Raw genomic sequence first — 57,421 nt, 5'->3', positions numbered from 1 at the left:
CCCCGAGGAGGAAGCCGGCGGGGAATAGGTGCCCGGCGGGGAATAGGTGCCCGCCGCGGCGCGAAATCCAGTCCTTCCGCAACCCCCACGAGAAACGCGCGGGTACATGCAGCGCGGCTATGGGCATACGGGCGGTAAAGCGCCTTCCTCGCGCGTCGGAGCGTCCCTTGCAGGATGAGGCATGGCCGAGCACGCGGCTTGCAGGCAGGCAGGGGCTCGGGGCAGCCGGGAAAGCGGCCGATGCCGCGCGGGGCACGGCGCGGGTTCCGCGGCGACCGGGCGGGAAGGAAGCGCATTCCTGGCATGCAACAGCGGGAGGGTCGATGTTTCTCGTTCTCGGACTGGGGAACCCGGGGGACAGGTACCGGCACACGAGGCACAACGCCGGTTTCTGGACGGTGGAGACGCTGGCCCGCCGCAACGGGGTCTCCTTCCGGCACGGCCGCCTCTATGACCTGGCCGGGGCCACCATCTACGGCGAGGAGATCTATCTCGCCCGCCCCCTCACCTACATGAACCTCAGCGGCAAGGCCGCCCGCAAGCTGCGCCGCAAGCTGGCCGTGGACCCCTCGCGCATACTGGTGGTGCACGACGATATAGACCTGAAGCCGGGCGCCATCCGCATCCGCAGGGGCGGCTCCTCGGGGGGCCACCTGGGCGTGCAATCGGTGATCGAGGCCCTGGGTACCGCCGACTTCCCGCGCGTACGCGTGGGGGTGGGAAGGCCCCCGGAAGGCATGGACCCGGCAGCGTACGTCCTCGCGGAACTGCGCGGCAGGGAGCTGGAGGAATTCCTCTCCTGGTGCGAGCGCGCGGCATCGGCGGCCGAGTCGGTCATCATGGACGGGCTGGACACCGCCATGAACCTCTTCAACTGAGCGCCGCTGCCCGCCGGCACGGGCCCGAGGGCGGCGGACGCGGGGACGGCCCCGCGCGCGGGAAAGGGAAAAGGCCGCGGGCAAAGAAAAAAGATAGCAAATGAGTTACGGGAAAAAGGTTCTCGCGTACACCGCCGTGCTCGTCGTCCTCCTCGCGGCGACGGGTTGTTCCGGCGGCGGCGACGGCAGGGGCAAGGTGGATGAGGCCGTCTCCATGATCTCCTCCTCCCGGCCCCTGCTCGAGGACCTCCTGGAGCTGGTGGAGCGCTTCGACACCCTGGGAACCCGCTACAGCCAGGTGGAGGAGACCATCGCGGAAGGGAAATCCCTCGCGGAGATGGCCCTGGTAGACGTGGATGAGCTGGAGTCCCGCTACACGAAGGCCGGGGACCTGCTTCGGCAGGTCATGGAAACCGAGGGCGGCAAGTACGCGGAATACGCCCGCCTCGCCCTGGAGGCCGTGGAGATAGAGCTGGAAGCCTTCTCGCGCAACCGGGAGCTTCTCTCCACCGTCACGGACATGCTCGACGTCCTGCCCATGGCGGAGAGCACGGAGCAGCTTTCCTTCTACGTGGACGAGATCGACCGGCTGACGGACGAGATACGCGACCTCCTGCAGAAAGGCTCCCGGGCGGCGGAGGAGGCCGACGCGTATTACAGGAGCGCCGGCCTGTGAGGAAAGTGAAACGGCTTGCATAACGGGCAGGGCGTCACGGGTCGCCGGAAACGCCAAGAGAGCCAGGGCGGCGTAAGGCCTGCCGGGGAAAGGACGGGGATGCGGTGATGGGATGTGCAGAACGTAAGGGAAGTGGAAGGCGAGGGGGCAGAGGGGCGGCGTCTGCGCTTTTCACGTCGTTTCTCGCGGCGGTCCTGGCCCTCGCGTTACCCCTCCTCTCCTCCGGCTGCGGCTCGCAGGCGGCCAGGTATGCCCGGGAAGCCCGCTCCGCGTACATCGGCGCCCGAGCCGTGCTGGCAGAGGTCAAGGAGCTGCCCTCCCGCATGGAACTCCTCCTTCGCAGCGAGGAAGATATCGCTTCGCTCGAGCCCAGGGCACGCGCGTGCGTCGAGGAGGGGAGGAGGCTCGTTTCCGAGGCCTACGCCGCCTTCCGCACCGTGCAGGAGAAATTAAGCCTGCTGGAGGGCGAGAACGAAAAGAAGTTCTCCCCGTACGGCAGTCGACTGGCGACCCTGGTGACCCTGAACGTCGAGGTCGTCAACGCCTACGCGGAATACCTCGGCTTCTGCAACGCCGTCGTGGGAGGACTTCCCTTCCGGGAAGATCCGGGCAAGCTCATGTCCGCCCTCGAAGGCATGGACCGAACGATAAAGCAGGCCCGTGAGCTTACCGGCGAGATCGAGAAAGGGGAAGAGGAAGCCGAGGCGCTCTACCGCGAACTCGCCGGCTGACCCGCCAGGCGCCAGCCCCGCGGCCCGGGCACGCGGCAACCCCACGCCTCAGGGCTGGTTGTCGCCCCCGAAGAGCTCGCTCACCGACTCGTCCTTGAACACGCTGGCGATGGTGTTGGCGAAGACGGAGGCTATGGAGAGTATCTCCACCTTGGAACTGCGCCGCTCGTCCGGGATGGGAAGGGTATCCGTCACCACCACCTTCTTCAGGACGCTTTTGTCCAGCCTCTCCTTGGCGGGGCCGGAGAAAATGCCGTGGGTGGCGCACGCGAAGACCTCCCTGGCTCCCGCGTCTATCAGGGCTTCCGAGGAGGCCACCAGGGTGCCGCCGGTATCGATCATGTCGTCCACCAGGACCGCCGTCTTCCCCGCCACCTCGCCGATGACGTGCATGACCTCCGCCCGGTTATGCCCCGGGCGCCGCTTGTGCAGTATGGCCATGGGCACCCCCAGGTGGTCGGAGTATTTCTTGGCCATCTTCACCCTGCCCGCGTCGGGGGACACGATGACCATGTCGCCGTCGACGTGGCGGGAGACGTAAGAGGCCAGCAGCGGGACGGCGGTGATGTGGTCCATGGGGCCGGAGAAGAAACCCTGTATCTGGCCCGCGTGGAGGTCCATGGTGAGGATGCGGTCGGCACCGGCCACCGATATCATGTCCGCCACCAGCCGCGCGCTGATGGGCTCGCGCGCCAGCGTCTTCTTGTCTTGGCGCGAGTAACCGTAGTAGGGGATGACGGCGGAGATGCGCTTGGCGGAGGCACGGTTGAGGGCGTCGATCATCAGCAGCAACTCCATGAGGTGGTCGTTGATGGGGTCGGAGCAGGTCTGTATCACGAAGGCGTCGCAGCCGCGCACGCTCTCCTCGTAGCGGACATAGAGCTCGCCGTTGCTGAAGGTCTTGAGCTCCACCCTCCCCAGGCTTATGCCCAGGTGGCCCGCTATCTGCCTTCCCAGCTCCGGGTATGACCTCCCGCTGAAGATCATCAACCTCTTACGGGTTATCTCCTTCAAGACCTTCCGCCTCCTCCTTCTTCCTCGCTTTCCTGCTCCTGTATTCCGGCACGTTACGCTGGTGGCTGCGCTCCACACCCAGCGCTCCCGGCGGCACGTCCTTGCTGATGGCGGAGCCGGCCCCCGTCACCGCTCCCCTGCCTATGCGCACCGGGGCGATGAACATGGTGTCGCTGCCGATAAAGGCCTCGTCCTCTATTATCGTCGTGTGTTTCTTCACGCCGTCGTAATTGCAGGTTATGCTCCCCGCCCCGATGTTTACGCCCTCCCCGATCTCCGCGTCGCCCATGTAGCTGAGATGGGGTATCTTGCTGCCCCTCCCCAGCACCGTCTTCTTGGTCTCCACGAAAGTGCCCGCCTTGGAGCCGCTTTTGAGCACGGTGCCCGGGCGCAGGCTGGCGAAGGGGCCCACGGTCACGCCGTCCTCCAGCTCGCTGCCGCGGATCACCGCCTGCTCCGCCACCACCCCCCTGCCCAGCCTGGAATCCACGATCCTCGTCCCCGGACCCAGGACACACCCCTCACCGATCACCGTTTTCCCCTCCAGGATGACCATGGGGCGCAGCAGGGTGTCGCGGCCGATGACAACCTCCCCCCCGATATAGACCGTGGAAGGGTCTTCCATGGTAACGCCTTCCTCCATCCAGCGGCGGTTCAGCCGCTCCCGCATGGCGCGTTCCGCCTGCGCCAGGTGGACACGGGAATTCACCCCCAGCACCTCGACGGGATCCTCGACCGTAAGGGCCGCCAGGCGCCCCCCCTCGGCGGCCAGGATGCCCAGGGCGTCGGTGAGGAAGTACTCCCCTTTCGCATTGTCGGCCTCCAAGCGTGGCAGCACGGAGCGCAGGCGCTCCCAATCGAACACGTAGGTGGAGGTGTTGACCTCGCGTATCTCCTTCTCCCCGGGCGTGGCCTCGCTCTCCTCCGCCACGCCTACCACGGCACCTCCCGCGTCCCTCTTTATCCTCCCGTAGCCGGTGGGGTCCTCCATCACCGCGCACAACATGGTGACCGCCGGCCTCTCGGCTTCGTGCAGCAGGCAGAGCCGGCGCAGGGTGTCGGGCGTGATGAGGGGGGAGTCGGCGGTGAGCACCAGCAGCTCCTCCTCATGGATGAGGGGCGCGGCCACCATCACGGCATGTCCCGTTCCCCTGCGCTCCCGCTGGAAGACGAACTCGGCGCGCCCTTCCAGCTCGGCTTTCACCTCATCGCCGCCGTTTCCCACCACCACCAGGATGCGCCGCACCGTCCCCTCCTCGAGAAGCGCGTGCACGGCATCGATCACCCAGGATATCATGGGCTTCCCGCATACGCGGTGCAGGACCTTGGGCGTTCGCGACTTCATCCTGGTGCCCTCGCCGGCCGCGAGGACAAGGGCGGCACGCGTCAACTCTCTCCCCCTTCCTTATCAACGGCCTTATTTTATCCGACACCCGGTGACAAGAGAAACATCCGTCCGGGATGGTCCCCGCCGTGAGGGAAGCCTCCCGCCCGGTCCCGGGCCTCGCGGGCTCGAACGTCGCGGGCCGCGCCGCTGCGAAAGCGGGCCGGGAGCCCGCACCGTTCCCGCAGGATGAAAACGCGGAGGCCGCCGAGCGGCATCGCTTCCCGCAACGCGAAGAAGGGGGCTTGCGCCCCCGTTTCTCCTGGCTGGGGCGGTAGGATTCGAACCTACGGTCGCGGCTCCAAAGGCCGCTGCCTTACCGCTTGGCCACGCCCCAGCGACAAGCCGAGCGGTCAGACCTCTCCCGAATCCCCTATCTCCTCGCCCTTCTCCCTCTTCATCCTGAAGAACTCGTTGAGTACCGCCCTCTGGATCTTATCCCGCGTCTCCGCGTTGAGCGGATGCGCTATGTCCTTGAAGTCACCGTTCGGCAGCTTGCGCGATGGCATGGCCACGAAAAACCCACGGTCGCCGTCCACCACCCTGAGGTCGTGCACCACGAAGCAGTCGTCGATGATGATGCTCGCGATCCCCTTCACCATGTTCATGTCGATCTCCCGCACGGTTACCCTTGTGATCTCCACGGCTTTCCCCCATCATCGCAATTACCGACCGGAAACATATAAACATATTATGCTTTACCGTTCGCGTTTTCAATAAAGAGTTGCTTCCCTGGACGATCCTGCTCGCTCAGCATCCCGGCCGCCCCTCGCCTTCCGCCTCTTCCTCCGCGAGCGCCGCTCCGTGCGGGCAGAAGGACGCCGTGCACACCCAGGGAGCCGCCTCCCCCATCCTCTTCTCCAGGCGGCTCGCTTCCTCCTCCCCGCTCGCCAGCAGGAAGACGGTGGGGCCGCTTCCGCTCACCAGGGCACCCGCAGCTCCCGCTTCCCGCGCCAGCGCGAGAAGGCGCTCGAGCGAGGGCTCCAGCTCGCACGCGGCTCTCTGCAGGGAATTGTAAAGGAGGTCGGGAAGGCGTCCCATCTCGCCCCTCGCCAGGTATTCCAGCAGTGGATAAGGCCCCCTGCGCGGGGGCCTGTCCCCGCCCACCAGGTCGAAGCGGCGGTACACGTCGGCGGCGGAAAGCTGCTTGCCAGGATTTACCAGAACAACGGGCAGGGGCGGCGCCTGCACCTGCGGGATTATCCTCTCCCCCCTTCCCTCGCCCAGGGCGGTTCCCCCCACCAGGAAAAAGGGCACGTCGCTGCCCAGCGAGGCGGCGAGCCCCATCAACTCCTCCCGCGGCAGGATATCTCCTGCCAGGTGGTTCAGGCCCCGCAGCACGGCGGCGGCGTCCGAGCTCCCCCCTCCCAGGCCTGCAGCCACGGGTATGCGCTTGCGGAGCCGGATGTTCACCCCCCACTCCAGCCGCGCCGCCTCCAGGAAGGCCGTGGCGGCGCGGTGACACAGGTTCTCCTCCCCCGGGGGGGCGTCCCCCTCGACCAAGAGCTCCACGCCCACCCCGCCGTCCTGGACCTCCACCTTGACCAGGTCGCACAGGGCGACAGCCTGCATGACGGTGCGCACGAGGTGGTACCCGTCGGGCCGTAGCTGGCCCACTTCCAGGTAAAGGTTTATCTTGGCCGGCGCCTTGAGACTTAACCCGCCGCGCAAGTCCGCCTCCTCCCTTCCGCGCCTTAAGCTTCCCCCGCCTATCTTACCATTATCTCCCCTCCCCCTCCCCGCTCATCCATGCCGCTTCCCCGCTCCTTGCCGCCCTTCCTCCCGCTTTTCCTTTCGTCCCCTCCCTTCCCCGCCATCTCCCTTCCCCCTCCGCCCCGAGCGCTTTGCCCGACGCTCACTCCAACCCTTCCCTCGCGAGAAATACCCTTTATGCGACCGGTCTTCACCGCATAAAAGACCGGGGGTCGCTCTCCCCCGCCTGGAAATCCGGATCAGGGTGCCTTTTTGCGGATAAGACAAAGGCGCCCGTGCAACCGGATATCGTCGACAACAGCAGCAGGATGGCGAAAAGGAAGGGGGCACACGGGATGCTTTCCGCAGATCTTTCCTTTCTTTCCCCTCTCCCGCTTTCTTTCCCTCCCCCGGCGTCCCTTCCCCTTCTTCTCTCCCGTTCCCCCCGCATCTCCATAGATCTTACGGGCAACAACGTTCCGCTTTCATAAACCCCGCCGGCGGCACGTTTTCGCCCCTTGGCCTCTCGTGTATCATGTGCTTGGAGACCGCCGCGCGGAGAGGGCGCCCAAGACCTCGTCTACCGGGCCGTACGTGCCGCGGCGCGTCGGGAAGGAACGGCGCCGGCGAGCGGCCGGGCGTCGTGCACACGACGATGGTTAGGCCCCGAAAAGGTGAACCGGCATGGGAGAACTTGCCAGGCCCAGCGTTGTGGCCGAGATCCTGGAGAGACACGGCCTGCATCCCTCGCGTTCCCTCGGGCAGCACTTCCTGGTGGACGGCAACATGCTGCGGCTCCTCCTGGACGCCGCGGAACTCTCGCCGCGGGACACCGTCCTGGAGATCGGCCCCGGGTTGGGAACGCTCACCGAGGAGCTCTGCGCGCGGGCGGGACGGGTGGTGGCGGTGGAGATGGACCGTCGTTTCGCGGCCATCCTGCCCGAGGTGCTGGGAGCACCCCGCAACCTGCTGCTGGTCGAGGGCGATGCGTTGCGCCTGGACCTGGCCCACCTCTTCCCTTCCGGCGAGCGGGTCAAGGTGGTGTCCAACCTTCCTTACAACGTGGCCACCCCGCTCATCATCCGCCTCCTGCTCGAGCTCCCGCAGGCCGAGGTCCTGGTGGTCACGGTGCAGAGGGAACTCGCCGACCGTTACCTCGCGGGACCCCGCGGGGACGCCTACGGCGGCGTTGCGGTAAAGGTGCAGACCTTCTGCGACATGCGCCGCGTCTGCCACCTGCCGCCGACCGTCTTTTTCCCGCCACCCCGCGTGGACTCATGCGCGCTGCGCATGGAGAGGAAGGCGAGCGACCTGGCGCCCGGGGAAACGGCGCCGTTCTTCCGCTTCGTGGACGCCTGCTTCTCCTTCAGGCGGAAAATGCTGGTAAACGCGCTCGCGGGCGGCAGGGAGCCCTACCGTCCCCGCTCCCGGGTCGAGGAGGCCCTGCGACGCCTCGGCCTCTCCCCCGCCTGCCGCGCCGAGGAGCTCTCCCGCGACGAGCTCCTGCTGCTCTTCCGCGCCCTCGAGGGGGAGGGGTGATGCCCGGCCGCGACGGGCACGCTCACCCGCTCGCCCCGGCATTCAACACCCGCAAGACGGCAATAAGAAAGAGGGCGGAATGCCTCCGCCCCCGTGCTGGCATGAAGATCCTTTTTACGGCCCCTACTTGCGCTTGAGCTCGTTGATGCACTTCTGGCAGACGCGGGTATTCTTGAAACGTTTGTTGTTCTCCGGGTTGCCGCAGAAAATGCATCCCGGATTGTACTTGCTGAGGACGATGCGCTCCCCCTCCACGTAGATCTCGATGGGATCGCGCTCCTTGATGTCCAAGGTGCGGCGCATCTCCATGGGTATGACGATGCGTCCGAGTTCGTCGATCTTCCTCACGATTCCCGTATCCTTCATATCGCCCACCCTTTCTTCCATACTCACCGGGCTCTCGCAACCCGGACGAGATGCCCTTACCTTGACAATAAAGGGATGTTCCAAGGATATAATTATATGGACAAGGCAGGAGGGATGTCAAGAAATTTTTACCTTTTTTTACATGGGAAGGAAAAAAATGGACAAATCATACTACGTGACCACGCCGATCTATTACGTCAACGACATGCCGCACATAGGCACCGCCTACACCACGGTGGCCGCGGACGCCCTCGCCCGCTACCACCGCCTCAAGGGCGAGGAAGTGTTCTTTCTCACCGGCACCGACGAGCACGGCCAGCACGTCGCCCGCGCCGCCGAGCGCAACGGCGTTTCCCCCCAGGAATGGGCGGACCGCATGGTGACGCACTTCACCGAGGTCTGGAAGCGCCTCAACATAAGCAACGACTTCTTCATCCGCACCACCGACCCCAAGCACATGGAGGTGGCGCGCAACTTCATACAGCTCCTCTACGACAAGGGGGACATCTACCTGGACACCTACGAGGGATGGTACTGCGTTCCCGACGAGTCCTTCTGGCTCCCCTCCCAACTGGTGGATGGAAAATGTCCCCAGTGCGGCCGGGAGGTGGAGATGGTGCAGGAGGAGAACTACTTCTTCCGGCTTTCCGCCTACGCCGAGCGCCTGCTGGAACATATCTCCTCCCACCCCGAATTCATACAGCCGGACATGCGCCGCAACGAGGTGGTCAGCTTCATCAGGCAAGGCCTCGCGGACCAGAGTATCAGCCGCAAGACCATCTCCTGGGGCATCCCCCTGCCCTTCGACGAGAGCCAGGTCATGTACGTGTGGTTCGACGCGCTCATCAATTACATAAGCGCCATCGACTACAGCCTGGACGAGGCCCGTTTCCGCAGCATCTGGCCCGCCGACGTGCACCTCATCGGCAAGGAGATCCTGCGTTTCCACGCCATCGTGTGGCCGGCCATGCTCATGGCCGCGGACCTGCCCCTTCCCCGCCAGGTCTTCGCCCACGGCTGGCTCACGGTGGAGGGCGAGAAGATGTCCAAGTCCAAGGGGAACGTCATCAGCCCCCACGAGCTGGTCGACGAGTACGGGGTGGACGCCTACCGCTATTACTTCCTGCGCGAGTTCTCCTTCGGTTACGACGGCAACTTCTCGCGCGAGAACATGACGGGGCGCTACAACGCGGACCTCGCCAATTCCCTGGGGAACATGGTCAGCCGCGTGCTGGCCATGGTGGAGCGCTATCGCGGCGGCGAGGTGCCCGCTCCCGCGGGCGTCGAGGAGGTCGCGGACGCAGCGCTGCGCGAGAGCGCGGCCATGGCCGTCGCGGAGCTGGACCGCTGCATGGAGCGTTTCGCCTTCAACGAGGCGCTGCAGGCGGTGTGGAACTACCTGGCGGCGGTCAACCGCTACGTGGACGAGACGGCGGCCTGGGACCTGGCCAAGGACCCCGACCGCTCCGACCGCCTGGACACGGTGCTCTACAACCAGGTGGAGGCGGTGCGCATCACCGCCCTGCTGGTGCTCCCCTTCATGCCGGCCACCGGGGAGGGCATCTGGCAGAGGTTGGGTTACCGGCGCCCCGTGCACGAACACCACCTGCCCGCGGCGGCCGCGTGGGGCCTCTTCCCTCCCGGCCAGAGGGTCGGAAAGGGCGGCCCGCTCTTTCCCCGCAAGGCATGACGACCCCGCGGGAGGGAACATGGGCCTGGTCGACACCCACGCGCACCTCGACCTCCTCGAGGAGGACGTGGGCGTCGCGCTGCGCAGGGCCGCCGAGGCGGGGGTCAGCGAGGTGGTGGCCGTCGGCATCGACCTGGAGTCCAGCCGCCGCGCCGTGGAGTTCGCGCACGCCTTCCCGTCCGTTCACGCGGTGGTGGGCATCCATCCCCACGACGCCAGGCATCTCGACCGTGCCACCCTGCGGGCCCTGGCCTCACTGGCGGAAGATCCCCGCGTGGTGGGCATCGGCGAAACGGGGCTCGACTTCTACCGCAACCTCTCCCCCCGTGCCGACCAGGAGAGGGCATTCCGCTCCCTGCTCGAACTGGCGCGGGGACTCTCCCTGCCCGTGGTGGTCCATGACCGTGAGGCCCACGCCGAAACCCTGCGCATCCTGGAGGAATACGCCCCCTTCGAGGGCCGCCTCGTCATGCACTGTTTCTCCGGCGACACGGCCATGGCACGCGCCGTCATGGACCTGGGAGGATATATCTCGGTGGCAGGCCCCGTCACCTTCCCCAACGCACGGCGCCTGCAGGAGGTGGTGAGGGAAACGCCGCTCGAGCGCCTGCTCGTGGAGACCGACTGCCCCTTTCTCTCGCCCCATCCCCACCGGGGAAAGCCCAACGCGCCGGACAGGGTCGTGCTCGTCGCGCGCAAGGTGGCGGAGCTCAAGGGCATCCCTTTCGAGGAGCTCGCCCTCCCCAACCCCTTCTTCCCGCGTCCCTGACGTTCCGCGGCGCCCATGCGCGCGCCGGCACCCGTTACTACCCTTCACCACGCCGCGTGCGGCCCATCATGCCGCGCGCGGGCCATCATGCCATGTCCCCGTTTCCGGGCGCAGCCTCGCATCCCTCGCGCTCCGCCCTCTCGTCCAGCCAGGCGCGGTAGACCTCCCGCTGGGAGACGCCGTGCTTCTGCGCCACCGCGCGCACGGCCTCGCGCGTGGGCAACCCCTCGTCGCGCAGGCGTGTCACCTCCGCCGCCAGCGCGGACAGGGGCTCTTCCGTCCCGCGCTCCGCCGGGGCCACCACTATGGTAAATTCTCCCATGGGTTCACGGCCCGCGAAGGCGCGCAGCACCTCGCGCGCCGTGCCCCGCAACACCTCCTCGTGTGCCTTGGTCAGTTCCCTGGCCACCACCAGCATGCGCTCCGGGGCCAGCTCGGCCAGGTCGCGCAGCGTCTCCAGGATGCGGTGCGGGGCCTCGTAAAAGACGAAAGCCTCCCCCTCCCGCAGCAGCGGCAGCAGGCGCGAGCGGCGCTGCGTGCGCCTGCGGGGAAGGAACCCCTCGCAGCGGAAGCGCGCGAGGGGAAGACCGCAGAGGGCCAGGGCGGCCGTCAGCGAGCTCGCCCCGGGCACCACCTCCACCTCCAGGCCTCTCCGGACGCATTCCCCGACCGCCATGAAACCGGGGTCCGAGACGCCGGGCATCCCCGCGTCGCTCACCAGCGCCACCTTCTTCCCGCGCGCCACCTCCTCCGCGACGGCCGCCGCCTTCTCGCGCTCGTTGTGGCCGTGATAGGAGACGGTCGGGGTATGGATGTCGTAACGGCTGAGGAGCTTGCGGACGCGACGCGTATCCTCGGCGGCGATGACGTCGGCTTCCCGCAGGACGCGCAGGGCGCGCAGGGTCACGTCCTCAAGGTTTCCGATGGGAGTCCCTACCAGGAAAAGCCTGCCTTTCAATACCTCTCCCCGCCTTCGGGTCATGCTGCGGACGCGCGCGGCGGGCGCCTTCCCGCACGGCCGACGCCTCCCGAAAAGGATCACGCCCGTTCATCACGCCCCACACGCGCATCATGCCGATCACGTCGATTATACAACCGGTAGGGAGACGTGAGGGATACGGGCAAAGGGCGGTCACGAGAGAGCGCCGGTGCGCCGCGCGAGCAGCTTCTCCACCAGCTCCATCTGCGCGTTGTAATCCAGCTCCGGCGCTACCTCGGCCAGCCTGTGCAGGATGCGCGCCGTTGCGTAATACATGTAGATGGGCACGGGGCGTGAAGGGACCTTGTAACAGATCCCGTGTTCCGACAGCTCATCGAGTGACCTCTCCACCTCTTCCCTGGCGCGGCCCAGGCGCATGCCTATCCTCTCAGCGCTGTCAACCGTGCCGGGATTGTCCTTGAAAAAGGTGATGAGTTCCAGTTTTATCCTGTCGATGTCCTCGTCTCGTACGATGAACTTTCCTATCCTCGCCAAGTCCTCACCTCTGCCGTCCGCCGGTCGTCTCCGTCCCGGCCTGGCGCGCAAGTCGTCCCGCCTGACAACGTTAAACTGCTTTTTTATTCGGCATCCCGGTCGCCCTTCTTTACCGGGGCCGCATCGACCCCCCGTCCTGCATTCCCGCCGTCCTCCCTCGCCCTCCCTCGCCCCCCCCTCGCACTCCCTCGTCCTTCCCCGCTCTTGCTTGCCCCTCTCTGCCGGGGCCGCATCGCTGCCCTCACCCACATATCTGTCGTCCTCCCTCGCCTCTCTTCGTCCCTCCTCTTCCCTCCTCGTCCTCCCTTCCCGGGACCGCCACGCGCTATTGTTAAACCCGCCGCGTTCACCCATAATTAACCCTGTGCGCGAGCAGGGAAGGCGGCACTAAAGCGAGAAGCAAGGCATGTGATGGAGAAGTCGGGAGGAAGAACGTGGCCGCGCGCGGCGGCGCCGCGGCATTCCATAGAGGGGACGTGGAGGCGGCAGGGGCTTTTCCGCATGGGGGCCGCGCTCCTCCTCGCCTCCTGTTTGCTGGCCACCGTCTTTACCGTGCCCTCCGCCGCGGTCAGCGTGCGCAAATCGATGGTGGTCTCGCTGGCGGAGCAGAAGCTGTACTGCATGGAGAACGGGCGCGTGGTCTACGTCTTCCCCGTCTCCACGGGAACGGGCGCGACCCCAACGCCCACCGGGGACTTCCGCATTCTCTACCACGACTACGCGCACCCCGTCCCCAAGTATCCCGGCACCGTGTGTTATTACTGGATGGGTTTCTTCGAGGATTACGCCCTGCATGCCTGGCCCACGTACAACGGCGTGCAGGGGAACTACGCGGGCCTGGGAAGCCCCGCCTCGCACGGCTGCATAAGGTTGCATCCCGATCAGGCGCATATCCCCTACTACTGGGCCCCTAACGGCACCCCCATCTCCATCATCCCCGGCCGTTTCCAGCCACCCCCGCAGCCCATACGCGGGGGGCATGCGGCGGCGGCCGTGCGGGAGGCCTCCGAAGAGTGGTACTTCGCCGAGGGGTACACGGGGGAGGGCTTCGACGAGTACCTGGTGGTGCTCAACCCCTGGGACGATCACGCCGTCACCTGCTTCGACTTCATGCTGCCCGACGGCGGCGTGCGCCCCTTCACCTTCACCGCCGCCCCCCACAGCCGCATGACGGTGCACGTGGACGCCCTGCCGGGGCTGGGGAACACCGACGTGTCGGTGCGCATAACCTCCACCCGGCCGGTGGTGGCGGAGAGGGCCGTTTACTTCGAATACCACGGGAAGACGGGAGGGCACGCGACGGCGGGGCTGACGCAGCTCCGCGACCGCTGGTACTTCGCCGAGGGGTACACGGGGGAGGGCTTCGACGAGTACCTGGTGGTGCTCAACCCCGGGGACGATCACGCCGTCACCTGCTTCGACTTCATGCTGCCCGACGGCGGCGTGCGCCCCTTCACCTTCACCGCCGCCCCCCACAGCCGCATGACGGTGCACGTGGACGCCCTGCCGGGGCTGGGGAACACCGACGTGTCGGTGCGCATAACCTCCACCCGGCCGGTGGTGGCGGAGAGGGCCGTTTACTTCGGTTACCGCGAGTGCCCCGGCGGCCACGCGGAACTGGGCCGCAGGGAGCTTTCCAGGGTGCACCTCCTGGCGGAGGGATACACCTCTCCCTTCTTCGACACCTGGATAACCATCATGAACCCGGGGGACGCCGACACCGGCGCGTCCGTCACCTTCATGAAGAACGACGGCGGCCTGGTCCCCCTTTCCCTGTTTGTCCCCGCGCACAGCCGCGCCACCCTCAAGGCGAACGAGGTCCCGGGGCTGGAGAACCAGGAGTTCTCGCTGCGGGTGGAGATGGGTGAGCCCTGTCTCGTGGAGCGCGTGGTGTACTTCAACTATCCGCGTTGAGCGGGGCTATCCACGTTGGGAGGGACCCGCGGCGAGGCGGCCCCGGCGGCACATGCGGAGAAAACGAGCGGGCGCGGCCGCCCCGACGGCATATCCCGGCACAAGGGCGATGCTGCCGGCGTCTACCAAGGTGACGCAAACGGGCGCAAAGAATAAGATTATAGGAGCCAAGAATAAGATTATGGGAGCCAAGATCGTATGGACGCGCGAGGAAGTCATAGAGGATGTCATATCATGGGGACGCGCGAGGATGGCGTATGCTTGGTGGGGACGCGCGAGGGCGCGGCGCCAGACTTGACCCGGGCGCCGGGACGGAGGTGAGGAGTTGATCTGCCCCGAGTGCGGCAGCTACCAGCCGGAGCGTGCGAAGTTCTGCGGCATCTGCGGCACGCCGCTCTCGCAGGAGAGCCTGGTTGAGAGCTTCCTGAGCGAATCGCCCGAGCCGGACATCGCCCTTCCCCGTCGCCGCAGCCTCTGGTTCTACCTCGCGGTGTTCCTCCTGGTCCTGGCCTCCCTCGCCGTGCTCGCGGGCGCCGGCTATTTCGTCTACCGCATGGCCTGGGGAGGCAAGGGAGAGGGGGAGAGCCGGGAGGAGAGCCGGGAGAGCGCGCTCGAGTACCGCGACGACAGGGTAGGTTACAGCCTTGCCTATCCCGACAACTGGACCCTGAGCGAGCAACCTCCCGCAAACGGGGCGCTCGCCTCCGTGCGCATCTCCCTAAGCTCGCGCAAGCTCCTCGACATCCAGGTGAGCTACCTCGATCCCGTGGTCTCCATAGGGGGACTGGAAGCTATAAAGGAGTACCTGGAAGGCATCGCGGAGGAGCGCATACGCGCCCTGGGGGGAACGGTGACCGGCGCACCACCCGACACGGGCGAAGAGGGCGTCCCGGGAGGGACGCCTCCCGCCGGGGAAGCCGGTGAGGACCCGGAGATCTTCACCTATACCAGGATCGGGAACATGCCAGCTTTCTACGTGGAATGCGACGGCAACGTCATGGGGGAGGAGACCACCTTCATCCTCTGCTTCGTCGTTGCCGACGATTGTTATTTCCAGTGCGAGGGGCGCGCGCCCAGGGATGAATACAGGGGCGTGCGGCCGCAGTTCTGGTCCATTTTCGCTTCCCTCCGCCGCGAAGCGGCGGGGGAGGAGGTCCCTGCGTCCTCCCCCCAGGCGCGGAAGGGCGTGGCGGGCAGGACATCATGAGCCGCGCGGCCCGGGACCACCACGGCGGCGAACGGCGGTGGGGGCGACAACGGGCCCGCAGGAGAGCAAGAGAGAATGACGGGAGGTGACGGGATGCGTATTCTGGTCACGGGAGGGGCCGGCTTCATCGGCTCCAACCTGGTGGATACCCTCCTGGAGGAGGGGCACACGGTGACTGTGGTTGACAACCTCAGCACAGGGAAGTTCGAGAACCTCTACCGGGTCAAGGACGCCGCCCGGGAAAACCGCTTCTCCTTCCTGCACATGGACATCAGGGACGGCAACGTCGTCGCCGCCTTCAAGGGGAAGGAGCTGGACGCGGTCATCCACCTCGCGGCCCAGCCCGACGTGAGGGTCTCGGTCAAGGACCCCGTCTTCGACGCCGACGTTAACGTGCTCGGGACCATCAACCTCCTGCAGCTGGCGGCGCAGAACGGGGTGCGCCGCTTCATCAACACGAGCTCGGGGGGATGCGTCTACGGGGAACCCGACAGCCTTCCCGTCTCCGAGGACGCCCCGCGGCGCCCCGATTCCCCCTACGGCGTGAGCAAGCTCGTGGCCGAAGAATACATCCGCTATTACGAGCGCACTTACGGCCTGGCCTGCTGCACCCTGGCCCTGGCCAATGTCTACGGCCCGCGCCAGAACCCCTTCGGCGAAGCGGGCGTGGTGGCCATCTTCATAGGGAAGATACTGGCCGGGGAGGAGCCGGTGATCTTCGGAACGGGCGAGCAGACAAGGGATTTCGTCTATGTCGAAGACGTCGTCGACGCCTACCGCGCGGCGCTTTCCACGGGGGAAGGGGAGTTCCTGAACATCGGCACCGGGGTGGAGACCTCGGTCAACGAGCTCTACCGCCTGCTGGCGGAGATGCTGGACTTCGAAGGGCGCCCGCAGTACGAACCGCCTCGCGCCGGCGAGCTCGAGCACATAGCCCTGCGCGCCGACAGGGCCGGGAAGGTCCTGGGGTGGAAGCCGCGCACGAGCATCTCCGAGGGGCTCGCGCGCACCGTGGACTGGTACAGGCAGAACTTGCGGAGGTAACTTGGCCTTCACGGACATCCACTCCCATATCCTTCCAGGCTTCGACGACGGCGCCGCGGACGACGGGGAATTCCTGCAGATGGCCGCCATTGCCCTGCGGGGAGGGACGGCGCGCATGGTCGCCACGCCCCACTGCGACCTCGAGGAATCCCTGCCTTGCCTGGAAGATATTCCCACGGCGGTGGAGAAATACCGGGGGCTCCTGCGCTCGCGGGACCTGGGCCTCGACCTCGTGCCCGGGGTGGAGGTCAGGATCAACGCCGGTCTCTACCGCTGGGCCAGGGAGAGCGGGGAAATGGAGCGCCTGACCCTGGCCGGGAACGGACGTTACCTCCTCGCGGACCTCCCCCTCGTTGACATGCCCAACGCTGCGGCGGACATACTCTTCCTCGTGCAGTTGAGGGGCATCACACCCATACTCGCACACCCTGAGCGCAACCGCTTCCTGGCCTCCCGTCCCGATAGGGTGAGGGAGCTGGCGGAGCGGGGGATCCTCATCCAGGTCAACTCCGGCTCCCTGCTGGGGCTCTACGGGCGGGCAGCGAGGCGGTGCTCCGCAGCCCTGCTCTCGCAGGGACTGGCGAGGCTGGTCGCCTCCGACGCCCACGGCCCCGCCGCTAGGGACCCCGACCTCTCCCCGGCCTACGCCCTTCTCGCCCGCAGCCTCGGTGAGGATGCGGCCCGCCTCCTCCTCGAGGAGAACCCGGCCGCGGTGGTGGCGGGGGAGGAAACGGCCGCGGTGGCGGCGCGGCCACCGCGGCGCCTGCGCGTCTTTGCGCCCCTGCGCCGTCACGGGCCCTGACCCGCCCGTACCCGTCCACTTGTCACGGGCCCCGACCCGCCGGCACCTGTCCCCCGTCACGGGCCCTGACCCGCCCGTACCCGTCCACTTGTCACGGGCCCCGACCCGCCGGCACCTGTCCCCCGCTTCGCCTCTCCCGCCCCGGGTGTCCGGGCGCGCTCCCGCGCCCCGAGCGTGACGCACAGCCGTTGCGCCACGCGCGCGAACACCGTTAACATCGAAGGGGCGGCGTAGGGAACACCGCGCGCGGCAGCGCGGCGGCGGCACAACCGGTACAACGCCTGCATGAGAAGGAACGTCGCCCCCGCGGGAACCGGAGCGGCCGCGCTCCAGGCCTTCGACCCGTTCGACATCGGGAGGACGCATGGACGAGAAACCAGGCTGGATCGAGGACTTCCGCGAGGACACCCGGCGCAGCGGCCTCTTCCTCGACTTCGACGGCACCATCAGCGACATAGCGCCCTCACCGGGCGGCGCCCGTCTGCATCCCATGGCCGCGGAGCTGCTCCCCCGCCTGGCCATGAGCTACCCCCTCTGCATACTCTCCGGACGGAGAGCCGCCGATGTCGCCTCACTGGTCGGGCTCCCCCACATCCATTACGTGGGCGTGCACGGCATGGAATGGATGGAGGAGGAGCCCCGCGTGGACCCCGAGGTCCTGCCCCATCTTCCCGCGCTGGAGCAGGCCCGCGAGGAGCTGCGCGCCTCCCTTTCCGGGCTGCCCGGCGTGACGCTGGAGGACAAGATGCTCACCGTTTCCCTCCATTACCGGGAAAACCCCGCCCTGGAGGCTGACGTGCTGCGCCTGGCGGAAAGCGCAGCGCTCAGGTTCGGCCTGCGGACGCGCCGCGGCCGCAAGACGGTGGAGCTGCGCCCGCCGGTGGAGATCGACAAGGGCACCGTGCTCGCCCGCCTCTCCCGGGGCTGGAAACTGCGCCGCGCCCTTTATGCCGGCGATGACCTGACCGACGTCGACGCCTTCCGGGGCCTGCGCCGGCTCATGCGCGAGGGAGGGTTCGAGGGGATCGCCGTGGCCGTGCTCTCCCCGGAGACCCCCGTGGAACTGGAGGCCGTCGCCGACCTCACCGTGGAGGGCCCCAGCGGCCTCCTGGAACTCCTCTCCCGCCTCCTGTGAGCGTGCCGTGAACGTGCCCGGGAAGTCACGGACGGGGCCAGGCGCTGGCCATGACCTGCGGCTCCGCGCTTGCTACCAGACGAGCTCGCCGGCGTCCCTGGGGTTCTCCACCTCGACTATCTCGGCTATCTCGCCGCTGTGCAGGCGCACGACGCGGTGGGCCATCTCCGCGATGGCCGAGTTGTGGGTGACCAGTATGATGGTCTGGCCTTTTTCCCTGTTGATGCGCTGCATCACGCCGAGGACGTTCTTCCCCGTCTCGTAATCCAGCTCCCCGGTGGGCTCGTCACACAGGAGTATGGGCGGGTCCTTGCAGATGGCCCTGGCGATGGCCACCCGCTGTTGCTCGCCGCCCGAAAGTTGGCTGGGAAAATGGTCCGCCCGCGCCGCCAGGCCCACCATCTCCAGCGCCTCCCTGGCCTTCCCCCTCTCGTTCTGCGAGACCAGGTCCAGGGCGAACTCCACGTTCTCCAGGGCAGTGAGGGTGGGGATGAGGTTGAAGAACTGGAAGATAAAACCTATCTGCGTGCGCCTGTAGTCCGTCAGCCCCCTGGTGTCAAGGCCGGAGATGTCCCGTCCGTTTACGGTCAACCTGCCGCTGGTGACGGTGTCCATGCCGCCGATGAGGTTCAGGAGCGTGGTCTTGCCGGAACCGCTCGGCCCCAGGATGACGATGAACTCCCCTTCCCTCACCACCAGGTCCACGTCTCGCAGGGCGGCCACCTCGACCTCGCCCAGGTGGTAGACCTTGCTCACCTTCTCAAAGACGATGAGGTCCTTCCCTCTCGGCTCCACGACCCTCCCGTCCGCCTTCCCGTACCCTTCTTCCGCGCACGGTGGCGTGTTCCGCGGGTCAGCCTCTTCACCCAACGAGACGATCTCCTCCATATCCACCTTCCCCCGCCCGGTCCCCGGACCGGGACATGGGCCGCCTCCGCATTACCGGGACGCCCTGAGCGCCGCCCGGTCCCGCTGCGGACGCCGGCGGCGACGGGCACGCACAGTACATATCAATAAGGATACACTATGGTTTCACTCGACCGCCGGGAGCGCGAGGTTTACCCGCGGGGCTTTCCCGCGGCGGCAGGAGCCTCCGGCCCGGCCCGGGGCGGTATGGGCCTCCGACACGTCCGTGGTTCCGCCACGGGGCGCCCCGCATACGGCTCTCACGCGAGAAGCAGGTCAAAGAAGCGCAGGTAATCGCGCAGGTGGCGCGTGCAGAGGAAGTTACGCCTCACCTTCTCGTGTCCGGCGTCGCCCATGCGCTGGGCGGTTGCGGGACTCTCCAGGAGCAGGCAGACCTTCTCCGCGGCCTCCTCTATCCTGTCCACCAGGAAACCGTTGACCCCGTCGTCCACCTGCAGGAGGATGCCCCCCACCCGGCCGGCCACCACGGGCTTGCGCTTCCACATGGCCTCGGCAACGGTGAGCCCGAATCCCTCCCGCAGGGACTTCTGGATGACCACCGTGGCCATGGCCTGGAAGGCGCTCACCTCCACGTTGCCGATGCCCTGCTGGTTGGAGAGGAGGAACACGTCGGGATCCCCTGCGCTGTACTCGTAGGTCTTCTCGTAATAGTGCCATCCCTCCGGGTCGTCATCGGCCATGCTGGCCAGGTACACGAGCTGCACGTCCCGGTGGACCTTCTTCACCTCCCGGAAGCAGTCCACCAGGCCCAGGGGGTCCTTCCAGGGATCGAAGCGGGACACCTGCAGCATGATGGGGCGCGTCTCGTCCACGCCGTAGCGGCGGGCGATGTCCGACTGCACCCTTTTTTCCGGGATGATGTTCTTGGCGCTCAGGGGGTCGATGGAGGGCGGGATGAAGGCCAGGTAGGGCACCCGCAGCGGCGTCTTGATGTACTTGTCCATGGTGAAAACCGCGGCATCGTAACGGTCGATGTAATGCTTCAGGAACTCCCAGGCGTCGTCGCGGGCATAAGTCGAGTCTATGTGGCAGCGCCATATCCACTTTCCCCTGCGGTAGGGGGTCCCCTCCAGTGCGGCGATGAGGGCGCACGGCTGGGGGTCGTGCACGATCACGAAGTCGTATTCCTGGTCGAAGCGTGCGGCGTTCTCGTCGCACACCGTCAGGTACTTCATCTTCATCTCGTCGGTGATGGGGATCTCCATGCCCTGCAGGGAGTTGTGGAACAGCTTGGTGATGGTGAAGAAGTCCTGGTCGCCCTCGATCAGCCTCCACTCGGCACGCAGGCCCACGCTCTCCATGAGGGGAACCAGGGTGTAGAGCATCTCCGCCACCCCTCCCCCGTGGGCGGTGCTGTTAAGGTGCAGGACCCGCGCGCCCTGCAGCCCCTTCGCCAGGGAGCGTATGTCCTCCAGGACCTCGGCGTCGGCTATTCCCCGGTACTGCTCCAGGCTGCGCGGTTGAACCGGTACCCTCGGCAGCATCTGCCCTCCTTACCGTTCCCGTTTTCGCCGCTCACGACCTCCGCAGTGCGGATCAACTGTAATTCTATACCAAGCTCCCGGCGGGGGTCACATCTTCGATCTTCTGCTTCCCCCGGGGCTCCCCGCGGGGATCACGTCTTCGCCCTCCGGTCGCAGGACATGGTTTCGGGGGGCCGCGCCACGCCTCTCCTTTCGCGATCCCGCGCCCCGCCGGCAACACCCCACCCCCTCCCGCTCCCGCCTCGCGCGGCCTTCAACACGCGCGGGGAATCTGATAAATTCTCGTTAGCCGGCATGACGGAAAAGCGAAGCGGGATGCCTGAAGCTGCATCGCCCGTGGAGCGGAACCGGGCGGACGAGGGAGAAGGAGATGATCCCATGGTGATGAAGCTCTTCGAGGAGAGGCGCAGCATACGCAGGTTCGGCGACCGTCCCGTGGAGGACGAGAAGCTGCAGGCCGTCCTGGAGGCGGCCCGCCTCGCCCCCTCCTGGGCCAACATGCAGTGCTGGCGCTTTATCGTCGTCACGGACCGGGCGATAAGGGAAGCGGTCGCCGCCACCCTGCAGAACAACCCCGCCCAGAAGGCGGTGGCCACCGCACCCGTGCTCATCGTGGCCTGCGCGGACCCGGAGGCATCGGGGAAGGCGAACGGCCAGGATTACTACCTGGTGGACATCGGAATCTGCTTCCAGCACCTGTGCCTCGAGGCATGGAACCAGGGTCTCGGCACCTGCTGGGTCGGCTGGTTCGACGAGGAGAAGGTCCGTTCCATCCTGGAAGTGCCCGAGAACATGCGCATCGTGGCCATGACCCCGCTGGGGTACCCGGCCGTCTATCCCGAGGCGCGCAGCCGCAAGCCCCTCGAGGAGATCGCCTTCCGGGAGAAGTGGGGCCGGCCCCTGCGCCTCGGCGTTTCCGGGGAATAGTTCCGCGGTCCGGCCGGCACGGCTTGCGCGGCGCGCGGGCGACGCGGCGCAACAGGACCCTGCCAGAACAGGTGGGGCCGTGGCCAGCCCGGCGCGCGGGCGGCGCCCGGGACCGAAATCCCTGCGGCGCCCGGTCCCCGGCGCGGGCAGCCTACGGCGCGCTTGACCCTCCGCCTTTTCCGTTTCCTGTAAATTATTACCATACATTTCCGCTCCCCGACGCCGCGGGTGCTATACTCTAGGTGAAGGAGGTGGGCATGGAGCTGGACGAGCTGGACCTGGAGACCATAACCCCGCGCCAGGTCCGCCAGTACCTCAAGGACAAGTACGTCATCGTCGCCTCCAACCGCGGCCCGGTGGAGTTCAGGCGCGCACCCGACGGGAGCATCAAGGCCTACCGGGGGGCAGGCGGCGTCGTCACCGCGATGTCCACCGCCCTGACCGCCACCGACGCGGTGTGGATCTCCGCGGCGCGCACCCGCGAGGACGCGCGCATGGCACAGGAAACGGCGCGGCAGCGACTGGCCATGCCCCCGGAAAGGCCGCAGTACTGGGTGAGGTTCATCACGCCCGAAAGCCGTGACTACCACCAGTACTACAACGTCATCAGCAACTCGCTGCTCTGGCCCCTGCAGCACTACCTCTTCGACGTTATCCGCAAACCCACCATAGACGAGTACGTGCACGAGGCTTGGGTCAACGGCTACCGCAAGGTCAACCGCCTCTTCGCCGACGAGATAGTCAGGGAAATACGCTCCTCCGACAAGAAGCCCCTCGTCTTCCTGCAGGACTACCACCTCTTCCTCTGCGCGCAATACATCCGGAGGCGGGAGCCCGACGTCCTCATCCACCATTTCACCCACAGCCCCTGGGTGCAGTCGGACTACCTGCGCCTCCTGCCCCAGCCCCTGCGCCGGGAGCTGCTGCAGGGGATGCTGGCCAACGACGTGCTCGGCTTCCACACCCACCACTACGCCAACAACTTCCTCCACTGCTGCCGCGAGGGGGAGGCGGTGAGGGCGTCCGTCGACTTCAAGCGCAGGGTCGTCCGCCACGGGGAAAGGGAGACCTTCGTCCGCCATTACCCCATTTCCATCGACCACGAGGCCCTGGAAAGGATTTCCAACAGGCCGGACGTGGCCGAGTATCGCGCGCGCTTCCGCGCCCTGGCGCAGGGCCGCAAGCTCCTGGTGCGCGTGGACCGCGTGGAGCCCTCCAAGAACATCCTGCGCGGCCTGCAGGCCTATGACCTCTTCCTGCGCCGGCATCCCGAGTGGCACAACCGCATCGTCTTCGCCAACCTCCTCTATCCCTCCCGCCTGGAGCTCGCGGAATACCGTGACCTCAAGCGGGAGATAGAGGAGCTCTCCCACGCCATCAACCGCGAATACGGTTCGCTGGAATGGGACCCCGTCTACCTGGACATCGAGGACAATTACCCCCGGTCCGTGGCGGCCCTGCGGGAATACGACGTGCTGCTGGTCAACCCCGTGGTCGACGGCATGAACCTGGTATCCAAGGAGGGCGCGGTGCTCAACGAGCGGGACGGGGTGATCATCCTCTCGGTGGGAGCGGGCGCCTACCAGGAACTGAGGAACGCGGTGATCCCGGTGAACCCCCTGGACATCTCGGAGACCGCCGATGCCGTCCACCGCGCCCTGGCCCTGGGCGAGAGGAAGAGGAGGGCCATGGCGAAGGCGGCGCGCGAGACCGTGCAGGCCAACACGTCCTTCCGGTGGTTCCTCCAGCAGATGCGCGCGCTGCGCCTGGTGGAGCGGCAGCGCGAGGAGACCCGGCGCCAGGCGGAGCCCTTCCTGTCCCTCCCGCGCTACGAGGAATTCGAATAGGAAGGGGGTTCGTCCTGCGCCCGGGGCCCGGCCACGGCCGGCAAAGGGGTCATGGGCACGGGTATCATGGGAGAGGCGCTGTTCGTGTTCCGACCTCGCGCGGGCCGTCTCCGGTAAAGCGGCGTGGTCAGGCCATCTTGCGCAGGGCGTTGCGGGTGTCCACCACCGGCAGCCCGCAACGCGCCACCAGGCCGTAATCGACCCCGCTGTGCGCGGTTACGATCACCACGCAGTGGCATTCCCCGAGAACGGCCTCGCTCAGCTCCACGCTCTCCAGCAACTCCCCGCCGAGCCTGAAACTCGGGACGTGGGGATCGTGGTAAGCCACCTCGGCGCCCTCCGCCCTCAGCAGCTCCATGAGCTTCGCCGCCGGCGTCTCGCGCGTGTCCGCCACGTCCGGCTTGTACGCCACGCCGAGCACCAGCACGCGGGAACCCCGCAGGGTCCTGCCCGCCCGGTTCAGCTCCCTCCCCACCAGGCCGGCCACGAAATAGGGCATGCCCACGTTGACCTTTCCCGCCAGCTCTATGAACTCCGTCTGGAAGTCGTATTCCCGCGCTTTCCAGGCCAGGTAGAAGGGGTCTATCGGGATGCAGTGACCGCCCAGCCCCGGACCGGGCCAGAAGGGCATGAAGCCGAAGGGCTTGGTGGAAGCCGCCTCGATGACCTCCCAGACATCCAGCCCCATGCGGTCGCAGAGCATCCACAACTCGTTCACCAGCGCGATGTTGACGCCGCGGAAGATGTTCTCGAGGAGCTTGGCCATCTCGGCCACCTCGAGGTTGCTCACGCGCACCGTCCTCTCCACGAAATGACCGTAAAACCTCTCCGCCAGGCCGCCACAGCACTCCCGCAGGCCGCCGACCAGTTTCGGCGTGTTAGCGATGTTCCAGTCCCTGCTGCCGGGGTCGACCCTCTCGGGCGAGTAGGCCAGGTGAAAGTCCCCGCACGCGACCAACCCCTCCCTCTCCAGCGCCGGCAGGACCACCTCCCGCGTGGTCCCCGGGTAGGAGGTGGACTCGAGGATGACGAGCTTCGGGCGCTCTCCCTCGCGGACGACTTTCCCCGCTTTCCGCGCCGCCTCCCGCACGTGGGAAAGGTCGGGCTCGCGCGTGCGCGTGAGGGGGGTGGGAACGCATATGCAGATAACGCCGCAGGGGAGCAGGTCCCCGCTGTCGCCGCTCACGCGCAGCCTGCCCGCCTCCAGGAGCCCCCGCAACCTCTCCCCGTCCACCCCTTCGTAGAGGGCATCCCCCCGTAGGAGGCGCTTCCTCTTCTCTCCATCCTTTTCCAGTCCGACCACCCAGAAGCCGGCCCCGGCGGCCTCCAGGGCCAGGGGCAGGCCGACGTACCCCAGGCCGATGACCCCTACCGCGGCCTCCTTCTTCTCGATAGCCTCACCCAGGCCCATATCACCTCTCCTTCTCGATCATCCGGAAGCGCGCTTTCCGTCCCGGCACAGTGACGCGTGCCGATGGCACGCTGAGCCGCCTCTCGTCTCCTCCTGCCTTCCCGTCTTCCCTTTTCTCGCTTTCTCGCTTTATCGCTTTATCGTCCTTCTTTCACCCGGTGCTTCCGCTTTACCTTCCCCACCGCCCCTTCTTCCGCCCCATCGCTCCCCTGCCTCCCTCGGCCCCCGGCATGCCGCCGCGTCTCAGTCGCCCGGCGCCCCTCGCCTTTCTTTCCGCCCCCTTCCACCCCTTGCCTCCCCCTCCGTTTTTCGCCGCTCCTTACTTCCCCCATGCCCCAGGGTTTCCCTCCCGAACCACCTGCGCTCCTCGCCATGCTCCCCGGCACTCCTCCAGCAAACTCCCCAGCATTCCCCGCCAGGCTCCCCCGCTCTTCTCCCACGCCATGGTAGCTATGTTATCATGCAAGGGGTAGCAATACCGCGAGGCGCGATATGACGCGCGATGAGCGCCACTTGCACGATGATGCCCCGCGTCCCCACGTGCGCCGCCGCGGCATCGCGACCGTCACGGCGCGGCGACCCCGGGACTTCATCGGTAAGGCCACGTCGCGGAAACCTCGCGCGGTAAACGTGGCCCGCACGGCATGGGCGCGCAGGACCGCAGAATGAGAACAAGGGATAAGGGCGCGGGGAGAGGCACGGGAAGGCAACATGGACGTTTGCGGCGGACCGACCCTCGACGTGGAAGAAGCCCTGCCCCGCCTCCTCGATTTCATACGCGAGAGGACGGCGGAGGCGGGCAGGCGGCACCTGGTGGTGGGCCTCTCCGGCGGCCTCGATTCCGCCACCTCCGCTTACCTCGCCGTGCGCGCGCTGGGCAGGGAGAGCCTGACGGCCTTCCTCCTCCCCTACCGCACCACCAGCCCACAGTCCATCGAGGACGCGAAGAAGGTGGCCGGGGAACTGGGCATCGCCCACCAGGTCATCGACATCACCCCCGTGGTGGACGCCTATTTCAACCTCTTTCCGCAGGCGGACCGCAAGCGGCGGGGGAACTTCACGGCCCGTTGCCGCATGGCCGTCCTCTACGACCAGTCGGCGGCCCTCGACGCCCTGGTGCTGGGCACCGGCAACCGCACCGAGGCCTTGCTCGGCTACACCACCCTGTGGGGCGACATGGCCTGCGCCTTCAGCCCGCTGGGAGGCCTTTACAAGACGCAGGTCAGGATGCTCGCGCGCCACCTGGGAGTCCCTGCCGGCATCATCGAGAAACCGCCCACCGCGGATCTCTGGGAGGGGCAGACCGACGAGGGTGAGATGGGCATCTCCTACGAGGATGCGGACCGCATCCTGTACTTCCTTTACGATCTCCACCTGGACGAGGAGGAAGCGGTGCGGCGGGGATGCGACCCCTCCCTGGTCCGCAAGGTGAGGAGAATGGCGGAGGCGTCGTCGTTCAAGCGGCGCATGCCGCCCGTCTGCGAGTTATGAGATGGGCCGCGGGCTGAAGATCCTCGAGGTATGCAACCTGGACCGCTTCGCCGCTTCCCCCTACATGCTCCCCTTCTTCCGCGAGCTGGTGCGCAGGGGACACGAGGTGCACGTGGCCTGCCGGGTGACCTCTTTCGCCGAGGTGCTGGAGGACGCGGGGCTCGTGGTGCACGACCTGCCCATCACCCGCCGTGTCACCCCCCTGCGCGACCTCTCCTGCTACCGCCGCCTGAAAGCGCTCGTGCGCGACGGCGATTTCCATGTCGTGCATACCCACAATCCCAAGGACGGCATACTGGGCCGCGCCGCCGCCTGGAAGGCGGGCGTGCCTAGGGTGCTCCATACCTGCAACGGTTTCTACTTCTCGCACCGCTCCTCGTGGCTGAGGCGCCGCCTGGTGCTGCGGGCGGAGCGCTTCGCGGCACGGCGCTGTCATCTGGTAATATTTGTCAACACGGAGGACCTGGCCCTCGCCGCCGCCCGCAAGATCGTGGGGCCCGGCAAGGCGCTGCTGGTGTACAACGGCGTGGACCTGGAGCGCTTTCATCCCGGCGAGGAAGCGGGGCTGCGCGCGGAGTTGGGACTGCCGCCCGAGGCCGTGGTCCTCGGCTACATCGGCGAGATACGGCGCGAGAAGAACCTCGACGTGCTGCTGCGGGCGGCGGCACGTCTCCTCCCCGTGCACCCCCGTCTCCACGTGGTGCTGGTGGGAGACTCCTCCCACGAGCCGGGAGAGCCCCGGCGCCTGCTCGCTCTCGCCTCGCGCCTGGGGCTGGCGGGCCGGCTGCATCTCACCGGCTACCGGCATGACCCGGAGCGCTTCCACCGCCTGTGCGACGTTTACGTTCACCCCTCCTCGCGCGAGGGATTCGGGGTGAGCATCATCGAGGCCATGGCCTCCGGCACCCCCGTGGTCGCCAGCCGGGTGCGCGGCCCGCGTGAGATCATCGACGACGGCCTGGACGGCATACTGGTGCGGGACCGCGACGAGGAAGAGCTCGCCGCGGCCGTGGCCTTTCTCCTGGAAACCCCGGAGGCGGCGCGCTCCTACACGGAACGCGCGCTGGAAAAGGTGAAACGCGACTTCGATCACGGGGAGATGCGCCGCAGACTCCTCGCCTGCTACAACCCCTGACCACGCCTCATGCCTGGGGGCTGAGAAAGACCTTCACGGCCGCCGTGCGCGAGCTCACCCCCAGCTTGCGGTAGATCCCGGAGATTATCTTCTCCACCGTCTTGGGTGACACCAGCAGGGACGAGGCGATCTCCTTGTTGCTCATCCCCTCGCTCATGAGGGAGAGGACGTCGTACTCGCGCGTGCTCAGTGATTCGATGGTGCCCGCTTTCTCGCGGGCGCGCGTGTCGTCCCGCAGCGACGAGACGATCATCTCCAACACCTGGGGGCTGAAGACCTTCTCGCCTCGGGCGACCTTGCGGATGGCGCTGACCAGTTCCGAGCCCACCACCTTCTTGAGCAGGTACCCGTCAGCGTCGGCCATGAGGGCGCGGTTCACGTACTCGTAATCCTCGTACATGGAGAGGATTATCACCTTCGTCTCCGGGTGGCCGGACTTGAGCAGGCGGCATGCCTCGATGCCCGACATCCCCGGCAGCTTGATGTCCAGCACCACCACGTCCGGGGAGAGCTCCGCCGCTTTCTCCAGGCATTCCTCGCCGCTCTCCGCCTCGCCCACCACCACGATGTCGCCCTGCTTCTCGATGAGGGACGTCAACCCCTCGCGCAGGATGGCATGATCGTCGGCGAGGAGCACCCGCGTCGCCCCGTCACGCCCTCGCTCCGCCATCGCTTCCCGTCTCCCTGTCGTTTACTCTCTTCCTCGCTTCCTTTCCCTCCATCGCTTCCCGTCTCCCTATCGCTTCCTTTCCCTATCGCTTCCTTTCCCTATCGCTTCCTTTCCCCCTCTCCCCGTTACCGCAACGCTCTGCCCCCAACTTTTCACGTCTCCGCCTCCGCGCGGCGCTACGCGCCGACGTCCCTCTCCACGGGGATATGCACCCCCACCGTTACCCCGCTCTCTCCCGTAAAGACCTGGAAGGTGCCGCCCAATTGCTCCGCCCTCTCCCGCATGCTCACCAGGCCCAGGTGTATCCTCCCGTCGTCCGTCCCGCCCTCGCGTTCCTTGCCGCCCTCTCCCGCAACGCCGCCTCCCGACTTGCCGCCCTCCGCGAGGTGGGCGAACCCCCTGCCGTTGTCGCTTATCATGAGGTCGATACCACCGCCGTCGCGGCCGAAGTAGACCACGGCCCTGCTGGCCCCGGAATGCTTTATCACGTTGGAGAGAGCCTCCTGCGCTATGCGGTAGAGGTTTATCTTCACCTCCCCCGGAAGGTCGTCGTCCTCCCCTCTCACCAGCAACCTGAACTCCGTGGGGTGCGATGCGTTCAGGCGCCGCACCAGGTTGCGCAGCGCCTCCAGCAGGCCCAGGTCGTCGAGGACGGGAGGGTGCAGTGACGCGGAGAGGTCGTGCAGCTTCTCCAGGACCTTGGATATGGCGTCGGCCGCGGACCTCAGGTGCCGGCGCGTGCTCTCCGGCATCCCCTCCTCCCCCAACGCCATCTCCAGGTTCACCAGCGCGCTGGTGAGGTCCTGGCCGGTGTCGTCGTGCAGGTCGCGCGCGATGGCCGCCTTCTCCTTCTCCTGGATGCCGGTGATGGACTGGAAAAGCGCTCTCAGCTCCAGGTTCTTCTGTTCCAGCTCCCGGTTCAGCCTGGTGTTCACGTACTGCTTGTAGCTCATCTCCGCGACCGCCTTGGCGATGGCGTTGATCACCGAGAGCAGGAATTCCACCTCCTCGATATTGACCTTGCGCACCTTGTCCAGCGAGGCGAGCAGCGGGGCGGGGTCCAGCCCCAGCTCCTCGGCCAGCCCGCGGTATCTCTCCGTGTCGGGGGCTTCCGCGAGGGAGGCGTCCCCGCTTATCATCCCCACCATCTCGTCCCCGAGGATGAGCGGCGCGTCAAAGCAGAGGAACCCCGCGTGACAGATGCGCACCCTGGGGGCCATGGTCCTCCTCAGTTCGGCCATACCCCCGATGGCCGAGTCGTAGCAGCGCATCACCCCTCCCAGGGAATCGATGATCAGCTTGCAGTGCTCGCCTCCCGTGGTGCTTACCACCACCGGCATGCAGTCCATGTCCAGGACCCACAGGCGCACCCCCAGGATGAGGGCCAGTTCGTCCACCAGCTCCTGGAGGTAGGCGACGTCCAGTATCTCCGTGAAGGCGATCTCCCGCAGGCGCAGGGGCTCCATCAGCTCGCGGTATTCCGCCGGCGGCGCCAGGATCCCCGTCTTCATCAGGAACTGGCCCACCCCCATGGCCCACAGTTCCATGAATGGTCCGAGCACCTGCACCTTCATCCTGCCCGTGCCGGCGAGCGAAAGGAACAGCCTGCCGAATTCCCCGGCGTCCTTGACCCTCCCGAAGGCCTCCAGGTCGCCCACGTCCTCGAAACGGAGCTCCAGCAACGGCCTGGTCGAGGCCGGGTCCACCAGGACCACCTCTCCGTCCTGCTTCCTTCCCACCGCGCACCCGCCGGGAGCGCATACCTTGAGCGCGGCTCCGTCCTTCAACTGCTCCAGGGCGGGCCATATGGGGCTGCTCCTGCTCACGAAAAGCCGCTCCGCGAGCTCCTCCAGCAGGCGCTGCGTCTGCACGCTCATACGCTTCTCGTCTCCCTTCCGCAGGCCCGTGAGCCTTCGGTCTCCATCTCCTCTCCATGCGGCCATGCGGCCGCTTCCCTTCTCTACCCGCCGGCTACCGCGGCGGTTCTCCGATGACCGGAAACCTCCGCTCACCCTGATTATAAGCTCCCTCCCCGGCGGCCGCGGGAAAAGCGTCCGGCGGCGGGGAAGAAACGGCCTGTCCCGCGAGCCGCGGGGCCCTCACGCACGATCGAACCTCACACCTCCCGGGACGCCCGCCGGCGCCTCTTCCTCACCACGTTGTTCACGAACTCCTCGATGAGCTCCTGCAGGGTCTCGATGGGCGTCATCCTGCGTATCCAGGAATCCCCCTGCAGGACGAGGGTGGGGATGCCGGCGCGCTTGAGCAGCTCGTTGCGGACTATGGTCACGCTGCTCCAGGTCTGCTTGCAACTGTGGTGCCCGCAGTAGATGCAGCAGTCGGCGTTCATCTCCTTCGCCGCCCAGGTGACGTCGTCCAGCCACTGCGCGGACATGGAGGGAGCGCCCATCTGCCGCGTCATGGGCATGTTGCGGGTGATCTCCGCCAGGCCGGTCAGTATGCTCTCGCGCGAGGTGGTGTCTATCACCTGCGGGAAGACCAGGTCCAGGCCGTCGCCCAGGTGGGTGATGCCGTTCTCCTCCATCCAGTTGAAGAGGCCGGCCATGTCGAAGTAATAGCTGGTGTAGGTCCACAGGCTGCGGGCCACCTCCTCCGGCGCAGGGTACTCCCCCTTCTCCAGCCTCTCCTTGGACGTCTCCACCATGGAGCGCATCACCTTCACCGCTTCCTCGGTGCCCCACATGGTGTAGCGCACGCCGTAGGTCATGACGGAAAAGGCGTTGGGCACCGGGCAGGGGGAGAACTTGTGCAGGTCCCACAGCTCCCAGTAGAGCTCCGAGGCTTGGTTGGCGTACTCCGCCACCCGGCGCATGCGCTCCAGGTCGAGCTCCTCGCCCAGCAGCTCCTCTATCTCCTCGATCATGGTCATGAAATAGCGGTGGTATTGCCGCACCCCCCGCTCGCTGTTGTCCACCGTCTTCTCCAGGAAGATGAGGGGGATGTCGAGGTAGCGCGCCAGGAACTCGTGCGTCTTCGAGTTGATGTCGCAGGAGGCGAAGCAGTCCGAGATGACCGCGTCCGGCGCGAAGTCCGACTCGGTGAGGCAGGAGCCCACCTCGATCATGTTCGCCGAGCAGGCGAAGTCGGGGAGCCCCAAGCCCATGGCGTAGTCCCAGTACCTCTCCCCCTGCCCCTCAAGGCCCGTGACGCCTAGGGTGGAGAGGACCTCGCTGGTTATGGGCCAGGCGCCCTCGAAGCAGTGGACGATCTCCGGCGGGAAGTTGAAAGGCACCAGGATGACCTTCTTGCCCTGCCTCTTGGCCTCGTGGGCGCCGTCCAGCCAGACCTTGATCATCCTCACGAAATCGAGGCCGTTCCTGCGCACCCGCGGCACCAGGAAGGCCTGCATGGTCTTCTTGAGGTCGGGAGGAAGGACGTGCAGTATGCCCTCCACCTCCTCGTCGCTCATGTTGTACGGCAGCCTGTCCACGATGGAGAAGACGCCGTGCACGCGGTTTATCAACCCCTCGTACGGCCTGATCGTCTGCACCGCCATCTCTCATCCCCCCTTCAGAGGCGTTCCGCTCTTCCCGATCCATCCGAACCGGGATCGGCCGGCCTTTCCCTTTCTCCTTTCCGGGAAAGCCTGCACCCGGGCCTTGATGCCGCCGGTGTCCGCCAGTGAACCGTAACCCCCTCTTCCGACAACGCAGCCGGGCTTACCCGACCCGCGCACCACGGACGGACAAGGATGCAACGAGGGCGAAAAGCCCTCCCGGTCAGGGACCGGGCCGTTCATCGCGTCCTGGCCGCCCTCCTTCTCCCGCGTCTCAACACGTTGTCCACGAACTCCTGGATGAGCTCCTGCAGCGTCTCGATGGGGGTCATGCGGCGGATCCAGGAGTCCCCCTGCAGGATGAGGGTGGGAATCCCCGCCTGTTTCATCAACTCGTTCCGCACCATCGAGGACACGCTCCAGGTCTGTTTGCAGCTGTGGTGTCCGCAGTAGACGCAGCAGTCCGCGTTCAGTTCCCGGGCCCACCAGGCGATGTCGTCCAGCCAGTGCATGGACATGGAGGGAGCGCCCATCCACCGGGTCATGGGCATGTTCCGGGCCACCTCTGCCAGCCCCTCCAGCATGGACTCCCGTGATCCGGTGTCTATGACTCGCGGGAAGAAGAGGTCCAGCCCGTCCCCCAGGTGGGTGATGCCGTTCTCCTCCATCCAGTTGAAGAGCCCTGCCATGTCGAAGTAGTAGCTGGTGTACGTCCACAGGCTGCGGGCCACCTCCTCCGGCGCCGGGTACTCCCCTTTCTCCAGCCTCTCCTTGGACGTCTCCACCATGGAGCGCATGAACCTTACGCCGTCCTCCGTGCCCCACATGACGAAACGCGCCCCGTAGGTAAAGAGGGAGAAGGCGTTGGGCACCGGGCAGGGCGAGTACCTGTGCAGGTCCCAGAGCTCCCAGTAGAGCTCGGTGGCCCGGTTGGCGTATCCTATGACCTCCCGCATGCGCTCCTCGTCCAGCTTCTCCTCCAGGAATTCCTCCAGGTCGCGGACGAGTGCGTTGAAGTAGCGGTAGTACTGCCGTATTCCCCTCTCGGAATTATCCACCGTCTTCTCCAGGAAGAGCAGCGGTATGTCGAGGTAGCGCGCCAGGAACTCGTGCGTCTTCGAGTTGATGTCGCAGGAGGCGAAGCAGTCATTGATCACCGCGTCGGGGGTGAAGTCGGACTCCGTGAGGCAGGAGCCCACCTCGATCATGTTCGCCGAGCAGGCGAAGTCCGGGAGTCCCAAGCCCATGGCGTAATCCCAATACCTCTCGCCCTGTCCCTCCAGGGCGGCGACTCCCAGGGTGGAGAGGACCTCGCTGGTGATGGGCCAGGCGTTCTTGAAACAGTACACTATCTCCGGCGGGAAGTTGAACGGGACCAGGAGCACCTTCTTTCCTTCCCGCTTGGCGCGGTGAGCGCCGTCCAGCCAGGCCTTGATGGCCTTCAGGAAATCCAGGCTGACCCTGCGCATGCGGGGGATGAGGAAGGCCCGCATGGTCTTCTGGAGGTCGGAGGGAAGGACGTGCAGCATGCCCTCCACCTCCTCGTCGCTCATTTCGTAGGGCAGCAGATCGACGATGGAAAAGATCCCGTATACGCGGTTTATCAACCCCTCGTACGGCCTGATCGTCTGCACCGCCATCTCTTATACCCCCTTCAGCATCTTTCCGAACCGCCGTGCAAGAATGCATAAATTTTCCATTTTACATCCGGGAGCCATCGCTACACCCCTGCCTGCAAACCATCACGAGCCATGCCGCCTGTCTCCTCCCTTTATAAGTCCTGCCGTCGCAACTGCATCCAACCTGTCCGTACGAAAAACCACCCGTACCGTACCCATCTTTCCCTTTCCGGCTCCTTTGCGCAAACCTTATGCACCTCCAACACCCTCTTCGCCTTTCTTCTCTCAGCTCTCGGCCGATCACCAAGGCGCGCGATGCCGCGCTCAATCGATCAAGGGGATGAACCTCGCGAACCACCCCGCGTGCACCGTCAACCGGCCCGCGATCTTCCTGATAGGCCTGGGCGTGTTCCTGCGGGGAGGGAGGGGCAACCTCTCGAGGTCATCTCTCTTGTGCAGTTCCTTCAACCGTTCGAGCTTCGCCAGGTCCCCCCTGCGCTCCACCTCCTTCCATATGCACTCCCGGGTCGGGTCCAGGGCGCAACGGCTTCCCTCCTCTCCGTACCTGGAGCAAGGCCCGTATTTCACCCCCGCCGGACATTCGTTCAAGGGGCAGATTCCACCCGTGAAAGCCAGGACGCAGCGGCCGCAATTGGTGCAATGGCTTCGAGCCGCGAGGTCGTCTTCGTAGCTTGCCACGGGGACGCTTCCCACCGAGTCCACCACGGGGACAACGGGCACTCCCGGCCGGGCAAGGAAAGCGGACTTCACTCCCGCCGCGCAACTGATGACCACCAGCGCGTCGCTCTGCCGCAATGCCTTCCCGTTCTTCTCCACCGCCTGCTTCATGATCTCCAGGGGGCAGCAGGCGATGAGGCATTCCTTGCATACCACCTCTTTGCCCCAGTTCTTCAAGAGCCTTGAAAGGTGCCTTATGCCTCTTGCTCCTCCCGTGCCGCTGAGGTTGGCGCATATTCCGCAGGAGAAGATGGACACCCTCCTTGCCTCTCCCATTAACAGTGAGAGCTCTTCCGCGGATTTCCACGCCGTCCTGTTCATGGAACCTCCCAGCTAGCGAGCCTGCAATCCGGGAAACGGCGGTTCCACCTTCTTCAAGGCCAGCGGTGCCCTCCTGGTCAACAACCACGCAAAACGGGGCAGGCGCCTGATCAATGGCGTAGTGATATCGTCTCCGAAGGCCCTGAGCAGTTCCTCCACCATGTAATGCACCCTGATGCCGTGGAACCGGCTGGTGGGGGCCAGGGTGAGGAAGCATCCCGGGCAGTTCAGCGCCATGTCCTTGCTTCCCGAGGCCTTCACTTCCCGGTAGCGCCTGTTCTGTTCCTTGAGCAGGTCGAGTATGCTCCAGCGGCGGGCGATGCTCGCCGCCCCGCAGGACAGCGACTCGTCCCGGTTATGCTCCAGCTCCACGACCTCCACCCCCGCCGCCCGGTACAGCTCACGGAGGGCATCCTGAAAGTCGTGGCCCAGCTCGCTGACGTAACAGGACTCGTGTATCGCGGCCCGGTAGCCGAGGGGCCTCTTGGCCTCCAACTCGCCCGCCTCCACCTTCTCCAGCATCCACTCGTAGAGCGATACCAGCCGGAAGGGCAGGCTCTTCCCGTAGACCTTGGGGAGGATGTTGCCCAGGAAGTTGTAGCAGGACCCGCAGTAACAGACCAGCCTCTCCGCCTGCACCTTTTCAAGGCGCGCCAGCAGCCTCTCGACCACCCGGCTGTAGGTCTCCCAGTCCCCGCCCCGGTAGGCGAGCTCGCCGCAGCACACGTCGCTGGGACCGAATTTCGGCAGGTCCTTCATCACCCGCGAGTTCTCGATGTCGTAACAGACGGTCTTCCCCACGCAGCCCACGAAAAGCACGTCTTGCGCGGGCTCGGGAGCCGAGGACCAGCGCCTGATGATCTGCTGTTCATCGAAGCTGAGGGAACCGTATAATTCCTGGAAGAGGTTGGGGGCCGGCAATCCGTTGATGAAATAGCCCAGCATGGCGGGCTTCCTGGGCCGGCTGTCGGATATGCGCTGCAGGATGAGCTCGTAAGGCCGCAACCCCTCCGGGCAGTAGGCGTTGCACCTGAAGCACAGGGTACATTCGCTGAAGACCCTGGGCGCTACCTCCCCCTTGAGCAGCAGCCCGAACTCCTTCTTCGCCTCCGCCTCATCCATCCCCATGACCGGGCATTTCACGAGGCATTCTCCGCACAGGGTGCATCTCTCCCAGTCGCAGCAATCCATGTAGGCCATGCCGTCCCTTCCTCTTTGCCCTTATCCTTACCCCTTTACCTCCCGATCCGCTCCAGGAAGGCCTGCACGCGGGTCTTGATGCGGCCGGTATCCGCCGGCGAGCCGTAGTCCTTCTCCAGCACCAGGACCGGTATACCATTCTTTTCCAGGTCGGTGCGCAGGGAGACCGCCTCCACCCCGTGCAGGTCGCAGAACTTGTTGTAGGTGATGATGGCCCCGTCCACGCGCGCCTGCCTCGCCCGCTCCAGGATGAAATCCCGCCGCCGCTCGTACTCTGTGAACATGCGCGGGCAGAAGAGGTTGCCCAGGTACTTCTCGGCCAGGCGGCGCAGGGGCTCCTCCGACTCCCCTTCCCGCCCCCAGAAGGACCGGGACCCGTAGCAGAGGGCATCTGTGACCACCAGCCCTCCCTGCTCCTCGATGTCCGCCACCAGGTCCACCTCGTCGGTGGCGCTCCCCATGAGGATGAAACGGGCGCGGTAATCGAGCGCCGGTCCCCTTGACTTCTCCTCCACCAGGCGGTCCAGGAGGCCGAGGAAATCCGCCGCCCGCATGGAGGACCCCGTGCAGACCACCCGCATGACCTCCGCCCCGCTCACCACCGGCCTCTCACGCTCCCGCAGGGCGTAGAGGTCCCTGAGCCTGGCGTAGACCTGTTCCATGGTGCCCATCGCCTCGCGCAGCGCGTTGTCCGTTATCTCCACCTCGAAATGCTCCTCTATGGCCAGGCGGAAGAGACCGAGTTCCTCGGTAAAATATTCCAGGGAATCCTCGCGCACGAAGTGCGGCACCTTGAGGTAGTGAAAGAAATCGTATTTCTTGGCGTACTGCCAGTTCTCGAACATCCCGCGCAGGTGGTCGCAGCCGTTGGTCTCCACCAGCCCGTCCAGGAAATCGTAGGTGCCGTCCAGCCCCAGCTGCAGGCAGGAGCGGCAGAAACGGCAGTTGAAGCGCGCCAAATAGGAATCTCCCAGCTCGGTATCGGGATGGCCGAAGGCCTTGATGCGGTAGGGGAGGATGCCCGCCGCTTCCACGATCTCCACCGGGGTGGCCACGCAGGAGTAGCCGAGCACCCGTCCTCCCTTTTCCTTCCAGTCGCGCACGTAATCCGTGTAGATGTCCGTCGACCGGCTCTGCAACACGCTCATCCTCTCTTCACCCCCAAACACATCATGGGGTCTGGTCGCTTTGATGCCCCGCGCACGAAACGAGTCCTGACCCCCGTGTCCATGACCCCCGTGCCTAACGTCTCCTCCAGGCCCTGAGGGCGAGCAGCGCTCCTCCCGCGCCCAACAGCGCGAGGACACCTGCCCCCGCCCTTACCGCCGTCTTCCCCGCCTTCGTCTCCCTGGCCAGGGCACGGATCAGCGGGAAGGCGAACCCGAGGGTGGCCCTGCGCAGCTCCTTCCCGTCGACGGCGCCGATGGTGCGCGCCACCCTGCTCACCAGGTCCGGGTTCTCCCGCACCACGCGGTTGAAGGCGGCGAGCCCGGCGTTTATCCTCTCTCCCAGCGCCTCCGGCTGCAGGGCGGCGTCCACGGCGGGGTCCGCCAGCACGGCACGCGCCGCCTGCAACGCCAGCGACTTCCCCGCCCTCGCCAGCTCCTCCCGGTCGAGGGCGGTCATGAAACCGCCGACCGTTTCCCCGACCAGCTCCGGCGCCACGGCGCAGGCCTTGTTGAGGATGACGGCGTTGGTATTGAGCAGGCGCGCAGCTTCCCGCGGGTCGAAGGTCTCCCGGTAGTGGGACACCACCTCCTCCATGGCCTCCGGGGACAGCTCGGCGAAACGACGCAGGAGATCGGCCGTGGCGCGCAGGGCGGCGTTCACCGCCACGGACATGGCCCTGGCCACCCTCGCCGTGCTCTCCGGGGTGGCGAAGAGGTAGCCTGACACCACCTGTCCTATGACCTTGCCGTCCTCTCCCAGGGCTACGGCCGCCTCCTTGAACCTCTCCGCGTCCACGTTGTCCAGGAGCTTCCCGCTGACCCTCTCCAGCACCTGCTTGAAGCGCGGCTCGTCCCTGCCCAGGAGCAGGTTGCCCCGGTGCAGCGAGATGACCACGTCGCAGAGGGCGTTCACCAGGCCGCCCAGCTCGGCCTGGTCGATGTCTTCCAGGAGCTGGAAGGTGGCGCTGGCCAGTATCTCCGAGGGGAGGTTCATGCCCTGCAGGGCGCGCGTGAACACCCGCAGCAGGTAGTTGGTCAGCGGCGGCACCACGCCCAGGAGGTTGGAGAGCACCACGGGGTTGAGGGTCGGCGGCTCTCCCGAGAGCTCCTCCCGCCTGGACTCGAAGTGCCGCGTGAGCCCCACCCTCACTTTCCCGAAATCGGCGGTGTTGCCTATCTTTTTCAGCGTCGCTCCCGTGGCCTTCATCATGGATTCCGCGAGCGAACCCAGGCCCGCTATAAGGGCGTCCAGCGCCTCGCGGTCCTCGAGGAGCAGGTCATTGAGCATGGGAGCGTACGCGGCCGGCAGGGCTTTCATCCTCTCCACGTCCAGGTCCCTGCCCATGCGCACCATGAAATCCCGCAGTATGTCCTTGGTGAAGTTGTTCAGCTGCACACCCAGCTCGATGAGCGCCTCCACCAGCCAGTTCAGGATCTTCGGGCTCGCTCCCAGCACCCCCATGGAGAAGCCCACATCCTCCCAGAGGAAAGCCCTCACCAGCTCCCTCGCGCTCGCGGGGTCCGCTCCCCTCAGGTGAATGTTCACCAGCTCCTTGAAGCCGGGTGACCTGATGAGCTCACGCACCAGGCCCGGCAGGGCTCCCTGTGCGGCCCGGGAGGCGTCGCCGGCCTCCGCGGCCGGCCCGACCGCCGGAGACCCGCCCTCCGTCGAGGTTCGCTGCCCACTCATCACGTCGCTCATGTCGCGAACCCTCCTTTCACTCCGCAGCCCGGCCCCGCAGGGCCTCGTCGAAGACCTGCTGCGAGGATTCCCTCAATACCTCCACCACCGGACCCAGCTTCTCCAGGAGCAGCGAGAACTCGCGCAGGGCCTCTCCCGCCGTCGCGAAATCGATCTCCTTCGCCAGGCGCGAGAGGAAGGCCAGCAGTATCTCCGGCGGGAAGGAGTTTAGCTGCACCGCCAGCTCCCGCAGCGCCTGGATCGTGAAGTTGACCAGTTTGGGAAGGACGCTCGTCGTCCCCATGAAGGTCTCCACGTCCTCCCAGAGCAGGGCCCTGACCATACCCGGAGCATGCGCCGGGTCGATGCCGTTCACCATGATTCTCAAGCTCGACTTGAACTTTGGACTTCTGATGAGCTCCCGCAGCATGCGTTCCGTGAGCCCCGGCTGCGCCGTTATCGTCGCCTGCGCCTGCCCCGCCTGCGCCGCCTTATCGTTCATCCTTCTCACCCGCCCCTCCACGTCTACAGGGTCTCGCATTCGAAGAACCAGCGTGCGACCTCGGCCTGGCAGAGCTGCTTACCGCCCATCCAGAGCTGCACTATCTTAAGGTCGCGCCAGTGTTTCTCCACGTCCCAGTCGCGGTCCCCGCCATACATGCTCATGATGTTCATGGCCTTGCCCACGTCCTCCATGGCGCGGTCGCAGGCCCAGTACTTGTAGGCGCGCCCCTTCGCCACCATCTCGTCGCTCCAGCGCGGCCCGTAGAGGTCCGGGCGGTCGATCATGCGCGCGTACTGGTAACCCACGATGCGGATGAGCTCGATGTCCCTTGCGATATCGGCCAGCACCCCCGCCACCGCGTCGTGTTCCTTCAGGGGTTTGCCGCGGTAGGTCTCCTCGCTCACGAAATCCTTCAACCTCTCGTAGACGTTCATCATAGAGCCGCCCACGAAGGCCGTGGAGCCCATGTTGCCGAAGGTGATGACCTCCTTGAAATAGAGGAGGTCCAGCCCCGGGCCGTGCGCCCGGTAGGACTTGGGCACGCGCACGTTCTCGAACCAGATATCCCCGTTCTTGTCCGCGGCCATACCCGCCTTCTCGTAGGGAGGCCCCTGGGTCACTCCGGGGGTGTCCGCGGGGACGAAGATGAAGGCGAAGTCGTTGGGATCCTCCGAGCCGGGCTTGGTGGTGCACACCACCCCGAAGAGGTTGCACACCCCTCCCGAGTTGGTGGGCCACAGCTTGTGGCCGTTGATCACCCACTCGTCGCCGTCCAGCACCGCCGTGGTCTGGATGGTGGATCCCTTGACGATCTCCATGTTCTCTATGTCCGCGCCTCCCTGGGGCTCGGTCATGGCGTTGGCGGCGAAGCGGGGCTCGGTGGTGGAACAGAAGATGGGGGCGAACTCCTCGCAGAGCTCCCGGTTGACGTGCGGCTCCATGCAGATCATGACCAGGGGCCAGAAGATGACCCCGAAGGCCACCGCCATGCCGGAATCGGCCCTCGCCACCTCCTCGAAGAGACGGTAGGAGCTGGTGCCGGCATAGTTGGAACGCCCCAGGCCCCAGCCCCCCAGGTCCTCGGGGAAGAGCACGCGCTGCAGACCCAGCTCGCCCATGAGGCGCTTAAAGGCGGGCTCGATGAGGTGGTGTTCCTTCCAGTCCTCGTCGAAGCGGCGTCGCTGGGGGATGACGTAGGTCTCCGCCCACTCCCGGATGACCATCCCCAGGGGGTCGTCCATGGGAGAGAGGTATTCCAGGGGCCTGGTGAAATCGTCTATGGTTCTCATTTCCATCTCCTCCCACTCCACGTCAAAGGGTACTCGCCTGGTAGAAGTAGCGGGAAATGTCCATCTTTGCCAGCTCGTAGGGGCCCAGGCAGAGCTGCATGGCCTTCACGTCCCGCCAGTAGCGCTCCAGGTTCCACTCCCTGGCGTAGCCGGCGGAGGCCATCATCTCCATGGCCCGGTTGATGGCGCTCTCCCCCGCTTGCGAGACCTGGTGGACGACCATGGCCGCGGTCACATAGTTCCCCTCCTGCCCCGGTGGCCCGTAGACCGCGGGGTCGGAGAGGATGCGGGCGAGGTCCCAGGTGAGCATGCGCGCCAGCGAGGTCTCCCTGGCCACCTCGGCCATCACCGCGGCGGTAAGAGGATTTTCCTTGAAGATGTTGCCCCTGCCCTTGATCACCCGGTTGTCCCCCCATTCCTTGAGTATCTCGTAGGAAGCGAAGAGGGCCCCCACCGTGCTGGCAGATACTCCCAGGTAGAACCAGGAGAGCATGGCCCGGCACGCATCCTTTCCCCGCGCCGCGCACATCCCCTCCGGCACCTTGACCTTGTCGAAGCTCACCGGCGCGTTGACGTCGGCGGCGAGCCCGGTGCGCTTGAGCGGCTCACCGCGCTTGACCCCCTTGGCGTCCCCCGGGATCACCAGCACCCCCCACTCATCGTCGGATCCCTCCAGGGCGCAGAGGACCGCGTACCACGAGGCATTCCCGCCGCAGGCCTGGGGGCGGGCCGAGGAGGCTTCCACCGTCCACCCTCCCCTGCCGTGCTTCGCCGCGGCCTGGGGCTCGTCGCGAAAGAGGGGGAGGACCGGAGATACCAGGACGGGCTCTCCGTCGGCGCCCATCTTCCCCGCCAGCGCGGCGCACACCTCCTCGTTCACCGCCCCCTCCATGGCCACCGCGCTCTGCAGGGCCAGGAGGGAGGAGAGGAGCAGGGCTATGCCCACGTCTCCGCGCGCCACCTGCTCCAGGGCCGCCGTGACGGTCACGGCGGCCGCGGGGGTGTTGTGCCCATCACCGCCGTGCTCCTCCGGCCACAGCAGGCGCTGCAGGCCGATCTCCAGGAAAAGGCGGCGCAGGGCCGGCTCAAGCAACTGCTCGTAGTCCTCCTTGAGCTCCAGGCGCTTGGCCATCACCTCGTTCTCCGCCCAGCGCCTGAGGTTCCCGGCCAGGGAGACGTCCATGTCGCTCGCCCATTCATAGAGACAGGGAAACCGGTCGTGGTCGCTCATGTGAACCTCCTTCCATCGCAACTCCCTCTGGTGCCGCCCCGGGCAAAACATGCCGGCTCCGCCGGCGGGGCGGCCACGCCTTGGCGATTTCAGTGATTCCGGTGAATAACGGTGATCACGGGGTTCGAGATCTCGGCAATGCTCCCATTTTTCCGGCGCTTCGCGCGGCCTTCAACGCGGCGTGCGCAACCCGTGCGGCGCGAGCCGTCTTTTCCGCCTGCTCCTTGCGGGAACACGCTTCCACCTTCACGCGAGGAAAGAGGACGGGAGGACGGGACACGACGCCGCCAGGAAGGGTCAAAAGACCGGGAACAGCCGCACCTCCCCCTTTCACGTACAAAGTGCACCGAAACCGTATAGATATGATATGCCCACCCCGTCACAGGGGACAATGGGGGATAACCCCCTTTCCCCCGTCGGGATATCCCCCAGGCATAGGCGGAGCCCCGGACACGGACGGGGCCTGACCCCTCCCTTTTCCGGACACGGACGGGGCCCGACCTCGTACGTGTCCGCTATTCCTTGCGGATCACCTTGTCCCCGTAGCCCATCTCCTCCAGGACCTTGGGGAAGAGGTCGAAGGCGGGGCGCACCACGGGAAGCAGCTTGAGCATGGCGGTGATCTTCCCGCCCTGCTTTATCTTGCCCTTGGTCACCGCGGCCACGGGGTTTTCCAGCCCGTGCCAGAAGCTGTGCGAGAAGTCCGCCGCCTGCTTGGACCACACGTCCTCCTTGAGGTCGCACGGTCCAAGGTAGTAGGTGCCGTAATAGCCTTCCTTCTCGGGCGGGTTCTTGAGGTCGATGGTGATCTCCGCGTCGGGATCCGTGTAGATGAACTTGATGATGATCCCCGCCCTCGCCATCTTGGGGCCCGCCTTCGGGTCCCGCAGGATCCTGTCCATGAAGTACCCGTAGATCTCGTAGAGCTGCTCCGCGTCCCTGTAATATTCTCCCATCTCGCACCCCCTCCTCGAGGTCGCCGCCGGGCCTCCCCGGCGCCCCTTCGTTGCGGCGGGCCGCGCGGCCCGCCCTCACCGCCGGCGGTGCGGCCAACCCGTCACTTTCCCGGCCGCTGGTCGAAGCGCCTGCCGAAAAGGAAACTGGCCAGGGTGATGCGCAGCATCTGCACGGTGCCACCCGCCACTCCCCAGGCCTTGGCGTCGCGCATCATCCTCTCCACCGGGAAGTCCCTGCTGTACCCGTAGCCGCCGAAGACCTGCATGGCCGCGTTGGTCACCTCCACCACCATCTCGTTGGCGAAGCACTTGGCCAGCGAGGCCTCGTAGACGGAGGGCAAGCCCTGACCCGCGCCGCTGGCCGCCCGGTAGACAAGCAGGCGCGCCGCCTCCAGCTTCATGGCCATGTCCACGATCATGAACTGGATGGCCTGGAACTCGCAGATGGGCCTCCCGAAGGCGCGGCGCTGCATGGCGTAGGCCTTGGCCTCCTCCAGGGCGCCCCCCGCCACCCCCAGGCACATGGCCGCGTTCCCGCAGCGCTCGATGTCGAAGGTGAGCATGAGCTTGCTGAACTCCCCCGCCTCCAGGACCACGTTCTTCCTGGGAACCCGCACGTCCTCGAAGATGAGCTCGCAGGAGGGCATGCCGCGCAGGCCCATGAATTCCTCCTGTTTGCCGAAGGAGAACCCCGGCATGTCCCTCTCCACGATGATGCCCCCGATCCCCTTGTAGCCCATGATGTCCCCGAAGCGGGTGTAGACCAGGTAATGGCTGGCTTCCCCGCCCCCGGAGATGAATATCTTCTGCCCGTTGAGGATGAGGTCGTCGCCGTCCTCCACCACGTGGGTCTTGAGGGAGGTGAGGTCGGAACCGGCCTCCGGCTCGGTCATGCACACGGACACGCTCAGCTCCCCCCGGCACACCCCGGGGATGATGGCCCGTTTCTGCTCCTCCGTGCCGAAGAGGTCTATCACCCGCACCGCCCCTACGTTGGACTCGAAGACCGGCGCGGCGATCATGGGACTGAACTTCGCCAGCTCCTCGATGGCCAAAATGGCGTTGATGGCCGGAGCGCCCCCTCCCCCGTACTCCGGGGAGAGGGTCATCCCCAGGAGGTCCATGTCCGCGTATTTCTTCAGGAGGTGGTGGGGGAACTCGGCCCTGGCGTCTATGTCCGCGGCGAGCTGTTTGAAGTCCTCCCTCTCCCCCATGGCGCGGATGGTCTCGATCAGCAGCTTCTGTTCGTCGTTGAAGGAAAAGTCCATCTCCGCTCCTTTCCCGTCCCGTTGCCATCCCGGTCGCCTCGAGCACCCGCTTCGAGTCCCAGGCGTTTTCCTTTATTTTCCTTTCCTTCCTCGCGTTCCCCCGTGTTCCCCTCGCGTCTCCTTCCCCGCGTTCCCCCGTGTTCCCCTCGCGTCTCCTCCCCCGTGTTTCCACGGGTTCCCCTCGCGTCTCCTCCCCCGTGTTCCCACGGGTTCCCCTCGCGTCTTTCTTGCGCTCCCCTCGCGTTCCGGCTCCGCCGCGTTCCTCGCTTCCCGGAACCGCCTATACCATCTCCGTGAACCTTCCCATGTCTCCGATCTCCTCCAGGCGCATGACCATGCCGGCCAGCTCCTCCAGCTTCCCCGCGTCGCGGTCTCCGGCGAAGCGCCGCAGTTTTTCGCGCACGTCGTCCTCCTCCATGGGGTCGCGGGGGTCTCCCTTGGGGACGTCCACCTGCCGCGCCAGCCTCTCCCCTCCCGCGAGCAGCAGCTCCACGCGGCTGGTCGTCTTCTCCGGGTAGACCTTCTGCAGGTCCTCGTCCAGCTTCACCTCCACCCGCGACATGAGCTCCCTCAGCGCGGGGTCGGCGCGCCTCTCCGCGGTGAGCTGGCGCGGCCCCAGCTCACGGTCCAGCATGGCCGCCGCCACCACGTAGGGGATGGAGAACTGGGCGGACACGAAGCTCTCGTTCTCGCCCAGCCCCTTGCCCACCGCCACCACCGCGATGCCGTAGGTGTAGACCTCCACCTTCTCCACCTCGTCGGGCTTCGGGTCCCTCTCGGCGAGTATTTCCAGCAGGGCCTGCACCGCCCCGTGGGTGTGTCGGCACGCGGAATAGGGCTTGAGGTACATGTCCAGGATGCTGTAGTGCTCTCCCAGCCCCTCGGTGATCCTTTCCAGGTTGGCTTCCCCACGCAGCGTGATCTGGGTGAAGCCCCCCTGCAGCTGGGAGCCTTCCAGTACGTAGGGCGCCCCCGTGATCCCGGACTTCGCCAGGGCGGCGGCGGTGATACCCGCCGCGGCCGCCTGCCCGCCCTGCACCACCTTGGCGGTGAAGCCGCCCATGAGGATCTCCGCCATGGAAAGGGGAGCCAGGTAGCCCGCGATCCCCAGGGCGTTGAGTATGCCCTCCTCGTCCAGGCCCATGAGCAGGGCCGCCGCCGCCGCGGCCCCGAAGGTCCCGCAGGTGCCCGTGGGCAGAAAGCCGGAAAGGGTGTGGGAGGGGTGCACGGCGGCCGCCGTGCGGTTGGCCACCTCGTAGCCCGCCACCAGTGCTTCCAGGAATTTCCTTCCGCCGCAGCCCTCGCTCTCCGCCGTCGCCAGCGCCGCGGGCATCACCGCCGAAACCGGGTGGTTGCCGCCGTAGCGCAGCCCGTCCTGCGCCTCGATGGATTCCGCCAGCGTGCCGTTGACGAAGGCCGCCAGCTGCGGGGCCGTCCCGTACCCGCAGCCCAGGACGGCGGACGTGGGGGCTCCCCCCAGGGAACGGACGTAGTCCGCGATCCCCCTCACCTCGCGCAACTGCAGCGAACCGTAGACGTTGGCCACGAAGTCCAGCACGCAGATCCTGGCGCGCCGCCGCACCTCGGGGGGCAGGTCATCCCAGCGCGCGCGCGCGCAGAAGCCGGCCAGCTTGCGCGTTTCGTCCACTCCTTTCACCTCCCGCTCATCCCCTGCATCCCCCTCCGCGGGATGCCCTCTCAGACGTAGCCGCGCTTGAGGTAGATGGTGATCATGCGCATGGGGTCGATGATCTCCCGGATGGCCCGCAGCTCCTCCGCGGTGGGCGGCGGCGTCTCGTGCACGTCCTCCGCCACCTTGAGCTCCCAGGGGGTGTTCTCCAGGATCTCCTCGATGGTGCTTCCCGGGTGGTAGGACTCCAGGTAGGCTTCCTTGCTCTCCTTGTCGAAGCGCAGCACGCCCTTGTTGGTGATGATGACCTCCGGCCCCTGGTCCTCCGGGAGACCCCACGCGGCGCGGCTTCCCGGGCCGTCGATGTAGCCGGGGGTGGTGATGAAGTCCACCCGCTCCGCCAGGCGCCGCTTGTCGTGCAGGGCGATGATGAGCACCCTCTTCGCAAGGAGCCCGATGGGATTGGCTCCCCCGCTCCCCGGCAGGCGGCTCCTGGGCCGCTCGTAGTCCCCGATGACGGTGGTGTTGATGTTGCCATATTTATCCACCTGGCTCCCGGCCAGGAAACCCACGTCCACCTTTCCACCCTGCAGGAACATGCCCATCACGTCTATGAGGGAGCCGATGAAGGCGGCCCCGGGGTTGAGGCAGGGGTCTCCCACCGAGAGGGCCGGGCGCTTGGGCTGGGCGTCGTAAACCCCCGACTCCTGCATCATGCGCGCGTTGGGCGCGTGGGTGTAGCGGGCGATGTTGGCGGCCACGCTGGGGAACCCGGTGCCCACGATGACCAGGTCCCCGTCGCGTATCTCCCGGGCCCCGCAGCATGCCATGAGCTCGGGCTTGATGTAATCCGTCTCCGTCGCGCTCATCCACCTCACCCCCCGCGTCCTCAGTACGCGTAGCTGACCGGGTAACCGTAATCGAACTCGGCCATGAGCCCCCGGAACTGGGAGTACCCGAACTTCTCGATGTAATGCTGTACGTAGGCGTTGCGGTCCTCGACCCCGAAGACCCACTCGTCGAGAAAGGCCCGGAAACCCTCCTCGCTGCCCGAGGCCTGCTGGTAAAGGCTGCCAAACATGAAGTCCACGTCGTAGAAGCCCGGGGTGTAGCCGGGATGCGCCCCGAAGGGCTCCTCCACCACCGCCGCCACCTGGAAGTCGGGGACGATGGTGCGCGAGGGGTCCTTCCCGATCACCTCGCGGGAGACTATCCTCTCGCAGCTCACGATGACCTTGCGGGCGGCGTTGGCCCCCCACTTGCAGTCGCCCTCGATGCCCCATACCTGGGCGTTGCCGTCCTCGTCCGCCTGCTGCACGTGGATGATGGCCACGTCCGGGTTGAGCGCCGGCACCAGCAGGGTGGGTGTGCCGTCGAAGGGATTATCGATGACCTTGTACTTTCCCTCTCCCAGGAAGGATCTCACCTTCAGCAGGTCCGACCCCACCATGTCCTTCACCGGGATGAAGGGCATACCCAGGGCGCCGGCCATGAGCATCATGGGCAGGGACAGGTTGGTGTATTCCTCCAACTCGATCCTGTGCGGTATCCCCTTCTCCAGGGAACGCCGGAAGCACCTTCCCAACCCGTAAACGCCCAGGGAGAGGAAGGTGGCGATGAACCGCTTCACCGCCCCCGCCCCGATGAGCATGTCGAAATCGTCCGCGGCGTTGCTGCGGGTGACGGTGAGGTCTTTCTTACCCTGCCGGATGATCTCGTGTATGGCGGCGAAGGGGGTCCGGCAGATGTAGCCGCCGATGAAGAGAAAATCCCCGTCGTGGACGTGCTCGGCGATGGCCTCGCGCATGGTCATGACTTTGCTCATCCCCCACCTCCTCCTGGAAACTCCTTCCTGTCGCCGGCCGGCTCCTGCAAGCGGGCTCTCCCGTCAAAGCCGTTCTCCCGTCAAAGCCGGTCATCCATCAAGGCCGTTAGAGCCGGCCTCCCGTCAAGCCAGGCCGCCCTTGAAGCCAGTTCGTCCTTAAACCCGGTCACCCTTCATACCCGGTCACGCTTCAGACCTGGTATTCGTAGCGGCTGATTATCTCCTCCTGGGCGGTGTCGCTCAGGCCGGTGAAGAGGACGGAATAACCGCTTATGCGCACCACCAGGTCACGGTATTTCTCTGGCTCGACCTGGGCCCGCCGCAGGGTCTCCGTGTCCACCGTGTTGAACTGGACCTGCAGTCCGCCCCCGCTGAAGTATCCCTGGATGAGGGCCAGCAGCTTCTCGGGGTCCGTCCTTGTCCCGGGGAAGCGCATGTTGAGGTTGGCGCCGTTGTAGAGGCGGCCGAGGGGCAGCTTGCACACGGAGTTCATCACCGCCGTGGGACCCGAAACGGCGCAGCCGTTGGAGGGGGTGAGGCCGTTGCCCAGGGCATCCCCCGCGTTGCGGCCGTCGGGCGTGGCGCCGGTGAAGGAACCCATGGCCAGGTGGAAGCCCACGGAGAAGACCCCCGGCCAGAAGGCGCCCCCCCGGTAGTTGGTATGACCTTCCAGGAGGTCGCAGAATAGGTCGAGCACGCGCGCCGCCATCTCGTCCGGCTCCTCCAGGTCGTTGCCGTACTTGGGCACCTTCAGGAGCAGGTACTTGCGCGCCTCCTCGGCGTCCGCCCAGTCCCCGGCCAGCCAGTCCGCCAGGTCCTCAAGGGAATATCTTCCATCCTCGAAGACGGCTTTCTTCACGGCGTAGAGGCTGTCCGCGGTGTTGGAAAACCCCATCAACTGCACGCCGGTGGAGTTGTACGTCGCCCCTCCCCGCGTGACGTCCAGGCCCTTTTCCAGGGGCCCCCCGATGAGGGCCGAGGCGAAGGGTGAGGGGAGCATGCCCGCGATGGCCGTGTCCAGGGCCTCCATGCCCTTGACCATCTGCCCGACGAAGTGGGACATCTGGGCGGCGAAGGCCTCCCAGACCTGCTGGAAGGAGGTGAAGGAGGCGGGGTCGCCTGTCTCGATGCCCGAGCTGTAACCGAAGATGTTGTCCACCCCGTTGGAGAGTGCGAACTCCACGCACTTGATGCCGTTGAACTGCACGGCGAAGGTGGACCCGAAGGTCTTGCCCTGGGCGTTCGGCTCCACGCAACCCACCAGCGCGTAGTCCCGCGCGTCCTCCAGGGAATGGCCCCCGCGCACCAGGGTGGGTACCACGGCGTCGTCGTTGAAGAAGTGCAGGGGCACGCCGTCCCGGGCATACTCGACCGCCCGCAGGAAGAAATCGCGGGGGGCCCGCGAGCCCAGGCGCAGGCTCACGTTTGGCTGCACCGTGCGCACGTCCGCGAAGGCGTCCAGCGCCAGGTAGCTGAGCTCGTTTGTGGCGTCCTCGCCGTCGGGACCCAGGCCACCGATGGTCAGGTTCTGGGTGGTCTTTCCCTCCGCCCCCTCCCCGCCGGGGATGAAGGCCTCTTCCAGGACGTTCCATATCTCGCAGGTCTTGAGATAGAGGAGGGAGAGGAGCTCTCGGGCCTTCTCGGGGGTGATGCGGCCCGCCTCCAGGTCCCGGCGGTAATAGGGGAGGAGGTACTGGTCGATGCGCCCCAGGGAGATGGAGTTGCCGCCGCTCTCTATCTGCGCGATGAGGTGGGCGAAGTAGACGCTCTGCACTGCCTCGTGGAAGGTCTCCGCGGGGCGCTCGGGGACGCGACCGCAGACGCGGGCCATCTCCCGCAGCTCCTCCGCGCGAGATGGGTCCTTCTCCTCCTCCGCCATGCGCCGGGCCAGGTCGGCGTGGCGGCGGGCGAAGCGGACCGCCGCCCGCAGGGAGCGGACCACGGACTGGTAGAATCTCCCTTTTTCACCCTCGCGCTCCCGCGCGGGAAGCTCTCCCAGGCGCCTTTCCGCCTCCGCCGCGATCCCCCCCATGCCCAGGCGCAGCAGGGTGGGGTGATCCATGGTGAAGTGCCCGATCCCGTAGGTCATCTCCAGCATGATGGTGAAGATGTACTTGTCCATGTCCTCGGCCACGTCCGGCGGCAGCAGGCTCTCGAAGCGCTCCTCCACCGTCCTGCCTCGCCAGAAGGGAAGGATGTCCTCGCGCAGCTCCCGTTTCTCCTCGGGCGTTATCAGCGCCCGCTGCAGGATCCTGGCGTCGAAGTTCTCGACGTCCTCCTCCAGCCAGCGCGCCTTGTTCTCCGGGAAGAGGGGGGCGCCCTTCAGCTTGGAGGTGCGGCACCCGACCACGACCTCGCCCTCCCTGATCGTTATGGTTATGTTTTCCAGGATATGTTCGAGCGCCATGCTCATGCGCGTCAGGGGGTCCTCGTCCCAGTGCGCGCGCATGGCCTCCGTGAGGTAGCGCGCCCGCTCCACGCACACCTCCTGGGGAGCGGCGACGATCCTCTCCCGCAGCCTCTTCACCCTATCCGTGGGTGCCGCAACCACCCGTGTGCCCGTTTCCCTCATCGCACATGCGCCTCCCTCGCTGCCTTTCGCGTTATATTTCCCGGCCGCTTCTCAAGGCCATTAAACCTCCTTCTCCGCCTGCCCGCCGATGACCGCCGTCATGACCCAAACATATTTGGGGTCAGGCCCCGTCCATGTCCGAAGTCCATCATCATGCCCTCACACCTTTATCTTCATGAAGTTGACCAGGATGGCGTCCCGTATCCCCGCAGGCAGCCACCTGTTGATGGTGATGAAGAAGGAGTCCCGGAAGGCGAGGCGCGTGAAAAGGGGAGGCTTTTCCGCCTCCACCACCTTGGCGACGGCGCGCGCCGCCTGCACCGGGTCCGGGGCGGTCTTGATGAGCTCGTTGTCGCGGTCGATGAACCTCTTCACCCGCTCGCGGTAGGGGGAACCCTCGGGAGGGAGCTTGTGTATCTTGGCCGCGAAGCCCGTGGAAACCTGGGCGGGCTCGATGATGGCCACCCGGATGCCGAAGGGCTCCACCTCGTAGCGGAAGGCCAGGAGCAGCCCCTCCAGGGCGAACTTGCTGGCGGTGTAGATGGACTCGAAGGGGAACGGGATCTGCCCCACCAGCGACGACATGGCCACCAGCTTCCCCTCCCCCCTCTCGCGCATGGAGGGCAGGAAGGCCTGGAAGACCGCCGCCGCACCGATGACGTTGATCTCCAGGCAGCGCAGGGCGGCCTCCAGGTCGATCTCCTCGAAGGGCCCGAAGAAACCGATGCCCACGTTGGAGAGGACCGTGTCCACCTTGCCATATTTATCCAGCACATCGCGGCTGAAGGACCGGATCCCCGGGCGGTCGCTGATGTCCAGGGTCACCAGGTGGTGCCGGTCCCCGCCGGCGAGTTCGCCCGCGAGGGAGGCCAGCCCCTCCGCGTCCACGTCGAAGCCGGCCACCGCCCAACCCCTCCCGTCCAGCAGCCTGGCCACCTCCCGGCCTATCCCCTGGGCCAGCCCCGTGATCACCACCACGCGTTCCATGCTCCTACCCCCTTTGTCCTCTCGCCCTCTTTCCCCTTCACTCTCCTGCACTCCTCCGCAGCCCCCCTGCACTCCCCCGCGGCCCCCTTTCCCGGAACCTCTCAAGCGTCGCCCTCGTACCTGCCCGGCGAGGGCTCGTCCCTCCCGCCCCCCCGTGCGTACCACTCCTTGAGCTGGAGCATCGACTCCCGGAAATCAGGGTAGATGAAGCGGTAGCCGGTGGCCTTGAGCCTGGAGTTGTCCACGATGTAGTCGTCGTAGAGGAAGCGCACGGCGTCGTACTCCAGGTCGGGGACGACTCCCTTGCGAGCGGCCTTCCACCCCTCCAACCGCGCCGATGCCTTGACCAGCCACAGGGGAAGGTGGAGCCTCGGCGGTTTGGTGCCGAAGGCCTCCGCGGCCAGCAGCAGGGCTTCTTCCAGCGTGGGGTGGCTGTCGTCGGCGATGTTGTATACCTGCCCGAAACATCCCTCGCGCAGGGAGAGGTGGTATGCCGCGGCGGCTACATCCTCCGCCCGAACGTTGGAGAGAAGCTGTTTCCCGCTACCGGGGATGGCCTTGATGGAGGAGGGGCGGGAAAAGGCCTTGCCCGCGCCGTCGTTGCAGCGCGGCCCGTAGACGGTGCAGGGCCGGGTGATGATGGCCGGGAGCCCCTCTTCCATGCGCCGGAACACCACGTCCTCCCCGTCCCGCTTGCTGCGCCCGTAGTCGTCGATGGGCTCGCGGGGGCTCTCCTCGGTGAAGGGGGTTCCCTTGTAGGCGCCGTAGACGTCCGTGGAGGCGATGTGCACGAAGGCCTTCACCCCCTTCTCCAGGGCAAGCCGGGTGATGCGCTCCACCCCCTGGACGTTTATGGGATAGAGCTTCTCGTAGGGGGTGGAGAAATTGCACACCGCCCCGAAGTGGAAGACCCTGTCCACGTCTCCCGCGAAGAGGGGCGGCAGGGTCTCCTCTCGGGTGAGGTCCGCGCCCACGTATTCAACCCCCAGGCGGTCGAAGAAGGTGGTATCCCTGCGCGGGCGGGCGGTGGCCCTGACCCTGACCCCCCGCGAAGCGAGGTACTCCACCATGTGGCTGCCCATGAAGCCGGCGGCGCCGGTCACCAGTGTTATGCCGGAATATTCCATGTCTCCTCCCCCTTGTCGATCTCCCGGTCGATCCCATGTTCTCCGAGTCGCCGTTCAGCCGATGCCGTCGCGTATCCCGTCACTCACGCTTTCTGTCCGGCACTCTCCCTTGCCTCCCCGCCGCTCCTTGACCTCCCCGCGCTTCCCTGTCGTTATCTCTCCATGGCCTTGCTGCCGCTATTTCTTCCCTGGTCTCCCTGCCGTTACCTCTACCTGGCCTCCCCGCCGCTCTTTCTCCCTTGCCTCCCCGCCGCCCTTTCTCCCTGGCCTCCCTGCCGTTACCTCTACCTGGCCTTGCTGCTGACCTTTCCCCCTGGCCTCCCCGCCGCTCCTTGACCTCCCCGCGCTTCCCTGTCGTTATCTCTCCATGGCCTACCTGCCGCTATTTCTTCCCTGGCCTCCCTGCCGTTACCTCTATCTGGCCTTGCTGCCGGCTTCTTTCCTGCCTTCCTTTGCGACCTCTCCCCTGGCCTCTCCGCGCTTCCCTGTCGTTATCTCTCCATGGCCTACCTGCCGCTATTTCTTCCCTAGCCTCCCTGCCGTTACCTCTACCTGGCCTTGCTGCCGGCTTCTTTCCTGCCTTCCTTTGCGACCTCTCCCCTGGCCTCTCCGCGCCTCCTCGTGTTCCCCTTGCCGCTCTCCCGCAGGCCGGCCGAGAGCTCGCGGTGGGCGCGCCGCAGCCATTCCAGGTAGAGCTCGTTGAACTGCACCCCCAGCTCCGCCATGAGCCGCACGTAGTCGCCGTGGTGCCGCCACCGCTCCAGGTTATCCCGCCGCCTCCGGAGCTGCTTCTCGTAGCTCTCTATCTGCCCTTCCAGGATCTCCAGGGCCCGCCGCGGGTCGCCGAAGCCGAAGAAGACGAAGCGCAGGAGGAAGGGGTCCCGGATGAGCATCTCCTTCTCGGGAGCGGAAGCCAGCCAGCGGGAGAACTCTTCCCTGCCCGCGGGGGTGATGGAATAGACCTTGCGGCGGGGTCCCCCGTTGTCGGAGGGGACCAGGTCCCGCATGACCACCAGCCCCTCGTCCTCCATCTTCCTCAGGGCGGTGAAGATCTGCCCGTAGTTTATGGTCCACATGTGGCCGAAGTTGTGCTCGATGTGCTTCTTGATGCGGTAACCGTGCATGTCTTCGTAATGCAGAAGCCCGAGGATGGCGTACTTGACCGACATGCTGTCTCCCTCCCTCTTGACTATATACTTTATATATATTTACCACGTGTCGCGCAATCCTAAACCTTTCCGGTGGTCTCCCAACCTTTTTCTATCCGGAAAGCGCCTGCCGAAACGATACAGCATCCCTTTCCGGGGAGGAAAAGACAAAGAGGGGGTCACATACGGAGGGAGTTACCGTCGATATCACGCATGGGTTCAAACACCGTCGGCGTCGCGCCGGGGCGGCGTTCACAGGATCAACTGGTCCGTGATGCCTTCCTTGCCCCTTCCGCGCCTCTCGATGGCCGCAAGGGCGGCACGGGCAGCCTCCCGCACCTCCCAATCGCGGTCTTTCAGGGCGCTCAGCAAGGGATTCACCGCCCTCTCGTCGCCTATCTCCCGCAGCACGTCCGCCGCCGCCTTGCGCACGGCGATATGGTGATGGCGCAGCGCCGCGATGAGCGGCGCGACGGCGGGCTCCCCGATCCTCACCAGCGCCTTGCGCGCCGCCTCCCTCACGTTGAAGAAATAGAGCGCTTCGATCAAGGGCCCCACCGCCCAGGGCTCCCCGATCTCGCCCAGGATGGTCGCGGTCCTCGCCCGCGCCCAGACGTCGCCTTCCTTCAGGAGGGAGACCAGGAAGGCGTTCACCAGTGGCTCCATCTCCCTGGACTGGTAAAACCTGCTTATCACCTCCGCGGCCCTCATGCGCAGGGTGACGCTACCTTCCTTGAGGGCGGCGACCAGGGGCTGCATGGCCGCGCTGCCTATCCTGACCAGCGCCTCGACCACCTCCCGGCGCACCTCCTCGTCGGGGTCCTCCAGGGCCTCGATAAGCGGCTCCACCGCCTTGCGGCGACCCATCCCCCCGAGAGAACGGGCGGCCGCCTTCCTCACCCGGGGATGGATGTCCCGCAGGGCATCGATGAGCGCCTGCACGGCCGCTTGGTCCCCTACGCGTCCGAGCGCTGCGGCGGCTCCCTCCCGCAGGCTTTCATCGCCGCTTGACTGCAGGGCGGACACGAGGGCGGGCACGGCTCGCCTCCCCATGCGGGCCGCTTGTTCCCATTCCCCCATGGCCACGTGGTATAATGCGCTCGCCTCGCCCTGGTCCTCCTTCCAACCCAGCTCATGCAGCGCCCTCGCGACGGCCTTTCGCCGCTCCCAATCCCCGCTTTTCAGGGCTTCCTTCAGGATGCGCGCGGCATGCACGCCGCCTATGGCGCGGAGTGCCGCGACGGCTTCCTCCCTCACGGCATGTTCCTCGTCGTCCAGCAGGGGCTCCAGTGCCTTTTCGACCCCCGGGCCCCCGCGCTTGCCCAGTTCCTTCGCGGCCTCCTTCCTGACCCGGGCGCTCCTGTCCCTTAGCGCCTCCATGAGCTCCTCCAGGGAGCGGGACGCGGGAGCCGCCTCCGTCGCCCTTCCCTCTCCGGCCGCCTCCGCCCCCGGAGGCGCATGTCCTGCACCGCCGCTTCCCGGTCGTGCTCCCGGCACATCCACGTCCGGGAGGGTCCCTGTACTACCATATTCTGGCATGCCCCGGCGCGGCAAAAGATCCCGCGTTTCCTTCTCTCCGTAACCCCTCCTTCTCTCAGCCCAGGCCAGCAACAGGCGCCTGCCGAGCGCCAGGCCCAGGCGGGTGAGGCCATCCGCTCTCTTCCCGTGATCACCCATTTTCGCCTTCCACCGCCTTCCTCACAGCGCAAGACGGGCGACGCGGATCTCCTGCTCCCTTGAGGCCCCTGAAACCCCTTGAGGCCTCTGAAACACCGCCTGCCCGCGCGCATGGGCAACCGTGAACCCGGTGCAATGCGTGGGAATTGACGGCCTCGGAATCGACTCTCACGTCTATTATATATCTCCCACCGCTAACCGAACGGCAACCTCCGTAAGGCCGTGCGTAAAACGCAACAGCCGGTCCCTGACCCGGAGTTTTCGGAAGAAGAAAGGACATCCTCCCACCCGGCCGGGACCGACCGAGTCGGTCGCAGCGGAGCCTGCGAAGCGAGACCATTGCTCGGCGGCCCGGCCCGCAATAAGTGGCCTGCAACCCACCTGCAGGGGTGGGTGCGGCGAAGACCCGCCCAGAGGGTCGAGACGCACTCCATCCCCGCCCCTCACCCCCATTGCGCGGCGGCCCGGCCGCCGAAAGAACGGATCTGCACCCAGCCAGCCCGGAGAACTATGGGGCCGGTCGCAGCGAGCGCGCCTTACCCGAGGTTTCGGAACTGCGGGTAAGGCACGGGGCGCCGAGCGAGACCGTTACCCCAAGGCTCCGGGCCGGAAGAATTGACCTGCAACCCACCTGCGGGGGTGGGTGCGGCGAAGACCCGTCCAGAGGGTCGAGACGCACTCCATCCCCGCCCCTCACCCCCATTGCGCGGCGGCCCGGCCGCCGAAAGAAGGGTACCCATCCATCGGGCACAAAGTGAACCTGATCCCGCTGCGTTCCGGAAACCTATATAATACCGCCATGAATATGCTCACCAAGGCGATGGGCTACCTGTGGCGGCGGTACGTGGCCTTCCGGGAGAGGCATCCCCGCCTCACCGCCTGGCTCGCCCGTTATTCCATATTCTTCCTGGTCATTTTCTTCGCCATGCTCTACTGCGCCATCTCGCTGCTCAAGCACATGAACTTCCAGTCACACGGGTGGGACCTGGGGATCTTCGACCAGCACATCTGGCAGCTCTCGCGCTTCGAGTTCGGCTTCAACACGGTGCGACTGGTACCCTCCCTCTGGGGCGACCACTTCCACCCCATCTTCTTCCTGGTCGTTCCCGCCTACTGGATATGGTGCGATGCCCGCGTCCTCCTCGTCTACCAGGCCATCCTGGTGGCCCTGGGCGCTTTCCCCGTCTACTACGCCGTGCGCTACGAGCTCAAGAGCAGCTTCTGCGCCCTGTGCCTGGCGACCGTGTACCTCTTCTTCTGGGGGACCATGGAGCTCATCTTCTTCGACTTCCACGAGTTCGCCTTCGCCGGTCCCATCCTCGCCCTCTCCTTCCTTTCCATGCAGAGGGAGAAGTGGGGATGCTACCTCCTCACCATTCCCTTCCTCCTCATGATCAAGGAGACCATGGCCATGCTGGTCTTCTTCCTGGGGCTGTACGTGATCGTCTTCCGGCGCAAGTGGTTCGAGGGATCGGCCACCTGCCTCATCTCCATGGGATGGTTCTACTTCGTCACCCGCAAGATCATGCCCCCGCTGGCGGCCGGCGGCGACTATTTCTACTTCAAGTACTACTCCCACATGGGGGACAACTGGGTGGAGGCGGGAAAGTACCTGCTGACGCACCCCTGGGAGCTGGTCAAGCAGACTTTCTGGCCCTACCACAAGGCCAAGCTGCTCTTCTTCATACTCGCCCCTTTCCTTTTCCTTCCGCTCATCGGCGCATTCGCCATCGTGGCCATCCCACCGCTCTACGAGCACCTGCTCTCCAACTACTTCCCCCACTGGGAGATCCTGAGACATTACCATGCCGTCTTCGCTCCCATCATGATCTTCGCTCTCCTGGACGCCTTCCCGCGCCTGCACCGCCGGCTGGCGCGCCGCGGCCGGGAGGTGGATTACCGCAAGCTGGTCTTCTCGCTCTGCGTGCTGATCCTGGTGGCCCAGGTGCCCTTCACCCTGAGCCGATCCACCAAGACCCTCTTCGACCCCAATTTCTACCGGCTTGACCCGCGCATGGAGAAGACGGGGTACGACATCATCTCCATGATCCCGCCGGACGCCTCGGTGTGCGCCCAGGACCCGGTGGTCCCCCACCTCTCCCACCGCGAGCACATCTACCAGTTCGACGGCAATACCTACGGCGCGGAGTACGTGGTCCTCAACAAGTTCCTCGACTGTTATCCCCTCACCAACCGCACCCTGGTGTGGGAGATCGCCAGGATGTACCGCGACCCGCGCTACGTGGCCCACCGCTTCGGCTACGGCTGGGTGCTCTTCACCATCAAGCCGGAATACGACCTGGAAGGCAAGCTGCAACCCCTCCCCGTATGATCGAAAGTGGGGAAAGTGGGGTCATATCTTCGATCTTCGGCCGAAGGGTCGCTAAGGGGGCCACGGACCTAACGGCGCTAATGGGGTCACATCTTCGATCTTCGGCCCCTTATGACTTTTCCGCCCGGCCCGGCGCGGTGCGCCATTCCCGCGCCGGAAGGGCGAGGATGCGGATATGAGTGAGCCCTAACTCATCTTCTACAGTTGCATTTTCAGAATACCAGGTAGATAGTCGTTTTTTAGCATGAAAAACAGGGCTTGGCACTACACCTCCGCCATCCTCGCCGTTGGCGGCGGGGCCACCCCTACGGCCTTGAAAACCTTGCTGGCTACTCCCTCGAGGGGGCTTCTCAAGAGCCATCTCTTCCCGTCATCGGCTACCTCGATCTCGTAGACGGCCTCCAGGTCCTGCTTGAGCTGCT

49 protein-coding genes and 1 tRNA gene (1 of these 50 cut by a window edge) are annotated in these 57,421 nt (G+C 66.1%); 17 read left to right on the top strand and 33 right to left on the bottom strand.

The genetic code is table 11. From position 1 onward, the window contains the following. From H5T73_11380 to H5T73_11365, 4 genes are all read left to right on the top strand, one after another. On the top strand, positions 1-28 hold the end of the coding sequence (locus H5T73_11380) for a 50S ribosomal protein L25 (GenBank protein ID MBC7248362.1). The gene continues 695 nt to the left of window position 1, outside the view; only the last 28 of its 723 coding nucleotides appear in the window; its start codon lies off the left edge, out of view; the stop codon is at positions 26-28. Positions 29-323: 295 nt separating this feature from the next. Further along, positions 324-878, top strand: a complete 555-nt coding sequence (locus H5T73_11375; protein ID MBC7248361.1) for an aminoacyl-tRNA hydrolase — start codon at positions 324-326, stop codon at positions 876-878. 100 nt (positions 879-978) lie between these two features. Next, positions 979-1,554, top strand: coding sequence for a hypothetical protein (locus tag H5T73_11370; GenBank protein MBC7248360.1), 576 nt, complete (start codon positions 979-981; stop codon positions 1,552-1,554). Between the two features lie 107 nt (positions 1,555-1,661). Then, on the top strand, positions 1,662-2,285 hold the full coding sequence (locus tag H5T73_11365; GenBank protein MBC7248359.1) for a hypothetical protein: 624 nt from the start codon (positions 1,662-1,664) through the stop codon (positions 2,283-2,285). Between the two features lie 48 nt (positions 2,286-2,333). Here H5T73_11365 and H5T73_11360 read toward each other — a convergent pair whose 3' ends face one another. The 5 genes from H5T73_11360 to ispE form a co-directional block, all read right to left on the bottom strand. Then, complete coding sequence (locus tag H5T73_11360) at positions 2,334-3,299, bottom strand: ribose-phosphate diphosphokinase (GenBank protein ID MBC7248358.1); 966 nt, start codon at positions 3,297-3,299, stop codon at positions 2,334-2,336. Beyond that, complete coding sequence (gene glmU / locus H5T73_11355; GenBank protein ID MBC7248357.1) at positions 3,280-4,689, bottom strand: bifunctional UDP-N-acetylglucosamine diphosphorylase/glucosamine-1-phosphate N-acetyltransferase GlmU; 1,410 nt, start codon at positions 4,687-4,689, stop codon at positions 3,280-3,282. Before glmU ends, H5T73_11360 begins: the two co-directional genes overlap by 20 nt. Before the next feature lie 257 nt (positions 4,690-4,946). After that, a tRNA-Gln gene (locus H5T73_11350) sits at positions 4,947-5,020 on the bottom strand. Positions 5,021-5,036: 16 nt separating this feature from the next. Then, entirely contained in the window at positions 5,037-5,327 is a 291-nt protein-coding gene (spoVG, locus tag H5T73_11345; GenBank protein MBC7248356.1) for a septation regulator SpoVG, read from the bottom strand. A 106-nt stretch (positions 5,328-5,433) separates the two neighbouring features. Then, a complete protein-coding gene (ispE, locus tag H5T73_11340; GenBank protein MBC7248355.1) occupies positions 5,434-6,354 on the bottom strand; it encodes a 4-(cytidine 5'-diphospho)-2-C-methyl-D-erythritol kinase in 921 nt (306 codons plus the stop codon). A gap of 705 nt (positions 6,355-7,059) precedes the next feature. On the opposite strand from ispE, the gene rsmA reads away from it, so the two are divergent. Further along, positions 7,060-7,914 carry a ribosomal RNA small subunit methyltransferase A gene (rsmA, locus tag H5T73_11335; GenBank protein MBC7248354.1) on the top strand — a complete coding sequence of 285 codons (855 nt, stop codon included), beginning with the start codon at positions 7,060-7,062 and terminating at the stop codon, positions 7,912-7,914. A gap of 123 nt (positions 7,915-8,037) precedes the next feature. Here rsmA and H5T73_11330 read toward each other — a convergent pair whose 3' ends face one another. After that, positions 8,038-8,280 (bottom strand): AbrB/MazE/SpoVT family DNA-binding domain-containing protein, encoded by a 243-nt coding sequence (locus tag H5T73_11330; GenBank protein MBC7248353.1) that lies wholly within the window; start codon positions 8,278-8,280, stop codon positions 8,038-8,040. 157 nt (positions 8,281-8,437) lie between these two features. On the opposite strand from H5T73_11330, the gene metG reads away from it, so the two are divergent. Both metG and H5T73_11320 read left to right on the top strand, forming a co-directional pair. Then, positions 8,438-9,970, top strand: a complete 1,533-nt coding sequence (gene metG / locus H5T73_11325) for a methionine--tRNA ligase (protein ID MBC7248352.1) — start codon at positions 8,438-8,440, stop codon at positions 9,968-9,970. 19 nt (positions 9,971-9,989) lie between these two features. After that, positions 9,990-10,739, top strand: coding sequence for a TatD family hydrolase (locus H5T73_11320; protein MBC7248351.1), 750 nt, complete (start codon positions 9,990-9,992; stop codon positions 10,737-10,739). 85 nt (positions 10,740-10,824) lie between these two features. Here H5T73_11320 and rsmI read toward each other — a convergent pair whose 3' ends face one another. Together rsmI and H5T73_11310 are read right to left on the bottom strand one after the other, a co-directional pair. Beyond that, positions 10,825-11,721, bottom strand: a complete 897-nt coding sequence (rsmI, locus tag H5T73_11315; protein MBC7248350.1) for a 16S rRNA (cytidine(1402)-2'-O)-methyltransferase — start codon at positions 11,719-11,721, stop codon at positions 10,825-10,827. Between the two features lie 150 nt (positions 11,722-11,871). Then, positions 11,872-12,213 carry a hypothetical protein gene (locus tag H5T73_11310; GenBank protein ID MBC7248349.1) on the bottom strand — a complete coding sequence of 114 codons (342 nt, stop codon included), beginning with the start codon at positions 12,211-12,213 and terminating at the stop codon, positions 11,872-11,874. 411 nt (positions 12,214-12,624) lie between these two features. On the opposite strand from H5T73_11310, the gene H5T73_11305 reads away from it, so the two are divergent. The 5 genes from H5T73_11305 (at position 12,625) to otsB (ending at position 18,315) form a co-directional block, all read left to right on the top strand. Then, positions 12,625-14,127 (top strand): L,D-transpeptidase, encoded by a 1,503-nt coding sequence (locus tag H5T73_11305; GenBank protein MBC7248348.1) that lies wholly within the window; start codon positions 12,625-12,627, stop codon positions 14,125-14,127. A gap of 325 nt (positions 14,128-14,452) precedes the next feature. Beyond that, positions 14,453-15,334 (top strand): zinc ribbon domain-containing protein, encoded by an 882-nt coding sequence (locus H5T73_11300; GenBank protein MBC7248347.1) that lies wholly within the window; start codon positions 14,453-14,455, stop codon positions 15,332-15,334. Between the two features lie 93 nt (positions 15,335-15,427). Further along, positions 15,428-16,378 carry an SDR family NAD(P)-dependent oxidoreductase gene (locus tag H5T73_11295; protein MBC7248346.1) on the top strand — a complete coding sequence of 317 codons (951 nt, stop codon included), beginning with the start codon at positions 15,428-15,430 and terminating at the stop codon, positions 16,376-16,378. Between the two features lies 1 nt (position 16,379). Further along, positions 16,380-17,180, top strand: a complete 801-nt coding sequence (locus tag H5T73_11290) for a phosphotransferase (GenBank protein ID MBC7248345.1) — start codon at positions 16,380-16,382, stop codon at positions 17,178-17,180. Between the two features lie 364 nt (positions 17,181-17,544). After that, positions 17,545-18,315 (top strand): trehalose-phosphatase, encoded by a 771-nt coding sequence (otsB, locus tag H5T73_11285; GenBank protein MBC7248344.1) that lies wholly within the window; start codon positions 17,545-17,547, stop codon positions 18,313-18,315. Between the two features lie 72 nt (positions 18,316-18,387). Here the strand turns inward: otsB and H5T73_11280 are convergent, their stop codons facing one another. Both H5T73_11280 and H5T73_11275 read right to left on the bottom strand, forming a co-directional pair. Continuing rightward, complete coding sequence (locus H5T73_11280) at positions 18,388-19,203, bottom strand: ABC transporter ATP-binding protein (GenBank protein MBC7248343.1); 816 nt, start codon at positions 19,201-19,203, stop codon at positions 18,388-18,390. A 278-nt stretch (positions 19,204-19,481) separates the two neighbouring features. Beyond that, positions 19,482-20,726 (bottom strand): glycosyltransferase, encoded by a 1,245-nt coding sequence (locus tag H5T73_11275; protein ID MBC7248342.1) that lies wholly within the window; start codon positions 20,724-20,726, stop codon positions 19,482-19,484. Between the two features lie 384 nt (positions 20,727-21,110). Between H5T73_11275 and H5T73_11270 the strand changes: the two genes are divergently transcribed. Together H5T73_11270 and H5T73_11265 are read left to right on the top strand one after the other, a co-directional pair. Then, positions 21,111-21,653 carry a nitroreductase family protein gene (locus H5T73_11270; protein ID MBC7248341.1) on the top strand — a complete coding sequence of 181 codons (543 nt, stop codon included), beginning with the start codon at positions 21,111-21,113 and terminating at the stop codon, positions 21,651-21,653. Between the two features lie 257 nt (positions 21,654-21,910). Beyond that, on the top strand, positions 21,911-23,500 hold the full coding sequence (locus H5T73_11265) for a trehalose-6-phosphate synthase (GenBank protein MBC7248340.1): 1,590 nt from the start codon (positions 21,911-21,913) through the stop codon (positions 23,498-23,500). Positions 23,501-23,627: 127 nt separating this feature from the next. Here the strand turns inward: H5T73_11265 and H5T73_11260 are convergent, their stop codons facing one another. Continuing rightward, positions 23,628-24,911, bottom strand: a complete 1,284-nt coding sequence (locus H5T73_11260; protein ID MBC7248339.1) for a nucleotide sugar dehydrogenase — start codon at positions 24,909-24,911, stop codon at positions 23,628-23,630. A 711-nt stretch (positions 24,912-25,622) separates the two neighbouring features. Here H5T73_11260 and H5T73_11255 point away from each other — a divergent pair. Continuing rightward, positions 25,623-26,402, top strand: coding sequence for an NAD+ synthase (locus H5T73_11255; GenBank protein MBC7248338.1), 780 nt, complete (start codon positions 25,623-25,625; stop codon positions 26,400-26,402). Between the two features lies 1 nt (position 26,403). Continuing rightward, the gene (locus tag H5T73_11250) at positions 26,404-27,537 is read left to right on the top strand and encodes a glycosyltransferase family 4 protein (GenBank protein MBC7248337.1); all 1,134 of its coding nucleotides are present in this window, start codon (positions 26,404-26,406) and stop codon (positions 27,535-27,537) included. Between the two features lie 7 nt (positions 27,538-27,544). Here the strand turns inward: H5T73_11250 and H5T73_11245 are convergent, their stop codons facing one another. The 21 genes from H5T73_11245 to H5T73_11145 all read right to left on the bottom strand — a co-directional run bounded on the left by H5T73_11245 (position 27,545) and on the right by H5T73_11145 (position 54,667). Further along, positions 27,545-28,207 (bottom strand): response regulator transcription factor, encoded by a 663-nt coding sequence (locus H5T73_11245; protein ID MBC7248336.1) that lies wholly within the window; start codon positions 28,205-28,207, stop codon positions 27,545-27,547. A 176-nt stretch (positions 28,208-28,383) separates the two neighbouring features. Beyond that, positions 28,384-30,084 carry a PocR ligand-binding domain-containing protein gene (locus tag H5T73_11240; protein MBC7248335.1) on the bottom strand — a complete coding sequence of 567 codons (1,701 nt, stop codon included), beginning with the start codon at positions 30,082-30,084 and terminating at the stop codon, positions 28,384-28,386. Positions 30,085-30,323: 239 nt separating this feature from the next. Next, a complete protein-coding gene (locus H5T73_11235; protein MBC7248334.1) occupies positions 30,324-31,724 on the bottom strand; it encodes a 2-hydroxyacyl-CoA dehydratase in 1,401 nt (466 codons plus the stop codon). 239 nt (positions 31,725-31,963) lie between these two features. Continuing rightward, complete coding sequence (locus H5T73_11230) at positions 31,964-33,364, bottom strand: 2-hydroxyacyl-CoA dehydratase (GenBank protein MBC7248333.1); 1,401 nt, start codon at positions 33,362-33,364, stop codon at positions 31,964-31,966. A 303-nt stretch (positions 33,365-33,667) separates the two neighbouring features. Next, the gene (locus tag H5T73_11225) at positions 33,668-34,402 is read right to left on the bottom strand and encodes a methylenetetrahydrofolate reductase C-terminal domain-containing protein (GenBank protein ID MBC7248332.1); all 735 of its coding nucleotides are present in this window, start codon (positions 34,400-34,402) and stop codon (positions 33,668-33,670) included. A 12-nt stretch (positions 34,403-34,414) separates the two neighbouring features. Beyond that, positions 34,415-35,602, bottom strand: a complete 1,188-nt coding sequence (locus tag H5T73_11220; GenBank protein MBC7248331.1) for a (Fe-S)-binding protein — start codon at positions 35,600-35,602, stop codon at positions 34,415-34,417. A 35-nt stretch (positions 35,603-35,637) separates the two neighbouring features. Next, on the bottom strand, positions 35,638-36,750 hold the full coding sequence (locus tag H5T73_11215; protein MBC7248330.1) for a 2-hydroxyacyl-CoA dehydratase: 1,113 nt from the start codon (positions 36,748-36,750) through the stop codon (positions 35,638-35,640). Between the two features lie 94 nt (positions 36,751-36,844). Beyond that, positions 36,845-38,473: a hypothetical protein gene (locus H5T73_11210; protein MBC7248329.1), complete on the bottom strand. Its 1,629-nt coding sequence runs from the start codon at positions 38,471-38,473 to the stop codon at positions 36,845-36,847. A 16-nt stretch (positions 38,474-38,489) separates the two neighbouring features. Continuing rightward, complete coding sequence (locus H5T73_11205) at positions 38,490-38,963, bottom strand: hypothetical protein (protein ID MBC7248328.1); 474 nt, start codon at positions 38,961-38,963, stop codon at positions 38,490-38,492. A 14-nt stretch (positions 38,964-38,977) separates the two neighbouring features. Beyond that, positions 38,978-40,246 (bottom strand): acyl-CoA/acyl-ACP dehydrogenase, encoded by a 1,269-nt coding sequence (locus H5T73_11200; GenBank protein MBC7248327.1) that lies wholly within the window; start codon positions 40,244-40,246, stop codon positions 38,978-38,980. A gap of 22 nt (positions 40,247-40,268) precedes the next feature. Beyond that, positions 40,269-41,477 carry an acyl-CoA/acyl-ACP dehydrogenase gene (locus H5T73_11195; GenBank protein ID MBC7248326.1) on the bottom strand — a complete coding sequence of 403 codons (1,209 nt, stop codon included), beginning with the start codon at positions 41,475-41,477 and terminating at the stop codon, positions 40,269-40,271. 515 nt (positions 41,478-41,992) lie between these two features. Then, positions 41,993-42,433, bottom strand: a complete 441-nt coding sequence (locus H5T73_11190) for a hypothetical protein (GenBank protein ID MBC7248325.1) — start codon at positions 42,431-42,433, stop codon at positions 41,993-41,995. Between the two features lie 101 nt (positions 42,434-42,534). After that, a complete protein-coding gene (locus H5T73_11185; GenBank protein MBC7248324.1) occupies positions 42,535-43,701 on the bottom strand; it encodes an acyl-CoA dehydrogenase family protein in 1,167 nt (388 codons plus the stop codon). A gap of 280 nt (positions 43,702-43,981) precedes the next feature. Beyond that, complete coding sequence (locus tag H5T73_11180; protein ID MBC7248323.1) at positions 43,982-45,349, bottom strand: MmgE/PrpD family protein; 1,368 nt, start codon at positions 45,347-45,349, stop codon at positions 43,982-43,984. Between the two features lie 50 nt (positions 45,350-45,399). Continuing rightward, on the bottom strand, positions 45,400-46,161 hold the full coding sequence (locus H5T73_11175) for a CoA-transferase subunit beta (protein ID MBC7248322.1): 762 nt from the start codon (positions 46,159-46,161) through the stop codon (positions 45,400-45,402). A 59-nt stretch (positions 46,162-46,220) separates the two neighbouring features. Next, positions 46,221-47,156 (bottom strand): CoA transferase subunit A, encoded by a 936-nt coding sequence (locus H5T73_11170; protein ID MBC7248321.1) that lies wholly within the window; start codon positions 47,154-47,156, stop codon positions 46,221-46,223. Positions 47,157-47,346: 190 nt separating this feature from the next. Further along, positions 47,347-49,728, bottom strand: a complete 2,382-nt coding sequence (locus tag H5T73_11165) for a formate C-acetyltransferase/glycerol dehydratase family glycyl radical enzyme (protein ID MBC7248320.1) — start codon at positions 49,726-49,728, stop codon at positions 47,347-47,349. 159 nt (positions 49,729-49,887) lie between these two features. Then, entirely contained in the window at positions 49,888-50,715 is an 828-nt protein-coding gene (locus H5T73_11160) for an SDR family NAD(P)-dependent oxidoreductase (GenBank protein MBC7248319.1), read from the bottom strand. A gap of 101 nt (positions 50,716-50,816) precedes the next feature. Further along, on the bottom strand, positions 50,817-51,842 hold the full coding sequence (locus tag H5T73_11155) for an NAD-dependent epimerase/dehydratase family protein (protein MBC7248318.1): 1,026 nt from the start codon (positions 51,840-51,842) through the stop codon (positions 50,817-50,819). Positions 51,843-52,390: 548 nt separating this feature from the next. Continuing rightward, positions 52,391-53,011, bottom strand: a complete 621-nt coding sequence (locus H5T73_11150) for a PadR family transcriptional regulator (protein ID MBC7248317.1) — start codon at positions 53,009-53,011, stop codon at positions 52,391-52,393. Positions 53,012-53,242: 231 nt separating this feature from the next. Continuing rightward, on the bottom strand, positions 53,243-54,667 hold the full coding sequence (locus H5T73_11145; GenBank protein ID MBC7248316.1) for a HEAT repeat domain-containing protein: 1,425 nt from the start codon (positions 54,665-54,667) through the stop codon (positions 53,243-53,245). Between the two features lie 799 nt (positions 54,668-55,466). Here H5T73_11145 and H5T73_11140 point away from each other — a divergent pair. Next, a complete protein-coding gene (locus H5T73_11140; protein MBC7248315.1) occupies positions 55,467-56,999 on the top strand; it encodes a DUF2079 domain-containing protein in 1,533 nt (510 codons plus the stop codon). Positions 57,000-57,263: 264 nt separating this feature from the next. Here the strand turns inward: H5T73_11140 and H5T73_11135 are convergent. Continuing rightward, positions 57,264-57,421: transposase (locus H5T73_11135; GenBank protein ID MBC7248314.1), on the bottom strand; the 158-nt coding region annotated here is incomplete at its 5' end.

The organism is Actinomycetota bacterium (assembly GCA_014360655.1).
In the GTDB taxonomy this organism is placed as follows: domain Bacteria; phylum Actinomycetota; class Geothermincolia; order Geothermincolales; family RBG-13-55-18; genus JACIXC01.
The sequence above is the reverse complement of the archived record's forward strand: the minus strand, read 5'-3'. Positions and strand labels throughout refer to the sequence as shown.

What these genes read in the sequence shown, in the direction of transcription:
- H5T73_11240 (MBC7248335.1), bottom strand. Translation starts at nt 30,084, where the DNA reads ATGAGCGTGCAGACGCAGCGCCTGCTGGAGGAGCTCGCGGAGCGGCTT.
- H5T73_11295 (MBC7248346.1), top strand. Translation starts at nt 15,428, where the DNA reads ATGCGTATTCTGGTCACGGGAGGGGCCGGCTTCATCGGCTCCAACCTG.
- H5T73_11365 (MBC7248359.1), top strand. Translation starts at nt 1,662, where the DNA reads ATGGGATGTGCAGAACGTAAGGGAAGTGGAAGGCGAGGGGGCAGAGGG.
- H5T73_11150 (MBC7248317.1), bottom strand. Translation starts at nt 53,011, where the DNA reads ATGTCGGTCAAGTACGCCATCCTCGGGCTTCTGCATTACGAAGACATG.
- H5T73_11275 (MBC7248342.1), bottom strand. Translation starts at nt 20,726, where the DNA reads ATGCTGCCGAGGGTACCGGTTCAACCGCGCAGCCTGGAGCAGTACCGG.
- H5T73_11370 (MBC7248360.1), top strand. Translation starts at nt 979, where the DNA reads ATGAGTTACGGGAAAAAGGTTCTCGCGTACACCGCCGTGCTCGTCGTC.
- otsB (MBC7248344.1), top strand. Translation starts at nt 17,545, where the DNA reads ATGGACGAGAAACCAGGCTGGATCGAGGACTTCCGCGAGGACACCCGG.
- H5T73_11330 (MBC7248353.1), bottom strand. Translation starts at nt 8,280, where the DNA reads ATGAAGGATACGGGAATCGTGAGGAAGATCGACGAACTCGGACGCATC.
- H5T73_11200 (MBC7248327.1), bottom strand. Translation starts at nt 40,246, where the DNA reads ATGAGAACCATAGACGATTTCACCAGGCCCCTGGAATACCTCTCTCCC.
- H5T73_11280 (MBC7248343.1), bottom strand. Translation starts at nt 19,203, where the DNA reads ATGGAGGAGATCGTCTCGTTGGGTGAAGAGGCTGACCCGCGGAACACG.
- H5T73_11260 (MBC7248339.1), bottom strand. Translation starts at nt 24,911, where the DNA reads ATGGGCCTGGGTGAGGCTATCGAGAAGAAGGAGGCCGCGGTAGGGGTC.
- H5T73_11190 (MBC7248325.1), bottom strand. Translation starts at nt 42,433, where the DNA reads ATGGGAGAATATTACAGGGACGCGGAGCAGCTCTACGAGATCTACGGG.
- H5T73_11140 (MBC7248315.1), top strand. Translation starts at nt 55,467, where the DNA reads ATGAATATGCTCACCAAGGCGATGGGCTACCTGTGGCGGCGGTACGTG.
- rsmA (MBC7248354.1), top strand. Translation starts at nt 7,060, where the DNA reads ATGGGAGAACTTGCCAGGCCCAGCGTTGTGGCCGAGATCCTGGAGAGA.
- H5T73_11195 (MBC7248326.1), bottom strand. Translation starts at nt 41,477, where the DNA reads ATGAGCGACCACGACCGGTTTCCCTGTCTCTATGAATGGGCGAGCGAC.
- H5T73_11220 (MBC7248331.1), bottom strand. Translation starts at nt 35,602, where the DNA reads ATGGCCTACATGGATTGCTGCGACTGGGAGAGATGCACCCTGTGCGGA.
- metG (MBC7248352.1), top strand. Translation starts at nt 8,438, where the DNA reads ATGGACAAATCATACTACGTGACCACGCCGATCTATTACGTCAACGAC.
- H5T73_11270 (MBC7248341.1), top strand. Translation starts at nt 21,111, where the DNA reads ATGAAGCTCTTCGAGGAGAGGCGCAGCATACGCAGGTTCGGCGACCGT.
- H5T73_11215 (MBC7248330.1), bottom strand. Translation starts at nt 36,750, where the DNA reads ATGAGCGTGTTGCAGAGCCGGTCGACGGACATCTACACGGATTACGTG.
- H5T73_11320 (MBC7248351.1), top strand. Translation starts at nt 9,990, where the DNA reads ATGGGCCTGGTCGACACCCACGCGCACCTCGACCTCCTCGAGGAGGAC.
- H5T73_11230 (MBC7248333.1), bottom strand. Translation starts at nt 33,364, where the DNA reads ATGGCGGTGCAGACGATCAGGCCGTACGAGGGGTTGATAAACCGCGTA.
- H5T73_11250 (MBC7248337.1), top strand. Translation starts at nt 26,404, where the DNA reads ATGGGCCGCGGGCTGAAGATCCTCGAGGTATGCAACCTGGACCGCTTC.
- rsmI (MBC7248350.1), bottom strand. Translation starts at nt 11,721, where the DNA reads ATGACCCGAAGGCGGGGAGAGGTATTGAAAGGCAGGCTTTTCCTGGTA.
- H5T73_11225 (MBC7248332.1), bottom strand. Translation starts at nt 34,402, where the DNA reads ATGAACAGGACGGCGTGGAAATCCGCGGAAGAGCTCTCACTGTTAATG.
- H5T73_11265 (MBC7248340.1), top strand. Translation starts at nt 21,911, where the DNA reads ATGGAGCTGGACGAGCTGGACCTGGAGACCATAACCCCGCGCCAGGTC.
- H5T73_11305 (MBC7248348.1), top strand. Translation starts at nt 12,625, where the DNA reads ATGGAGAAGTCGGGAGGAAGAACGTGGCCGCGCGCGGCGGCGCCGCGG.
- H5T73_11165 (MBC7248320.1), bottom strand. Translation starts at nt 49,728, where the DNA reads ATGAGGGAAACGGGCACACGGGTGGTTGCGGCACCCACGGATAGGGTG.
- H5T73_11170 (MBC7248321.1), bottom strand. Translation starts at nt 47,156, where the DNA reads ATGAGCAAAGTCATGACCATGCGCGAGGCCATCGCCGAGCACGTCCAC.
- H5T73_11245 (MBC7248336.1), bottom strand. Translation starts at nt 28,207, where the DNA reads ATGGCGGAGCGAGGGCGTGACGGGGCGACGCGGGTGCTCCTCGCCGAC.
- H5T73_11155 (MBC7248318.1), bottom strand. Translation starts at nt 51,842, where the DNA reads ATGGAATATTCCGGCATAACACTGGTGACCGGCGCCGCCGGCTTCATG.
- H5T73_11235 (MBC7248334.1), bottom strand. Translation starts at nt 31,724, where the DNA reads ATGGCGGTGCAGACGATCAGGCCGTACGAGGGGTTGATAAACCGCGTG.
- H5T73_11255 (MBC7248338.1), top strand. Translation starts at nt 25,623, where the DNA reads ATGGACGTTTGCGGCGGACCGACCCTCGACGTGGAAGAAGCCCTGCCC.
- H5T73_11160 (MBC7248319.1), bottom strand. Translation starts at nt 50,715, where the DNA reads ATGGAACGCGTGGTGGTGATCACGGGGCTGGCCCAGGGGATAGGCCGG.
- H5T73_11145 (MBC7248316.1), bottom strand. Translation starts at nt 54,667, where the DNA reads ATGGGTGATCACGGGAAGAGAGCGGATGGCCTCACCCGCCTGGGCCTG.
- H5T73_11175 (MBC7248322.1), bottom strand. Translation starts at nt 46,161, where the DNA reads ATGGCATGCTGCGGGGCCCGGGAGATACGCGACGGGGACCTGGTCATC.
- H5T73_11375 (MBC7248361.1), top strand. Translation starts at nt 324, where the DNA reads ATGTTTCTCGTTCTCGGACTGGGGAACCCGGGGGACAGGTACCGGCAC.
- H5T73_11210 (MBC7248329.1), bottom strand. Translation starts at nt 38,473, where the DNA reads ATGAGCGACGTGATGAGTGGGCAGCGAACCTCGACGGAGGGCGGGTCT.
- H5T73_11185 (MBC7248324.1), bottom strand. Translation starts at nt 43,701, where the DNA reads ATGGACTTTTCCTTCAACGACGAACAGAAGCTGCTGATCGAGACCATC.